The sequence below is a fragment of the Mucilaginibacter sp. genome, assembly GCF_025359345.1.
Classification (GTDB): domain Bacteria; phylum Bacteroidota; class Bacteroidia; order Sphingobacteriales; family Sphingobacteriaceae; genus Mucilaginibacter.
In genome coordinates this window covers 230686-275999 of sequence record NZ_JANYGQ010000005.1, presented here as the reverse complement: position 1 = coordinate 275999, position 45314 = coordinate 230686, and the positions used below count along the sequence as shown (strand labels likewise).

General features: G+C 42.6%; 49 protein-coding genes and 1 tRNA gene (1 of these 50 running past the window's edge). 18 read left to right on the top strand and 32 right to left on the bottom strand.

Features of this window, described 5'->3' with window-relative positions; translation table 11 throughout:
• Positions 1 to 264 (top strand): hypothetical protein (locus Q0R52_RS03065; RefSeq protein ID WP_295792003.1); only part of this gene is annotated, 264 nt, incomplete at its 5' end.
• A gap of 94 nt (positions 265 to 358) precedes the next feature.
• On the opposite strand, the gene gap is transcribed toward Q0R52_RS03065, so the two are convergent.
• From gap to pfkA, 3 genes are read right to left on the bottom strand one after another with little or no spacing between them, the layout of a single operon-like run.
• Positions 359 to 1354: a type I glyceraldehyde-3-phosphate dehydrogenase gene (gene gap / locus Q0R52_RS03060; RefSeq protein WP_295792001.1), complete on the bottom strand. Its 996-nt coding sequence runs from the start codon at positions 1352 to 1354 to the stop codon at positions 359 to 361.
• 33 nt (positions 1355 to 1387) lie between these two features.
• Positions 1388 to 2236, bottom strand: coding sequence for a hypothetical protein (locus tag Q0R52_RS03055; RefSeq protein ID WP_295791999.1), 849 nt, complete (start codon positions 2234 to 2236; stop codon positions 1388 to 1390).
• A gap of 9 nt (positions 2237 to 2245) precedes the next feature.
• The gene (gene pfkA, locus Q0R52_RS03050) at positions 2246 to 3232 is read right to left on the bottom strand and encodes a 6-phosphofructokinase (protein WP_295791997.1); all 987 of its coding nucleotides are present in this window, start codon (positions 3230 to 3232) and stop codon (positions 2246 to 2248) included.
• A gap of 124 nt (positions 3233 to 3356) precedes the next feature.
• Here pfkA and Q0R52_RS03045 point away from each other — a divergent pair, with 124 nt between their 5' ends.
• Positions 3357 to 4052, top strand: a complete 696-nt coding sequence (locus Q0R52_RS03045) for an NUDIX domain-containing protein (RefSeq protein ID WP_252787686.1) — start codon at positions 3357 to 3359, stop codon at positions 4050 to 4052.
• Positions 4053 to 4189: 137 nt separating this feature from the next.
• On the opposite strand, the gene Q0R52_RS03040 is transcribed toward Q0R52_RS03045, so the two are convergent.
• Positions 4190 to 5047, bottom strand: coding sequence for an N-acetylglucosamine kinase (locus Q0R52_RS03040; RefSeq protein ID WP_295791992.1), 858 nt, complete (start codon positions 5045 to 5047; stop codon positions 4190 to 4192).
• 445 nt (positions 5048 to 5492) lie between these two features.
• On the opposite strand from Q0R52_RS03040, the gene Q0R52_RS03035 reads away from it, so the two are divergent.
• Positions 5493 to 5566: transfer RNA gene (locus Q0R52_RS03035), tRNA-Arg, on the top strand.
• Between the two features lie 476 nt (positions 5567 to 6042).
• Here the strand turns inward: Q0R52_RS03035 and Q0R52_RS03030 are convergent.
• From Q0R52_RS03030 to Q0R52_RS03010, 5 genes are all read right to left on the bottom strand, one after another.
• On the bottom strand, positions 6043 to 6384 hold the full coding sequence (locus tag Q0R52_RS03030) for a hypothetical protein (RefSeq protein ID WP_295791990.1): 342 nt from the start codon (positions 6382 to 6384) through the stop codon (positions 6043 to 6045).
• A 104-nt stretch (positions 6385 to 6488) separates the two neighbouring features.
• A complete protein-coding gene (locus Q0R52_RS03025; protein ID WP_295791988.1) occupies positions 6489 to 6947 on the bottom strand; it encodes a hypothetical protein in 459 nt (152 codons plus the stop codon).
• 280 nt (positions 6948 to 7227) lie between these two features.
• Positions 7228 to 7593 (bottom strand): hypothetical protein, encoded by a 366-nt coding sequence (locus Q0R52_RS03020; RefSeq protein ID WP_295791987.1) that lies wholly within the window; start codon positions 7591 to 7593, stop codon positions 7228 to 7230.
• Positions 7594 to 7633: 40 nt separating this feature from the next.
• On the bottom strand, positions 7634 to 8044 hold the full coding sequence (locus Q0R52_RS03015) for a hypothetical protein (RefSeq protein ID WP_295791984.1): 411 nt from the start codon (positions 8042 to 8044) through the stop codon (positions 7634 to 7636).
• A 275-nt stretch (positions 8045 to 8319) separates the two neighbouring features.
• Positions 8320 to 8574 (bottom strand): hypothetical protein, encoded by a 255-nt coding sequence (locus Q0R52_RS03010; RefSeq protein ID WP_295791982.1) that lies wholly within the window; start codon positions 8572 to 8574, stop codon positions 8320 to 8322.
• Positions 8575 to 8714: 140 nt separating this feature from the next.
• Here Q0R52_RS03010 and Q0R52_RS03005 point away from each other — a divergent pair, with 140 nt between their 5' ends.
• Positions 8715 to 8957 (top strand): helix-turn-helix transcriptional regulator, encoded by a 243-nt coding sequence (locus Q0R52_RS03005; RefSeq protein WP_295791981.1) that lies wholly within the window; start codon positions 8715 to 8717, stop codon positions 8955 to 8957.
• 22 nt (positions 8958 to 8979) lie between these two features.
• On the opposite strand, the gene Q0R52_RS03000 is transcribed toward Q0R52_RS03005, so the two are convergent.
• Both Q0R52_RS03000 and Q0R52_RS02995 read right to left on the bottom strand, forming a co-directional pair.
• Complete coding sequence (locus Q0R52_RS03000; RefSeq protein ID WP_295791980.1) at positions 8980 to 9471, bottom strand: hypothetical protein; 492 nt, start codon at positions 9469 to 9471, stop codon at positions 8980 to 8982.
• 98 nt (positions 9472 to 9569) lie between these two features.
• Positions 9570 to 10058 (bottom strand): hypothetical protein, encoded by a 489-nt coding sequence (locus Q0R52_RS02995; RefSeq protein ID WP_295791978.1) that lies wholly within the window; start codon positions 10056 to 10058, stop codon positions 9570 to 9572.
• A 214-nt stretch (positions 10059 to 10272) separates the two neighbouring features.
• On the opposite strand from Q0R52_RS02995, the gene Q0R52_RS02990 reads away from it, so the two are divergent.
• Complete coding sequence (locus Q0R52_RS02990) at positions 10273 to 10587, top strand: hypothetical protein (protein ID WP_295791976.1); 315 nt, start codon at positions 10273 to 10275, stop codon at positions 10585 to 10587.
• Positions 10588 to 10802: 215 nt separating this feature from the next.
• Here the strand turns inward: Q0R52_RS02990 and Q0R52_RS02985 are convergent, their stop codons facing one another.
• Positions 10803 to 11861 carry a PAS domain S-box protein gene (locus tag Q0R52_RS02985; protein ID WP_295791973.1) on the bottom strand — a complete coding sequence of 353 codons (1059 nt, stop codon included), beginning with the start codon at positions 11859 to 11861 and terminating at the stop codon, positions 10803 to 10805.
• Positions 11862 to 12240: 379 nt separating this feature from the next.
• Here Q0R52_RS02985 and Q0R52_RS02980 point away from each other — a divergent pair, with 379 nt between their 5' ends.
• The 3 genes from Q0R52_RS02980 to Q0R52_RS02970 are packed head-to-tail and all read left to right on the top strand — an operon-like array spanning position 12241 to position 14463.
• On the top strand, positions 12241 to 12858 hold the full coding sequence (locus tag Q0R52_RS02980; RefSeq protein ID WP_295791972.1) for a DUF2975 domain-containing protein: 618 nt from the start codon (positions 12241 to 12243) through the stop codon (positions 12856 to 12858).
• Position 12859: 1 nt separating this feature from the next.
• Positions 12860 to 13102, top strand: coding sequence for a helix-turn-helix transcriptional regulator (locus Q0R52_RS02975; RefSeq protein ID WP_295791970.1), 243 nt, complete (start codon positions 12860 to 12862; stop codon positions 13100 to 13102).
• On the top strand, positions 13102 to 14463 hold the full coding sequence (locus Q0R52_RS02970) for a serine hydrolase (protein ID WP_295791968.1): 1362 nt from the start codon (positions 13102 to 13104) through the stop codon (positions 14461 to 14463). The genes Q0R52_RS02975 and Q0R52_RS02970 overlap by 1 nt, the downstream gene beginning before the upstream one ends.
• 251 nt (positions 14464 to 14714) lie before the next feature.
• Here Q0R52_RS02970 and Q0R52_RS02965 read toward each other — a convergent pair whose 3' ends face one another.
• From Q0R52_RS02965 to Q0R52_RS02950, 4 genes are all read right to left on the bottom strand, one after another.
• Positions 14715 to 15095 (bottom strand): hypothetical protein, encoded by a 381-nt coding sequence (locus Q0R52_RS02965; RefSeq protein WP_295791966.1) that lies wholly within the window; start codon positions 15093 to 15095, stop codon positions 14715 to 14717.
• Between the two features lie 39 nt (positions 15096 to 15134).
• On the bottom strand, positions 15135 to 16778 hold the full coding sequence (locus Q0R52_RS02960) for an AGE family epimerase/isomerase (protein ID WP_295791962.1): 1644 nt from the start codon (positions 16776 to 16778) through the stop codon (positions 15135 to 15137).
• A 3-nt stretch (positions 16779 to 16781) separates the two neighbouring features.
• Entirely contained in the window at positions 16782 to 19283 is a 2502-nt protein-coding gene (locus Q0R52_RS02955; RefSeq protein ID WP_295791960.1) for a glycoside hydrolase family 9 protein, read from the bottom strand.
• Positions 19284 to 19559: 276 nt separating this feature from the next.
• Entirely contained in the window at positions 19560 to 23780 is a 4221-nt protein-coding gene (locus Q0R52_RS02950) for a hybrid sensor histidine kinase/response regulator (RefSeq protein WP_295791958.1), read from the bottom strand.
• A 557-nt stretch (positions 23781 to 24337) separates the two neighbouring features.
• On the opposite strand from Q0R52_RS02950, the gene Q0R52_RS02945 reads away from it, so the two are divergent.
• On the top strand, positions 24338 to 24646 hold the full coding sequence (locus Q0R52_RS02945; protein WP_295791956.1) for a hypothetical protein: 309 nt from the start codon (positions 24338 to 24340) through the stop codon (positions 24644 to 24646).
• A gap of 75 nt (positions 24647 to 24721) precedes the next feature.
• On the top strand, positions 24722 to 25762 hold the full coding sequence (locus Q0R52_RS02940) for an AI-2E family transporter (protein WP_252793058.1): 1041 nt from the start codon (positions 24722 to 24724) through the stop codon (positions 25760 to 25762).
• A gap of 83 nt (positions 25763 to 25845) precedes the next feature.
• Here the strand turns inward: Q0R52_RS02940 and Q0R52_RS02935 are convergent, their stop codons facing one another.
• Positions 25846 to 26079, bottom strand: coding sequence for a hypothetical protein (locus Q0R52_RS02935; protein WP_252793059.1), 234 nt, complete (start codon positions 26077 to 26079; stop codon positions 25846 to 25848).
• A gap of 211 nt (positions 26080 to 26290) precedes the next feature.
• Between Q0R52_RS02935 and Q0R52_RS02930 the strand changes: the two genes are divergently transcribed.
• The gene (locus Q0R52_RS02930; RefSeq protein ID WP_295791953.1) at positions 26291 to 27082 is read left to right on the top strand and encodes a hypothetical protein; all 792 of its coding nucleotides are present in this window, start codon (positions 26291 to 26293) and stop codon (positions 27080 to 27082) included.
• Positions 27083 to 27221: 139 nt separating this feature from the next.
• Here Q0R52_RS02930 and Q0R52_RS02925 read toward each other — a convergent pair whose 3' ends face one another.
• Positions 27222 to 27440 (bottom strand): hypothetical protein, encoded by a 219-nt coding sequence (locus Q0R52_RS02925; protein ID WP_252793061.1) that lies wholly within the window; start codon positions 27438 to 27440, stop codon positions 27222 to 27224.
• Positions 27441 to 27682: 242 nt separating this feature from the next.
• On the opposite strand from Q0R52_RS02925, the gene Q0R52_RS02920 reads away from it, so the two are divergent.
• From Q0R52_RS02920 to Q0R52_RS02910, 3 genes are all read left to right on the top strand, one after another.
• The gene (locus tag Q0R52_RS02920) at positions 27683 to 28015 is read left to right on the top strand and encodes a hypothetical protein (protein ID WP_295791950.1); all 333 of its coding nucleotides are present in this window, start codon (positions 27683 to 27685) and stop codon (positions 28013 to 28015) included.
• Between the two features lie 134 nt (positions 28016 to 28149).
• The gene (locus Q0R52_RS02915) at positions 28150 to 30159 is read left to right on the top strand and encodes a hypothetical protein (protein ID WP_295791948.1); all 2010 of its coding nucleotides are present in this window, start codon (positions 28150 to 28152) and stop codon (positions 30157 to 30159) included.
• 14 nt (positions 30160 to 30173) lie between these two features.
• Positions 30174 to 30659, top strand: coding sequence for a hypothetical protein (locus tag Q0R52_RS02910; RefSeq protein ID WP_295791946.1), 486 nt, complete (start codon positions 30174 to 30176; stop codon positions 30657 to 30659).
• 7 nt (positions 30660 to 30666) lie between these two features.
• On the opposite strand, the gene Q0R52_RS02905 is transcribed toward Q0R52_RS02910, so the two are convergent.
• The 4 genes from Q0R52_RS02905 to Q0R52_RS02890 all read right to left on the bottom strand — a co-directional run bounded on the left by Q0R52_RS02905 (position 30667) and on the right by Q0R52_RS02890 (position 33275).
• Complete coding sequence (locus Q0R52_RS02905; RefSeq protein ID WP_295791944.1) at positions 30667 to 31413, bottom strand: ABC transporter permease; 747 nt, start codon at positions 31411 to 31413, stop codon at positions 30667 to 30669.
• 45 nt (positions 31414 to 31458) lie between these two features.
• Positions 31459 to 32232, bottom strand: a complete 774-nt coding sequence (locus tag Q0R52_RS02900) for an ABC transporter ATP-binding protein (protein WP_295791942.1) — start codon at positions 32230 to 32232, stop codon at positions 31459 to 31461.
• A 33-nt stretch (positions 32233 to 32265) separates the two neighbouring features.
• A complete protein-coding gene (locus Q0R52_RS02895) occupies positions 32266 to 32547 on the bottom strand; it encodes a DUF4342 domain-containing protein (RefSeq protein WP_295791940.1) in 282 nt (93 codons plus the stop codon).
• Positions 32548 to 32687: 140 nt separating this feature from the next.
• Positions 32688 to 33275 carry a hypothetical protein gene (locus Q0R52_RS02890; protein WP_295791938.1) on the bottom strand — a complete coding sequence of 196 codons (588 nt, stop codon included), beginning with the start codon at positions 33273 to 33275 and terminating at the stop codon, positions 32688 to 32690.
• Between the two features lie 73 nt (positions 33276 to 33348).
• Between Q0R52_RS02890 and Q0R52_RS02885 the strand changes: the two genes are divergently transcribed.
• On the top strand, positions 33349 to 33642 hold the full coding sequence (locus Q0R52_RS02885) for a hypothetical protein (RefSeq protein ID WP_295791936.1): 294 nt from the start codon (positions 33349 to 33351) through the stop codon (positions 33640 to 33642).
• A 51-nt stretch (positions 33643 to 33693) separates the two neighbouring features.
• Here Q0R52_RS02885 and Q0R52_RS02880 read toward each other — a convergent pair whose 3' ends face one another.
• The 4 genes from Q0R52_RS02880 to Q0R52_RS02865 form a co-directional block, all read right to left on the bottom strand.
• Positions 33694 to 35010, bottom strand: a complete 1317-nt coding sequence (locus tag Q0R52_RS02880) for a BNR repeat-containing protein (RefSeq protein ID WP_295791934.1) — start codon at positions 35008 to 35010, stop codon at positions 33694 to 33696.
• Between the two features lie 94 nt (positions 35011 to 35104).
• Complete coding sequence (fmt, locus tag Q0R52_RS02875) at positions 35105 to 36028, bottom strand: methionyl-tRNA formyltransferase (RefSeq protein WP_295791931.1); 924 nt, start codon at positions 36026 to 36028, stop codon at positions 35105 to 35107.
• 238 nt (positions 36029 to 36266) lie between these two features.
• The gene (locus Q0R52_RS02870; protein WP_295791929.1) at positions 36267 to 36629 is read right to left on the bottom strand and encodes a hypothetical protein; all 363 of its coding nucleotides are present in this window, start codon (positions 36627 to 36629) and stop codon (positions 36267 to 36269) included.
• Positions 36630 to 36716: 87 nt separating this feature from the next.
• Positions 36717 to 37934, bottom strand: a complete 1218-nt coding sequence (locus tag Q0R52_RS02865; RefSeq protein WP_295791927.1) for a DUF1343 domain-containing protein — start codon at positions 37932 to 37934, stop codon at positions 36717 to 36719.
• Between the two features lie 226 nt (positions 37935 to 38160).
• Here Q0R52_RS02865 and Q0R52_RS02860 point away from each other — a divergent pair, with 226 nt between their 5' ends.
• Complete coding sequence (locus tag Q0R52_RS02860) at positions 38161 to 39381, top strand: FtsX-like permease family protein (protein WP_295791924.1); 1221 nt, start codon at positions 38161 to 38163, stop codon at positions 39379 to 39381.
• Positions 39382 to 39438: 57 nt separating this feature from the next.
• Here Q0R52_RS02860 and Q0R52_RS02855 read toward each other — a convergent pair whose 3' ends face one another.
• The 5 genes from Q0R52_RS02855 to mazG form a co-directional block, all read right to left on the bottom strand.
• Positions 39439 to 40188 (bottom strand): outer membrane beta-barrel protein, encoded by a 750-nt coding sequence (locus Q0R52_RS02855; protein WP_295791922.1) that lies wholly within the window; start codon positions 40186 to 40188, stop codon positions 39439 to 39441.
• A complete protein-coding gene (locus Q0R52_RS02850) occupies positions 40185 to 41564 on the bottom strand; it encodes a hypothetical protein (RefSeq protein ID WP_295791920.1) in 1380 nt (459 codons plus the stop codon). The genes Q0R52_RS02855 and Q0R52_RS02850 overlap by 4 nt, the downstream gene beginning before the upstream one ends.
• Entirely contained in the window at positions 41545 to 42111 is a 567-nt protein-coding gene (locus Q0R52_RS02845) for an RNA polymerase sigma factor (protein ID WP_295791918.1), read from the bottom strand. The genes Q0R52_RS02850 and Q0R52_RS02845 overlap by 20 nt, the downstream gene beginning before the upstream one ends.
• A gap of 203 nt (positions 42112 to 42314) precedes the next feature.
• On the bottom strand, positions 42315 to 42767 hold the full coding sequence (locus tag Q0R52_RS02840) for a hypothetical protein (RefSeq protein ID WP_295791916.1): 453 nt from the start codon (positions 42765 to 42767) through the stop codon (positions 42315 to 42317).
• Positions 42768 to 42829: 62 nt separating this feature from the next.
• The gene (gene mazG, locus Q0R52_RS02835) at positions 42830 to 43633 is read right to left on the bottom strand and encodes a nucleoside triphosphate pyrophosphohydrolase (protein WP_295791913.1); all 804 of its coding nucleotides are present in this window, start codon (positions 43631 to 43633) and stop codon (positions 42830 to 42832) included.
• 195 nt (positions 43634 to 43828) lie between these two features.
• Between mazG and Q0R52_RS02830 the strand changes: the two genes are divergently transcribed.
• Together Q0R52_RS02830 and Q0R52_RS02825 are read left to right on the top strand one after the other, a co-directional pair.
• Positions 43829 to 44332, top strand: a complete 504-nt coding sequence (locus Q0R52_RS02830; RefSeq protein WP_295791910.1) for an endonuclease V — start codon at positions 43829 to 43831, stop codon at positions 44330 to 44332.
• 82 nt (positions 44333 to 44414) lie between these two features.
• Positions 44415 to 45176, top strand: a complete 762-nt coding sequence (locus tag Q0R52_RS02825) for an ankyrin repeat domain-containing protein (RefSeq protein ID WP_295791908.1) — start codon at positions 44415 to 44417, stop codon at positions 45174 to 45176.
• 63 nt (positions 45177 to 45239) lie between these two features.
• Here the strand turns inward: Q0R52_RS02825 and mnmD are convergent, their stop codons facing one another.
• Positions 45240 to 45314: the 3' portion of a tRNA (5-methylaminomethyl-2-thiouridine)(34)-methyltransferase MnmD gene (gene mnmD, locus Q0R52_RS02820; RefSeq protein WP_295791906.1), read on the bottom strand. 609 nt of this gene lie beyond the right edge of the window; 75 of the gene's 684 nt are visible here — the last part of the coding sequence; its start codon lies beyond the right edge, outside the window; the stop codon is at positions 45240 to 45242.

Below are 45314 nucleotides of genomic sequence, written 5' to 3'. Positions count from 1 at the left end.
TTGCCGACCGCGGGTGAGGAGGTACGCCTGGCAAACGGGCAGCCGCTTTACGGCCATCAACTCGACAAAGACGGAAATCAAATACCGCCATCGTACCAGCCTTTGATGCGGGTTACTTCAACCTCAATCGACCGCGCGGGTAATCTCTGGTGCGCAAATAACTGGAAACCATCTTTGTATGTAGACGTTTTTACCGACGGTGTGGCAAACCCTGGTGGCGACGGCGTGGTGATATTTGTTGGCGTGGCGGAGCCGATTGTTTAACTACAGGCTATGCCCAACTAACATATCCGCCATATAAACAGAAAAGCCCCGGATTTTGATGTCCGGGGCTTCCTTTTTATGGAGTTATTTCTAATTATAATTTACCTAATTCCTGTACAAGGTCGATCAGTTTGTTTGAGTAACCCCATTCGTTATCGTACCATGATACTACTTTAACAAAGTTGTCATTCAAGGCAATACCTGCTTTTGCATCAAATATCGATGTGCGTGCGTCGCCTTTAAAATCTTCTGATACAACTTCATCATCAGTATAACCTAATATGCCTTTCATAGCGCCTTCAGATGCTTCTTTCATGGCTGCTTTAACTTGCTCATAGGTTGCAGGGTTCTTTAAGCGGACAGTTAAGTCAACTACTGAAACATCGGCAACTGGAACACGGAATGACATACCGGTAAGTTTACCTTTCAGTTCAGGAAGAACCAGACCAACAGCTTTAGCTGCGCCGGTTGATGAAGGGATAATGTTTTGGTAAGCACCGCGGCCGCCTCTCCAGTCTTTAGCAGATGGGCCGTCAACTGTTTTCTGGGTAGCAGTTACCGCGTGAATGGTGCTCATTAATCCTTCTTCGATACCGAATTTATCATTCAGTACTTTAGCGATAGGAGCTAAACAGTTAGTAGTACATGAAGCGTTCGAAACGATGGTTTGCTCAGCTTTCAGTGTCCAGTGGTTAACACCCATTACAAATGTAGGGGTGTCATCCTTTGCAGGTGCGCTCATTACCACTTTTTTAGCGCCGGCATCAATATGTTTTTGGGCAGTTTCCTGTGTAAGGAAAAGTCCGGTTGATTCAATTACAACTTCTGCACCAACCTCGTTCCATTTAAGGTTTGCAGGGTCTTTCTCAGCAGTTACACGGATAGTTTTACCGTTTACTACCAAATGACCGCCTTCAACAGCAATAGTGCCTTTGAACTGACCGTGGGTTGAGTCGTATTTTAACATGTAAGCCATGTAATCTGGCTCAACAAGGTCATTAATACCAACAATTTCAATGTCGGGTCTTTCAATTGCAGCTCTGAATGCCAGGCGGCCAATACGGCCGAAGCCGTTAATTCCTATTTTCATGATTTTCTTAATTTTTAATTTTGAGTAGTACGTTTAATTTCTGTTTGAATAATAAGTTAGTAAGTTGTTTATGGGTTCTTTAATTATGGTTGCAATTTCAAGATTTGCATCGGCAGCTGCCTCCTTTAACTGGGTTTGAAAGCTTGCTGCTACAGTGCCCGCAAAATACAAAAAAGCTTCGGGATGTTCATCATGCAATGGTAATAAATAGGTGTGCATCAACTTATCAAACCCCGTCTTTATCACATTTTTAATGTAGCTATCTTCCTGGTTTTCAACAAAGAAGTCGGTAAATGAGCTAAGGTAAACAGCGGGTTGCTTTTGCCGGTAGATCTTCTCCAGCAGCGTCTTGCGTTCAGGGTCGTACCGTTGCACAAATTTCTTCCTTATGTTTTCGGGCAGCGTCTCATTCATGTAGCCTTTTACCAGCTGCCGGCCCAGCCAATTGCCCGAGCCTTCGTCGGCCAGGATATAACCAAGGCCGTAATTGTTGGGTTTTACCCTTTTACCGTCGTACCACGCCGCATTCGAACCACTGCCTATGATGCTGATAATGCCCGGTGAGTTTTTACAACAGGCAATAGCGGCGGCAGTAATATCATGCTCAACGGTTACACGCCCGTTTTTAAAAAATTTCAGGAAAGCATCGTGCACGGTGTTTTTAAGCTCGGTCGAGAACGAGCCGGCGCCAAAAAAATAAATACGCTTTATTTCTTCGGCGTGGTGTATCAGGTTGATATTTTTCTTTAAAAGCGCAATTATCTGTTCCTCATTGTTAAAATAGGGGTTTATGCCGCCTGTTTTAAACGAGGCAATGGTTCTTTCCTTATCGAAAAGGCGCCATTCGGCATAATTTGATCCGCTATAAACAACTGCGTTCATTTGATTTTTTTAGATAGATAATATTTCAGCCATCTGCATCAAATCTTCTTCCAGTTTAAACTCATGTTGGGTAAGCGCTTCTTCGAGGCTTGTTATTTTGATGTGATTAGCTTCCAGCCCAACCATCGATTGCGTTTTGCCGGCAATAAGTGCATTCACGGCCGCATATCCCAAACGGCTGCCCAGCACCCTGTCGAAGGCCGAAGGGCTGCCGCCACGTTGCAAATGGCCGAGTATGGTTACTTTTACGTCGTAGTTTTTAACTTCTTTCTGCACTTTTTTGGCAATATCATAAGCACCTCCGTTTTTGTCGCCTTCGGCAACAATAACAATGCTCGACGATTTTTTATTGCTTTGCCCATTTTTAAGGTTTTCAATCAAATCATCAATTGCGGTGGCCTTTTCGGGCAGTAATATAGCCTCAGCACCACACGATATACCGGCACGCAGGGCAATTGCACCCGAATCGCGGCCCATTACTTCCACAAAAAACAGGCGATCGTGAGCATCGGCAGTATCGCGTATTTTATCAATAGCTTCAATAACTGTATTGGTAGCGGTATCAAACCCAAGGGTGTAGGTTGAGCCGTAAAGGTCGTTATCAATCGTTCCGGGAACACCCATAACAGCAATATCCGGGAATTTTTTCGAGAAACGCAGCGCTCCGGTGAAGGTTCCGTCGCCACCAATTACCACCAAAGCGTCAATTTCGTGCTTTTTTAAGTTCTGGTAGGCAAGTTCCATACCTTCGTCTGAACGAAAGGGTAAACAACGTGCGGTTTTTAAAATGGTACCTCCTAAATTCAGTATGTTACTAACCGACCGGGGTTGCATATCGTACATGTCGTCCTCTATAAGTCCCTGGTAACCACGCCTTATTCCTGTAACCTGCAGTTTATTGTAAATTGCCGTCCTTACTACCGAGCGGATGCAGGGGTTCATCCCCGGCGCATCGCCACCCGAGGTTAAAACAGCGAGTTTTGAAATTTTGTGCATTTTTTAGCGATAATTTGAAGCTACGAAGATACTGTGTAAAATTTACACCATTAAATTTAATTTTTTTTTTTACATTAGCGCTTAACCAATTAACTTTAATTTTTTTACCTAATTTTTATCAGGTTTGGAAGTTGCACTGCCTACATTTAACTCAGTCTTTTCAATTGATTGCGTAATATTCGGTTTCGAAGCCGGCGAGCTCAAGATACTACTTATTGAACGAAACCAGGAACCGTTTAAGGACTGGCTGGCCCTGCCCGGCTATATAGTTGAGCAGGATGAAAGTATCGACGATGCCGCGGAGCGTATTTTATACGAGCTAACCGGCCTGCGCGATTTGCACATGCAGCAGTTTCACACGTTTGGCGAGGTAAACCGACACCCTCAAGGCCGTGTAATAACTGTTGCTTATTATGCACTGATACGTATAAACGGACAGAAGGAGTTACGGCCGGTTACCCAGTATGCCCGAAAAGCATTTTGGCACCCGGTAAACGAACTGCCGAAGCTTGCGTTTGATCACTCGGAAATATTTGAAACCGGCTTTAACAAAATACGCCGCCGCTTAAATTATCAGCCGATAGCCTTCGAGCTGCTGCCCGAAAAGTTTACGCTTACCCAGCTGCAATCGCTTTACGAAGCAGTGCTGAACAAAAAGCTGGACAAACGCAATTTTCGTAAAAAAATGCTGAGCTACGGCTTTTTGAAGGAACTGGACGAAAAACAAAAAGGCGTTTCCTATCGCGCCGCCAAACTCTACAAATTCGACAGGCGGAAGTATGCGAAGATTTTTAATAATGAGTTGAACCTTGATAAGTGATAGTTAGAGTCAAGAGTCAAGAATCAAGAATCAAGAGCCAGGAAAGAAAAAACCATAAGAAACGAAAAAGCCGGAAGTTAATTTTCCGTCTTTTTTTATTTTGATTCTTGGCTCTTGACTCTTGGTTCTTCTTTCAACTACAGTTGGTGCGCCATCTCCAAATGGTATTTTACCAGGTTATCTATAGGCGAGCGGATGATGTTGCCTACAACCATGCCGTTTTCAACTACTAACTCTTCCAGCACGTTGCGGAAGTTGTAGCCTACCGAACCGATACAGTTAAATGAATATTTTTGATAGTCAGGGTAGTGGGTTACCAGGTTGCGGAAGAAATCTTCGAACGAGGTGCGTACCAAATTCCTTGAGTATTCTATATGAACGTTATTGTCGTAAACAAATTTGCTGAAGCTTGCGCAAAAACGGTTGGCGCGGGGCTGGGTGTAAACCTGTTCGTTTACGTCATCAGGTGTAAGTTTGTAGGTTTCCCAAAACAGGTTGCGAACAACCTCGGGCATATAGCCGCGAAGGTAATCAACAAGTAGTTTTTTGCCGATGTAGCAGCCGCTACCTTCGTCGCCCAGGATGTAGGCGCCCGAATCGATGTTCATGGTAACTTCCTTACCGTTATAAAGGCAGGTATTGGTACCCGTGCCCAATATAGCGGCAAAGCCCTCGTTGTTGCCTAATAACGCGCGTGCGGCAGCCAGTAAATCGTGCCCTATATAAACTTTTGATTTGGTAAATACGGCCTGCATCGCCTCTTTTACAATGTTGCGCATCTCTTCGGTTGAGCAGCCTGCGCCGTAATAATTAACTTCGGTAATCTCATCTTTCTCCAAATCGGTTGGCAGGCTTTCCTGCAGCGATTGGATGATATACTCAGTACTTGAAAAATAGGGATTGTAGCCTTCTGTGTTAAAGTATACTTTTTTTCCTTCTTCGGTAACCAGGCACCAATTGGTTTTAGTAGAGCCACCGTCAGCAATTATGATCATAAAATAAGTTTATTTGAAAAAATCGGTTAAAAGTATGATTTACTTATTGTAAAAAAAACACTTTACCTTTTTAAAAAGTAAAATTCTTCATTTTAAATTAATGTTGTGTTCTTTTTAAGCTTTAAGGGCAGGGGCACTGCACCGTAAATCAATACAAAGTTTATAAAATAGCTGTTAATTTAAAATATAAATGTATTGCTTTATGAGGGCAATCGGTTTATAATTGTTTACAATTATATATATAATTTAACAAATATTAGCAAGCAATAGATTGAATAATGTTTTGGCGACGAATTTAGTACGGTACGTTAAGAACACGGCAATTTAAAACGCTTTAAAAAGTTTTGAAAAAAAGCAGCCACATCACGGTATGTAATTAACAAAACTAAGTGTTTGAATTTTTATGCAGATTTTTGCATCTTTGCATAGCGAAAATATCGCGACGGGTCTCATAGCTCAGCTGGATAGAGCAACAGATTTCTAATCTGTCGGTCTCAGGTTCGAATCCTGATGAGATCACACCCTTGCAGCCTTTTAGAGTTTTCTAAAAGGCTTTTTTATGCTTTAAAACATTGATTTACACGAAAGTGCATTATTGATAAATCTGTTACTTAATTGTTTACGCTAAATTGTACTTATTCGACTTTGCGAATTATCCGAATATAGCATCATGTTTGGTGCAGTTTTGGTGCAGTTTTCAGTCGATAAGTTGTGTCTGTCATATCAATATTGATTTAAGTGAATAAATGAATTACGTTGCCTATGCAGGCTTATGGCTTAATTAAATGCAAGGAGGAATGGAATAAAAGGACAGGTGAGTAGGGTAGTGGGTTTATGCCGGAAATTCCTTGCCATGTATTAAGACTCACGCCTAACTTTGCTCAGTAATTCATTTCTCACTCTTCCCTTCCAATTCAGAATATCGAAGATTTCTTAGTTTATAGAGGGTGCTTAAATCTTGAATTGAAAAGTTGTCGTTTAGTAACCACAAGAAATTATTCTATTATGAGTGATGGGCCGGGCTTGTCAGATAGGCACTCCCAAGTCATTGCGTAATTACTGTTTGAATGAAACTTCTCGGTTACTATATGAGTAATATCATAGCCTTGTTCCTTCGCTAAATCAGAACTGAACAACAATTCTTTATTCAACTCATATAAACTAGCTACATCAGTAATGGTATTTGAGTCTAAGCCGATGAAATCGAGTTTGATATAAAAGTCATTTTGTTTTGTAAGCCCGATTGTAGTATAAGTAGAGTAGTTATACTGTCCTTCAAGAATGATATTGTCTAGCACCCGTTCGTGAGTAATTATAGGGTCGTGTTCTATAGCCATGGTTTAGCATTTCAATATGAGGTGCAAAGCTAATGAAGTTAATTCAGGAATATTGAAATATTATACTTTATAGAGGCTACTCAAATCCTGAATTAGGACCTAGGTCATTTAGATTGGCAATCTGCTAACGCCTTCTTTAACCGCACTATCTCTTTATTTGCAATATCAAGTTCCTCAAGCTTTTCGTACATTGTCCAACTACCTATTTCATTTAATTTGTGAAGTAAAGGTAGAAGCTCATCGTGAAAAAATCCAATCCCTCGCATCTCTAGTCTTGTTCTATGTGTCTTGCCAGTATGAAGTTCTTTAATGAGGATATCCTTGCTCCCTACGATCGAGTCGGGTGATTCTTCTTCTATACTGACAACCTCGAAGTTCCCTATACGAAACCGCAAATAGGAACCCATCACATCAATGATTGTAAAAGTTGGTGGTTTTGCCCAGGCATCGCTCGTTACACATTTTAACCTATATTCTACTTCCGATACATCATTGACCTCTGAAAGGGTATGCTTCTCAATTGTGTTGCCATCGGCGAGAATACCGAAGTAGGTTGTTGTCATTATTGTATGTTTAGGATTATGGTATGTTTCAATTCAAAGATATTGAATTTTTAGTCTTTATAGAGGACCTGTAATTCCTGAATTGAGATTTCAACTTTCCAGTTTTGCTGTGAACTTCGTTCTAGTATAGGAGCGGATCGAGATTAGTCTAGAATTGTTTGTGGTTGCGATTGGTTTTATTCTCACCCTTTGCTTTATAAGGGAACCTTTCGAAATTCAATTTTAAATATCAGGTTATTATTTAGCGTAGTACCCTTTTAAAACAGAAAGTTGGGCAGTATTAACTCAGCACCTTCATAAAAGGTTTAAACCTAGCCTGTGCAACGTAAAGCGATGAGCATATAGGAACACTTCTAACAAAGTAATCTGTACCCAGGATAGTATTAAAAAAGAACGTTATGGCCTCGTTAAATGCGTCTATATCAACATCATCGACAATGAAGTCAAATTGAGCGTCCATTATCGTAAAGATATAGCTGCATACAGGAATGAAAGTCCCTTCCTCCTTGTATAGAGTAGCTTCCAATATTGCACCACTGTCATGCTCGGTGAGTATTTTGTCCTTCTCAACTTTAACAATAAAGCTGTTAGCTTCATCAGTAATTAAGGTAGAGTTGCCTGCTGTTGTTATTTTAAAAGTTTCCATAGTCATCTTGATAATTTATTCCTGGTAGCATATCCAACTATCACCGTTCATCCGGTTTCCTAACCAATGGTTTCATCGATTCAGGTGTGAATTTGGGCGTGATATATAAGGTCTGCCAATGAGTTATCCTTGATACTTTATGCTTAACAGATATAGTAATTTCCATTTCAGGTTTACCTACCCGTTTAAGCGTTTCACGCATCACAACACATGCCTTCTTGACAAACTCTTCACTCATTTTAAGGCCCTCAGCGCCTGCAAACACCTTAGTATAATATCCAACATCAAACCTGCACAGGTCTATAGTTAACTCGCGACTGTCGGTAAGCTCGAATAGATACTTTAAGTTATGTCTGGAGATGTATTTATTAGTCCTACGGTTGCTTCCAATCCACGATTGCAAGTCAGTAGCCAGGGCATCATAAACATACTTCGCATTAACCGTTTGCATCGCTTTATCAACAACACAAAGCTGATGATTATCTTCATATTTGCTAATATTGTTAGCAAATTATATTGCATCTTCTCACGCGTTTCAAGGTGACTGCTATCGACTTATCATTGCTGTTTGAACGGCAATGTCACCTTCCTTTTTATAAGGGTACTGTCCGAGGTGCCCATTGTATTTACTTAGTCAGGTTCCCTTTTAAAATAGATATTAGGCTATCTTTGAATATGAAAGAGCCAACGGAGTACGAGATGTTGCTATCCGATGAAGTGGCGCTCTTAACGGGAATATTCGATTCCCGCGTCAGCTAGCATAGTTGTTTGTTTGGATTCCATTTCTGTCAGTTGAATATACTTATCGGCAAATTTAATGTTGTACTTATTATCAGCATACTTATGTTTCAAAGCTTCGATGTGTTGATCGCTACCGCTGTTTCGTTCTGACTTATAAACAGCGTATGTGCCATTTGGTGATTTATGACATGATATGAGAGTAATTAAGAGTGCTACAGCAAGGATAAATTTCGATTTCATTGTGATAATTTAAGAACCAACTAGTCCTTGTTGGTAGGTTTCCGACTGTTTGCAGTGGACATTTACCGCAACGCTAAATTAATAAATACTTAGTTATTGCTAAGTAAACACATGCATTTCTTTTTATTCTTTCGTAGACTATGGCTGCTAGTCTAAAAACGGATATTGAAGCTTATGTTATAAACAAAGTGAGGGAGAAGCGTACTGAGCGCAATCTTTCTCAATCCGAACTTGCAGCATTAATGAATATGACTAATGGCTTTATTGGGCAAGCAGAAAGTTCAAAGTCGCCTACAAAATATAATCTGAACCATATAAACGAGTTTGCGGTAATTTTCAATTGTTCAGTACAAGAATTTCTGCCGAAAGAGCCTTTTAAATAGGAGACCTGAGCCTCCTATTATGTTAAGCAACTGCCTGCATCTTTCTTCTGCCCGCTGCTGGTTTATATTTTATAAGGGAAAACTTATGATTGATGCCCCGGTCTTCCATATATTCGTAGAGAGCACTGCAATCAATTATGCACCAATCATTTTGAACACAGCCTTCTATATCGATCTTCGTATGTTCTTTGGACGTAGCACTGTAAACAGCCCTTGTAAAGTAAGCAGTTTGATGGCACAGTTCATGATTCGCATTACCACGTTCAAATCCATAATGGATTGTAAAAAGCTCTTCATTACTGCAATGGATGCTTAGATAGATTAAAGGGCTAATGAACTCATAGATTAGCATGTTTCTTGTTGCTGGCTTAATCTCTCTCGATAGGGTATTTCGTAACTCCTCCTTTTCAATCCCAGCAAGCATTGCTTTGGCTTCAGTCAGGATTTGGTTAAAGGCTTTGCGCACTTCTTTATTATAAGGGCGCGTTTCGATGTTGGTGTTCAATGGTTTCATAATAAATTCGTTTAATGGTTAATTGAAATGTTGACTAAATGAAAATGCCAAGCTGATTAAGCCTGGCATTGAATAGTTTGGTGAGGCAACTCGAAAGGTCACCTTTTAAAAGAAAAGATGAACTCGGATGGTTGAACCTTCAGAACGTTGTTGTAAAATGTTTTGAAATCAGGTTTAAGTTGAATTTCCTTTGCCTGCCGGTCAAGTGGAAACGCTCGAAGGCATCTTCGAATCTCTGCCTCAAATGGACAGTTATTGAATGCAAATTCAATTTCATAATCGTAATAGGCAGCGCAATCAAGGCGCCAGAAGAATGTGCTTGTCATAAAGCCATGCATTGCGAGAAATTCGCTTGTATCATGCTTTGAATCCTTTTCATAGAAGACGTCACCTGGCTTTAAATGATGAGTTTTGACGAGGTTTAGGACTTCATGATATGAATGTTCGCAGCAATCATTTTGCCTTACCTGTGCAGGGTTAGAGCCCCTTGTTTGGGCCCATTTCCAACGTTTACCATGCTTCCGCCGAATAGGAAAATGAGTGTTAATGATAGTGCCAACTGTTTGGAAACTTTTTAATTCTTTCATGACTGTGATTTGAATTGTGATAAAATGACAAAGCCCGATGCAACATGCACCAGGCTTCAATGGAATGTGTTAAGGGACCCTGCGCCGCGTGCTAAGAATGCGGCATTCTCCTAATGCAATGAATTTCTGTGAACCACCGCAGGGTACTCTCTGAAAGACCCTGCGGAGACACAAAATAACATTTAATGTTGGGCTTTTTTTCTACTTTTATTACATGTACGCCGATTTAACCGAAGAACAAGTAAAGCTTGCTGATATGATGAGCGATATATCGAAAGAAGCATCCTGCGCAGGCTGGATGGCCAACCTTGAATATGTTTTATGGGATGCTACTTTAAATGGTGAGCGCAAATATGGCAGGTATTTTATCACAAAAAAGGACATTAACCAGCTTACTGCGCTTTGTGAAATAACTAACAGTTGGATCTATTTCGACGAAAGTGGAGAAGAAACCGCAATGCCGGTAAAGCAATGGAAGGAAAAGTTTAAAAAAGATGTAAGGGATAATCAAAGCCTAACCTGCGGGTGAAAAGAGTTGTAAATTGGTGATATATCCTTTTAACATACGGCCCTTCCTACTGCCTTATCTTCTAGAGCAAGATTGAATTTCCAGAATAAAAGACGATTTCTTTCCATTTCCGCAGGGACTCCTGAAAGGCCCCTGCGCCGCGTGCTAAGAATGCAGCATTCTCCTATGCAATGAATTTGTGTGACCTTGGGGGAACACAAAAAGGAGCCTTTTTATTACTGTAGGAAATTAGCCCGGTCGGATAGGGTGGTTATTTTTTTGATCACACCATCCAGGTCTTTAGCAGACTGCAACATATAATCAAAAATTAGTTCCTTTTCTTCTGCCTTTCCTTCTTTCATTAAAGGGAGGAGGCCCATAATGCGAGCAAGCGGCGCCCTGATTACATGCGATTGTAGCCACGATATCTCCATAAGCTGATCATATTTTTGCCGTAATTCATTATTTAATTTCGAGAGTTCCAGTTCGCCGTTCTTTCTGTTTGTTATATCAAAACGGATAGCAACGTAGCTGTAAGGCAGTCCATCATCCTTTAAAAAAGGCACTACCGTAGCATCAACCCAATGAAAGGTTCCATCCTTGGCTTTGTTCCTAACTTCGCCCCGCCATACGTTGCCCTGGCTTATGGTATCCCACAATGTCTTGAAAAATTCCTTGCCATGATAACCAGAATTAATGATACGATGATTCTGCCCCAGCAATTCTTCCCGGCTGTATTGCGACACCTTACAAAATTTATCATTGACATAGCTGATTTTCCCTTCACTGTCAGTGATGGTTATTATTGCGCATTCGTCCAAAGCATGCCTGTAATCCTGTAGTTCGCTATTGGCGTGTTCGAGCGACCGTTCAAAGCTTTTCCGTTTGGTTATGTCGTGCCAGTTACAAACAACAGCATTGATTCCCGGTTTGTCAAGCATATTGCTAAAAGTGCACTCAATTGTCATATAATGCCCATCCGCATGTATCGTCCTGAATTCGCAGTTCTGCGATTCACCGGGAAATAATAATGCCCGTTTTATTGCCGCTTCCACTTTTTCTGCATCTTCGCGATGAACCAGATCATATGCCCGCGTATTTTGCGTTTGGCTGTTTTTTCGCCCCGCCATCGTTTCGGCCGACGGACTGCGATAAAATATCCTCATATTCTCGTCAATCAACGTTATTCCGGCATAGCTCGTCCCCGCAAGCTTCCTGAAATTTTCATCGTTAATAATTTCAGAACCTAACGCGACCGCTTCACCTGCTATCGATTGCTTAACTAGCTGTCTCATAATGACCTATGGTCTATAGGTAATAGTTTTAATAAGGCATTTTTTAGTTTGGCTATTTTACAGCCACTAATTATAAAGTAATCTACGGATTATTAAACGTCGTTATAGTGACGCTGGGCACGTTTTTGAGAGATCGTTATCACGTTTGATGACCGCCCGGTTAAGATTATGGCTTAACCGAACGCACTTAGCAAGTGTCCTTCGCTTGCGAAAATGATCAGATGACACCACAATCAGGCAAAGGCCTAATTCTTCCCGAATTTGGCTCGAACAAAGCCAACATGCGTTAAAAAATATTACATTGGCATAGTGAATAAAAATAAATATTTATTGTTTATCAATAAATATATTATATTTGTGAATAAATTAAACAAAGGTTATGAAAGCACTTGGAAATAAATCACTATCCTCAGTCTTTGCAAAAGCTATCAATGTTTTTTGGTGGCTGGAATGGATTGCGTTGATAGTAGTGGTTGCTATGGTAATTATAGCGGCTATCGTTAAAAAAGCATACGCCGTAACTGTCCCGGTTACATTTTCGGAAGTTACTTTAAGGCGGGTGCAACCTTTAAATAACGACTTCCCATTAGGTATTTTGAATACTACCAGCGGAAATTTATACTTACAATTAAATGCTTCCTGGCAAAGCGTTGCAATGTTATTAATGGGTTTTGCGCTGCTTTTTGCAGTTGTTATAATGGTTACCTACCAGCTAAAAACTATTTTCTCAAACTTTAAGCAGGATATTCCCTTCAACGAAGCAAATATTTCGAGGATCAGAAATATAGCCTTTGTTTTAATGGCATACTCTGGTGTTCAATGGCTATTCATAGTAGTGGAGAACCAGGTATTAACATCGAATTTGAAGTGGGAGCATATACACCTCACCTATAGTTTTAACTTCAGCTGGCTTATAACGGGTGTTATCCTGTTGGTTGTGGCCGAAATATTTAAACAAGGGACATTATTAGATAACGAACAAAAACTGACAATATAGTATGGCTATAATAGTAAACCTGGACGTAATGATGGCAAAACGAAAAATGTCATTAAATACACTGTCTGAGCAGGTAGGCATCACACTATCAAATTTATCAATACTAAAGCAGGGCAAAGCAAAAGCAATACGCTTTAGTACACTTGAAATAATTTGCAGTGTGCTTAACTGTCAGCCAGGCGATATTTTGGAATATCAGCCCGAAAATTCTAATTCAACCGAACAAATTTATACTGAAATATAATGAAAAAGATATTTTTAATACTGAGCCTTTTTGGCCTTGTGCAAATCGAATTGGTTTCGGCGCAAAAAAATTATCCTGCAATGTTAAACAAATATATGCAGGCCCAGGTAAACGCAAACGATTTTAGCGGCGCTGTGCTGGTTGCTTATAAGGGCAACATTATTTATAAAAAAGGATTTGGTTATGCCGACCGGGAGTGGAAATTGATAAACACAACAGATACCAAATTTCAAATTTGCTCGCTAACCAAGCAGTTTACTGCTGCCGCCATCCTGCAATTGGCGGAACAACGCCGGTTAAACTTATATGACAAACTGAGCGCTTATTTTCCGGGGTATCCGAAGGGAGATAGTATTACTCTACATATGTTGCTCAATCATACGTCTGGCATTGCCGATTATACCGGGCTGCCGGGATTTAACGCCATTCGCACCCAGTCATTATCCAAAGATTCGGTTATTGGGCTGTTTAAAAATCAGCCTTACAGGTTTTCCCCCGGTACTAAGTGGGATTACAGTAATTCGAACTATTTTTTACTGGGCTATATTATCGAGAAGGTCACCAAACAACCTTACGATGTTTATCTGTATAAAAATGTAATACAAAAGGCAGGTTTAAGAAATACAGCCGTGAACGAAACCGATTCGGTACTTGCAAACAGGGCCATGGGCTACACTAAAGCTGAAACCGGCGGCTGGAAAAATGCGGAGCAATTCCCAACCGGGCTGGTTTATAGCGCAGGTTCGGTAATTTCCACCATCACCGATCTTTATAACTGGCAAAAGGCACTGGCAGGCGGTAAAATAGTTTCGCCGGACATGTTGGCAAAAATGACTACTCCATACCTGAAAAATTATGGCTATGGACTAACTATTGACACGCTGGAACATCACAGGCGAATTTGGCATGGTGGGGCCGCGCCGGGTTTTACCTCTTATTTATGCAGTTTTCCTGCCGAGGAGATCTCGATAGTCATATTATCAAACAACTTTAGCAATTCAAACCTTATTGGTGATGCTCTTGCAAGTATTCTTTTCGACCGTCCGGTTCAGCTTCCGTATAAGATTGTGGAACGGCCGATAAATACCGCCGTGCTTAAACGTTATCCTGGCAAATACCAATTATCCCAGTCGTCTGGTACAATGTATTTTGAGCTGATTAATGAGAATGAAAAACTATACCTCAAGCCCGAGGGGGCGGGTGATTTTAAAATGGAGCTAAAACCCGAATCGGAAACCAGGTTCTTTTTCGCCCGCGACCACGATCAGGAAATCGAATTTGTGGTAGATGCAAAGGGCGGCATTTTAAAATGCGCGTTAATAAGCAAAGGGGCGAGGTTTGAAATAAAAAAGAGGATTTGAAAACAAACCATTACTTGAAGGCTTCGCCGTTTATTGAGGCGAAGCGCAAGTTTTTGGAATACACGCCGGCAAAGCGTTCCCTTTTTTACATTGAACTCCCCGGATATTATCTAAAGCACTGATTATCAGGGAAATTAATAACTTTACTTATGTAAGTAGATGATAGTCAGATATGTGGATTTTTATGTTTTTACACACTACTTCATAACTTATTGATAATCAATTTTTACAAGTTTTTATTCCAGATGAGGTTACGGTAACTTTAATAATTTTTGCCACCACGTTCGCGTCATCTTCGGAGTGCTAACCGTTTTTTCAGGTACGTTCATATCCGGTGTTTCCGATTTAAATATCAATGCGACCTGATTAATTGGTTTAGTATTTCTTAGTTGGTCAATTTCAGTTTCACTTTCGCACCTGATCAATATACTAAGATTTTCTTTACCGGCTTCTGGATGCCTGTGATGGTCGGCTCCGGTAATTTTCCTGTAAATTGCGATGCCGAAAGCTGTAAATTCAATTATATCGCCCGGCGAAACCACTCCTTCCGTTAGGTGCCCAACAAAGACCAGGCCCCTGCCGGTAATTTTAAAAGTATCGGCAATAAAATATTTGGCAGTAGGCTGTTGCATAATGGCTATTGATACGTAAGGTACAAAAAACAAACTTAATCACTCAATGACGCCGTGATTCCGCTTGGTTTTGTGTTCCATAATTCTACCCGCAGCGGACTGATTCCCCGCAAGGTCAACGGCTCTAACCATTAGTTTGCCTCTTTTTATCGTAGTACTTTTATCAATGTTAAAATAATTCAGCGGCGTAAATCCAATCCTTTTACTACCGCTATAAATTTCATACCCCAACACCCTTTTATTATCACTTGAAGCAGCCCACCTTAAAGTTGTAAAACCACGCTTAAGGGTTTGCTTAACACGCCGCGGTGTAGATGGCGGTGTTTTATCAAGCGTCAACTGCGCAATACAATTGATGAATGCCCGCAGCACATGGTAAGTACCTTTCCAAATCTGGCCTTTTAGCGCCATTTTATATTGAGGCTGTTTATCAATGCCACCCTGGTACCAATCACCGTGTTTCTGGTCAATCAGGTAGGTTTGCACGTACTGCCATTGGGTTTTAAATTTTTCAAAGTATTGATGTTTGTCGCTAGGGAATTTGCCAGCCATTAGCAACAACGTGTTTAACCCTTCTGCCTGTGCCCACCAGTTTTTGGTGTCTTCGGTTACGGTTACGCCGGGCTTATCTTTAAAATAATAGCCTTCGTCATAAAAACCGCCTACGGAATTGTCCCAACCTTTGTCAAGCGCATCATCGACCATTTTCTTACCGCTGCGCAGGGTAGTGGTATCGTTTTTTAAACCCAAAACGTGCGATGCCTCCAGCATAAGATATGCGGTTTCTACATTGTGGCCGTAAGAAATATGATCGAGCCCATGATTTTTTTTGATGACAGCTTCGGACGAGTCCCGGAAGGATACAGGTGTCCAGTCGGGTTTAAAAAACAGGATGAGGTTGCCATTTTTATTGGTGATAGTATCGCGTACCAGTAAAAGCAATTCATTTAGCCGGGCTCTAACCAATACATCGGGCCAAACTTCATAAAGCTGGGTAAATGCCTCAAGCAAATGGATCGAAGAATTTTGATCTTTATAACCCAGTTCGGATGTTGAGTTGATATCAGCTGGCCTTATAATGGGCGTGCCATCGCGTTCCATATGCTGGTAATAGCCTTTATAAACCGGGTCGTGGCTGTGTTTTTCGAGCCACCAAAAACCTTGTTTAGCCAGGTTGAGGGCACTCGTATCGCCCGATGATTCATAGTAAGCTGCGAGTGCATAAATGGCGAAAGAATTTCCATAGGCTTCTTTTGGGGCAAAGCTGCCTTTTTTTAGGTTGCCTTGCCTGTCGGTATAGGTGTAGAAGCCGCTGTATTCCTTATCCCAAAAAACGTCGCGCAAAAACTCAAAACCATGATGTGCGCTTTCTAAATAATAACCGACCTTCGGGAACAGTTCTGCAGCCTTACTGTTGCTCCATACGTGCCTTGCCTGGGTAACAATCATTTTGTCCTGGCTGCCAACGGGTTTAAAATCGTAGCTGAACGAACTTAGGAAGCCGCCATAGAGCGTATCCACAGATCGCGGGTACCAGGGTTTAAGCAATCTATCAACCATGGAAGACTGCATTTCGGCAGCAATTTTTTGTTTGATGTCGTGTTTGTTTTGCGCCAGACAATGAAGGTTAAGCCCCGCAAATAATACCAGGAAGAGAATTTTGCTAATACCAATGTTTTTCATTGTTTACTTCTTTTTATTCAAAACATGGTCGGCGGCCAAAATCAAAAACAGGTAGTCGGATGTTCCGCCACCTAGCACGTATTCGCCTTGTTGCCACAGGTATGGCCAATTTAGCAGTTCCGGAAAGTCGGGCCTGATAAGTGCGGTGCCCGAAGTAATACCACCGGGAATATAGGAACGGTCGGCCCGGTTAAATCCATAAGCCGTAGTCATCGACCTGGATCCAACGCCCGATACAAAAGAAGCAGTATTAGATCCCGGATGACATCCCAAAATAAAATCGATAGCATGCAGCATATAAGTATCACTAAATACCGCAGGGAAACTGGCATACAAAAAATACTGGCGGTAACCAAAGTTTTGAATACCCCAACCGGCACCCCAAATGTTTGGCTCGTAGGGTACACCGTAAGGTGTTTTTGCGCCCTGGTCCTGTATGTGTTTGTACAGTTTTTTAACGGCTTCGGTAATGGCATCGGTATATGTTTTATTGTTAACCAGGCTAACGGTGCGGCCAACCAGCCAGCCTGTGTTATCAATGTTCCGGGTTATGGCGTCGGTATTTTTAACCAGGTAATCGGCGTAGGCTTTGTCTTTTGTGGTAATCAGCAATTCAACTGCCAATACTATCCGGTGCGACGGGATTTGGTCCGCCGATGTTTTCCAAACTTCTTCAGCAATTTGCAGGCATTGCGTAGCCAACGTGTCGTTATACCCTTTCATTACCCTGCTGGCTGCAGCCAGCGCCGAGGCTGTTTCCAGTGAACGCCTTGGGTTATCCTCAGTAAAAACCCAGCGATCGTCGGCAGGGGCGGGCTGGTTTAAAATAGGGTTGGTGTTAACAGCATTGGTTATAAATGGCTTGTTATCGGTTATGTTTGCTGCGTCGCCCAATATGGTGTATTGACGTATGGTAGGTTCAATTATTCCCCGGTAAAACCGGCCCATGGCCTGGTAGCCGCCTGTAATTGAAAGCAGGCCGTGCTCAATCTGTTGTAAAATATCGGGTTTGCCGTCCGGTTGGTGTATTTCCACCGTATGCGTGTTTTGATCGATAGTAGTATTATCATACTTCACATCAAATTCCTCGTAAGCCAGTGTTAACCCATGCACAGTTTCCGCCTGCGATTCTACACGTAAATCAAAATCACCGGCATCGTGCCACGCGCCGCGGTTTAAAAACGGTACGTTATCGCCTGGTTTATATTTATTTAGGGTGCTATGACCTTGTATATAACCGTCGAAATGGTTTGAGTCGATTGGCGCCATGCGGGCATCGTCCATGTGGCAAAGGCCATGCCATACCCGGTATTTTTCGTTCACACGCATGTGGCACATCTGCGCCGGCAAAAAGTAGGAGAGGGTAGGCTGCCACACATCGTTTTTGAAAACATCCGCACTCACCTGGAAGGGCTCTGTTTGGTAAGTGCCATAACGTACCACGTACATACCCGGCCGGGTTATTTTTGTAAAATCGAACTGTAAATAATGATACCTTAAAAAGTCGCCCCAAACGGTGGGAATTGTTTTCAAAGCCGTAACCAATCCGCCTTTTTCGTTAATACGCATCAGCGAGGCAGGCAGTAATTTTTTATCGTTTTTATCCAGTTCGATAACTGCAATTTTTTGCTGTGCAGGATGGTAACCTACCTGCGATACCTGCACCACCGGCGCCGACTGCCAGCCATCAACAGCGTTTGGCGTTACCAACCACTCGATAGCATTTTTTGAGGCTCCTTCTGCTACTAACGAGCGCACCACAAACCAGCCATTATTATGTTTTGCCCGGCCATCAAGCAGTTGCAGGCTACTTCCGGATAGATTTTCAATGGTCATGCGTTGCAAATCAGCTTCCGGAACAATAGTGAGCCTTTTGCCTTCGGCCATTGGCACTACCTGGGTTTCGCCATTGGCATCTTTATAAGTTTGTCCGTTTGGCTGCTGCGGAAAAATACCGAAGCTGTTATCCATATAATACGATTTGCCGAACAATGCGCCCGGGTAAAGCTCGAAATTGAAGCCCACTTTGCCAATCCATTCATCGGGCAACGGTTTATCCAAATCGACAATTATTTTGAATGACTTGCCCACCGGCAATATCCTGATGTTGTAGGCGAAGTTAAGGTCGGGGTAAATGATAGGGTTAAAGCCCTTGCGGTTAATATCAGGGTTCGGGAATTCCATCCGTACGCTTACCTCGCCGGTAGCCCGGTTAACCACCCGTTTTCCCACCTTTGGTATGGGCGACCATTGCCCGGGTGTGGGCTCCAGCCTGATGTCGCCATTGGTGGCAACACGCTGGCCGTTTTGAATAATGCCCACACCGCCCTGGTGCCCTTCAGGATAAAAATCATGCGCCAGCATTACGTTTATACCCTTGTATTCAAGGTATTCCTGCGCATTAAGCGTCATGGATTTTTGATCGGTCTTTACCTGGCTGAATGCAGAATTGATTGATAAAAAGCAGCAAATAATAAGGACGGTAAACGGAGATCTGAATATCATTACGAAGTTTTATATTGGTTTGAAATGAGGATAGTAAGCCAATATAAAATTAGTGATATAATAAAGGGTGAAGTAATAACAATTCATCAATGTATGATGGATTTTTGCATGGGGAAATAGATAAACTGAGCTAGGCCGATGTGTCAAATTTGACTTTTTTTTCGCCCTCTTTGCGCAAGCGCGGCAGCCGGTGAGCTGCATTTTTTTCTTAAATTTAATGAGATTGCCTTGAGCCGGTTAAGACTCAATACTTCTGACTCAAGACTATTGACTTAGTCAATGCACCACCGGTACCCTGAAATCCGTTTCCCGTAGCATGGTGATCAGTGTATCAATTTTTACCGGTTTGGCTATGTAATCGTTCATTCCTGCTTTTATACAAATTTCGCGGTCTTCCAGCATGGCATTGGCTGTCATGGCAATAATTACCGGTTGCTTTTTATGATACTTTCTTATCTGGCGGGTAGCTTCAAGGCCGTCCATTTCGGGCATTTGCACGTCCATTAAAATAAGGTCGTAATCATGCTCGTCAAGCATTTTAATAACCTCAATGCCGTTTACAGCCAAAGCTGCCTGGTAGCCCAGTTTCTCCAGCACCTTCAATATCATTTTTTGATTGATCGCATTATCTTCGGCAACCAAAATGTTTAATGGCTTTAATACCGCAAATTCTTTATTTAATGTATGCTGTGTACTAAACATCTGTTCGTGGCTAGCTGCCGACGGTTGAAATTGCCCAATAATAATTTTCTCGAGGTGCAGCGGTTTAACTGGTTTGGTTAACACTGCGGTAAACAAGCCCGGGTGATTTTTTTGTGCCTCGTCGCCCATCGAACTCAATAAGATAATGGGCATTTCTTTATGATTGCTACGGATGGCAGTGCCTAACATAATGCCGTCCATATCGGGCATTTGCATGTCTGTTATTACAAAGTCGACTTTCAGCCCATTTTCCAGTAAACGCATGGCTTCTATGCCATCCGGCGCCATTATTGGCACCAGTTGCCATTGTTCCAGTTGAAGTCGTAAAATACGCCTGTTGGTGCCATTATCATCCACAACTAACACTTTTTTACCTTTTATCGCTTCACGGTTTGTTGTTTGAACGCTTGTGTTTTTATCGTGGTTTACCAAACACTTTATGGTAAATTTAAACGTTGTGCCAACATCAGGGCTGCTCGTAACTATTATATCGCCGCCCATAAGGTTTACCAATCTTTGGCAAATAGCAAGGCCCAGGCCCGAGCCACCATATTTACGCGTGGTTGATGAATCTACCTGCGAAAATGCTTCAAAAAGCTTTGGTAACTTATCGGCAGGTATGCCAATGCCGGTATCGCGAAGTTCAAATTCAAGTTCTACTTCGTCAGCCTTTAGCCGCCTTACAAGTTTTACACCAAGGTATATCTCGCCATGATGGGTAAACTTCATGGCATTTCCTAAAAGGTTTAGCAACACCTGGCGCAGCCGCATGCCATCGCCGATTAGATCAAGCGGTAAACCCGGTTCGACATAATAAATTAAATCGAGCCCAAGTTCGGCGGCTTTTCCAGAAAACAAGTCGAGCACCTCTTCCATGCAATTCCGTAAATCGAAATTATGGAGGTCAAGCTCCATCTTGCCCGATTCAATTTTAGAAAAATCGAGTATGTCATTAATAACGTTCAGCAAGGCTTCACCGCTGTGTAATATGGTCTGTGAAAATTCACGTTGTTCAGCATCAAGGTTGGTTTCATTTAAAAGTGCCGCCATACCCAATACGCCGTTCATGGGGGTGCGTATCTCGTGGCTCATGGTTGCCAAAAACACGCTTTTGGCCTGGTTGGCTTGTGTCGCTTCAATGCTTGCCTTTTCTGCTGCTTCCCTGGCTTTTTCGGCTTCTTCGCGCGATTTACGTTCATCCTCTGTCATCCGGGCCAGTAATACAGTACGCTCTTCAACCTGCTTTTCCAGCTCCAGCTGGCGTTGCTGAATAGCTTTTACTCTCAGTTTAAATATCCCGTATATAATGGCAACCACCGCCACGCAAACCAATGAAATAAACCACCATGTGTACCAAAACGGAGGAATGATAGTTATCCGCAGCGTATCTTTTACCGGCGACCACAGGCCCGCGCTGTTTTGATATCTTAATTTAAACACATAGTCGCCTGGGGGGAGGTTGGTGTATGATGCGGTTGTTTTGGTGCCAACAAAATTCCAGTCGGCGTCAAAATTCTCCAGTTTATAGGCGTATTGCTTTTTGTCTGTCGCCCCATAATCAAGTGCGGCGTACTCCAGCGAGAAAACTGACTGTTTGTAGGATAAAATTATAGATTTTGTATCAGCAATATCACGTTTTAAAGGTGATGGGTCGCTGCCGTTTTTTGCAATGGTTAGCGGCTTGTTAAATAATTGGAACGAGGTTATTACTACCGGTGAAAATGCAATCGGTTTTAATATTTGCTGTGGATAAAACGCGTTAAAGCCGTTAATGCCGCCAAAATACAACCTGCCATCCTGCGCTTTTAACGCCGAGTGTGGCTTAAATTCATCGCTCTGTATACCATCTTCAGTGGTGTAATTTCTGAATGAATTTGTTTTAGGATCGTAAGCCGATAAACCGCCGTTGGTGCTTATCCAAAATTTGCCATAATCATCCAGTTGTATAGCATAGGTAATATCGCTCGGCAGACCTTCTTTTTTTGTAAAAACGGTAAAATGTCGTGTTCTGGGGTTAAAGACATCTAACCCCGATAGTGTAGACAACCATAAGTTACCATCTCTATCCTCAAAAATATCAGTTACGCCATTATTGCTGAGGCTGTTTTTCGTCTCATCATGCTGAAAATGGGTAAATGTGCCTGTTTTACGGTCGAGTAAGTCAAGGCCGGCATCTGATGTGCCTATCCATAAATTGCCCTGCCTATCCTCATGCAAACTGTAGATATAATTGCTGCTTATCCCTTTGGGGTTGTTGATATCAAGTTTATAATGAGTGAAACTTTTTGTTTGCTTATCATAACAATCCAGCCCACCACCAAAAACGCTTATCCACGTTTTATTATCGCGGGTGTGTATCATGTTGTACACGTTATTTCCGAGCAAGCTATTAGGATTAGCCGGATTTTTGGTTAGGTAAGTAAACTTTTGCGTTTTTTTATTTAAAATGCTGATTCCATTGCCCCAGGTGCCTACCCAAATATCGCCGTCACGGTCCTGGTTAATAACCAGCACATAATTACCTGCTATGCCACCTGAAACACCTGGTACTTGCTTATAGTGGCTGAATGTGCCATTGTTGGGGTCGAATTTATTTAAGCCGCCACCATCGGTACCTACCCAGATCTGTTTTTCCGTGTCCTGGAAAATTGCCAGCACATAATCGTTCGACAAACTTGCAGGGGAGGAGTTATGTCGATAAAGTGTAAAGCTGGCTGTGGTTTTTTTGTACAAATTTACGCCTCCGCTAAACGCCCCCAGCCACATGTTGCCCTGTCTGTCGCTGCAAATACCGTAAATTGAATTGCCATTAATGCTGTTGTTGTCAACCTCGTCGTGCGTATAAGTGGCAAAGCGGCCTGTTTTTGTATCGAGGATGCAAAGTCCGCCATTTTCAGTGCCTATCCACAATTTGCCATCAGCGTCTTTATTTAAACAGTAAATGGTGTTGCTTGATATGGAATTTGCGTCCTTGTCATCGTGCTTGTATTGTTTAAAAGCTTTAGTGGTTTTATTAAACAAAAAAAGGCCGTCGTCTTGCGTACCTACCCAAAGTTCATTATTATTATTTTCGATGATGGAGATAACGTTGGCCGCCAGAGTAGTTTTGCCTGATGGCTCCCTAAATGGAAAATTGGCAAATGAATTGTCGGATCGGTTGTATAGACTCAGGCCCCCCGACAGCGTACCAACCCAAATCCGGTGGCCCGAATCTTCAAACACTGTACGAACATTATCATCCGCCAGGCTGCCGGCATCTGCCTTATTGTGTATATGATGCTGAAAAGTCTTTGTATGGATATCAAAGCAATCCAGGCCCCCGTTTTGCGTTGCTATCCAAAGTTTGCCGTTATGGTCGAACGCCAGCCGGTTGAGTATATTATTTGTCAGGCTATTGAGGTTATGTGCACTATGCATGTAACGCACAAAGGTGCCCATGTTACGGTTGTACATATTCAGGCCGCTTTGGGTAGCTACCCATATGTTGCCGTCGCTGTCTTCCGCAACGTCAGTAATCATGTTATTGCTTAGGGTCTGCTCGTTTTTGGCGTCGTAACGAAACCGGGTGAATTTATAACCATCGTATTTGTTTAACCCATTGCGGCTGCCAATCCACATAAAACCACGGCTATCCTGTATAATACAGTTGATATTGGCTTGCGACAAGCCATCCCGGGTACTGAAATGTTCGAATTTAAGACTCGATTTTTGCGTAAAACCTGTCTGAGGGAAAAATAAAAACAGCAAAAACAACACACACACAAACGTTTTCACTATGCCGAAGCCTTTCACCATTTAACTGAATTAAAAGAAGGTTAATGCTTACCGGGGAATAAGCATTTATTGGTATAATATTGATTAATGCCTTTTACGTAACGGGAACGGAAAGGTTATGTTTTTGTTACATCAGATGAAAGTATAAATAAGAGACACTGAAGTAATTACGCAATTTGAATGGCGGCGTTGCTAATGTTAATCACTTCGTCCAATATTCCCCAACTTTCAGCCTAAATCCACCATTTGAATGGTGATTTTAATTTGCTAATTTCGCAGCTTCATAGCACACGTCCGTGTGCATTGTGATAAGGTTTAGGTTAAAACCCCCGAGCAGCGAGTGTAAGGGGGTTTTTATTTTATTATTATCCAGGCGCATACTTGCTTATTATTTTCTCAAATAATAAATTGCAGTTTGCAGATTTTGAGCAGGTGACCGCACATCTTTCAACGCGTACCGACTTTATGTTTCTGTTTTATTTTATATCTTACAGTGGTCTTTATTATTGCGCATATTTAATTGCAGAAAAAAAGCAAAATGACTATTTTTAATATTTTATAGATTGAAATTGAACGCTATGCATAAACTTCAAAAATTGCTGGTGAGCCCTTCGCGCGTATACGGTTGGAGTATTATTGGTTTCCTGGTGATACTATGTGCAGGTATCCCCATTTTAAATTTCGATAATAAAGGGCAGGTGCCATTTACCCATTTTTTTATTGTGTTTGCTGTTTATATGGTTGTATTATTTGCACTCAGCATACTTACTACTATAGTTTACTGGGCTTGGTTCAAAAAATATTGGTACATTAATTTAGCTTTAGCTGCAAGTTCGGTTTACGTGATTGATTTGTACCTGCTGGGCGGTCTGCTAGCCGGCGAATAAACATTTTGTTAACATTTGGCATTAAGTGTTCGGCAAAAGCCGTATTTTTAAATAAAAATACAGGCCCCGCTTATCATGCCTAACGAAAAACAACTATCCCCTAAAGAAAAAAAAGAGCTAAGCTACACCGAAAAAGTTTGGTATACGGTTGGCATCGTTGCGGTGGTAGCTATAGTGATACTGATAGCAAGGGTGGCTTTCGGGGTGTTACTGTTGGCGCTGGCCGGTTGTCTTATCTCAGTTTACTTTCATGGCCTCGGCGATGTTATTCAGCGGAAAACAAAGTGGCGCCGCGGCATTTGTATGCTTATTTCCATAGCCGGGTCATTTATAATTTTAGGTTTTTTGTTGTGGTTTATGGGCAGCAAAATCCAGGCCCAGGTGTCTGAACTGAGTGATACCTTACCGCATACCATCAGTAATGCCAAACTAAAGCTTGCCGAAACACCGTTGGGCCGTAAGGTATTAGAAGCCACATCAGGTGGAAACCCTGATAAGCTAGTCGCTACGGCCAGCCAGTTTTTCAGCACCAGTTTTGGTATACTGGGCAACATGTATATCATCTTGTTTTTGGGGATTTTTTTTACCGCAAGCCCATCGCTTTACAAAGATGGTTTAATATTGCTCATCCCGCCCAATCAAAAGGATTTAGCCCGCAACATCATCAACCGCACCAGTTTGTCGCTTAAAGGATGGTTAAAGGGTACTATGATATCAATGGTGTTATTGAGTATTTTGATGCCCATAGGATTAAGCATTATGAATATACCACTGGCGCTGGTACTTGGCCTTTTGGCAGGGTTACTGGTAATTGTACCAAACTTCGGTTCGCTGGCGGCAATGATACCCGGCGTGCTGCTGGCCCTTACCATAGGTACTGATACTGCCATTATTGTAGCGCTAATTTACATCGGCGTGCAAACGCTTGTGCAAAATATTATCGCGCCTATTATCCAGAAAAAGATGATAAATATGCCGCCGGCATTAACAATTATCGGGCAGCTGGTTATGGGGGTGCTGGGTGGAGCAATGGGGATAATTATGGCAATGCCGGCCCTTGCTGTAATGATGATTTTTGTTGATGAGATTTACGTGAAGCGAATTAACCCGGAGTGAGGAGTCGTAAGTCCGGAGTCGAAAGTCTTCAAATTGCTTTTGACTTGAGACTAACGACTTTCGACTCAAGCCTTCCACACCAATTACATCCTTAACCGTAGTGAAACTGACCTGCCAAGGGCCTGTACAAGGTCAGGATCCAACGATTTTTGCTCGTCTTTTTGAACCCAAACGCGTTGGTCATTTTTTATCAAAGCAATCTTTTCTCCATTTACAATCAATTGCAATTCAGTGGTATACTGGTTAATTATCTTGCTGTCTATTATTTGATAAACGTAGTCCTGGTCGTTATAAGTTATTCGCAGTGGCAATCCCATATTCTAATCCTCGGCAGTAAAGATAAATTTTAATTGCTATTATCTTGAAATTATCACAATGAATATTTGGGTTGCAGGGGGAAGAATGAGAAAACAGGGTTAATTTCCGGTGCCCGGGCGGCTTGTTCCAACTTGTTCAAACATGTACAAGCCCTGAATTGCTTTCCGCCATACAATCGCCTTAATTTGATAAATAAAACTAACCTGATTAATGGAAACACTTATCAAAACCGGTCGCATTTTTTATGGCATAATGATAGCCTGCCTGGGCGCGCAACAAATCCCTTATGCCGACTTCAGACCGGTAATATTCCCTCCGTGGCTGGCAACGATGCCCGACCTGGCAGCTCTGGCTTATCTTTCAAGCGCTTTACTAATACTTTGCGGACTTGCCATTATCTTTCAAAAAAAGGTGCGTGAGGTGTCGCTGGTTTTAGGCGGAGTATTTTTATTATTAATATTATTTGCCCAGGTGCCGTTCGAGTTGATAAAAGACCCATATTACAAACATTTGGGTGTATGGAGCAATCCGTTAAAAGAGCTGGTGTTTGCAGGTGGGGCGTTTGCAGTTGCTGGTATCTACCCGCCAGGCAATAAGGAGGGGAAGTTGCTGCAGGTTTTGGACAAGTTTATTCCATTGGCCGGAACTTTTATGTCGATAACCATGATATTATTTGGTGTCGATCACTTTCTTTATGTAGATTTTGTGGTGAAATTGATGCCGGCATGGATACCCGGCCCGGTGTTCTGGACTTATTTCGCCGGTGTAGCGCTTATCGGGTCGGGCATTACCATTATATTGAAAATTAAATTGAAATTATCTGCCATCCTGCTGGGCGTAATGATATTCCTGTGGTTTATTTTGTTGCACATCCCACGCGCAATTGCCGACCCTTATGGCATGCAGGGGAACGAACTGACAAGCGTATTTGAGGCCCTTGGCTTTAGCGGGATTGCTTTTATGGTTGCAGGTGGATACGATAGCTGGAAAGTCACAAAGTAGCGTGATGCCTGTTGAATTACTATTTATCAGATTACGAGAATACCCCGCGTAAAAAATAAAATATAAAAAGACAATCCTATAACAAGGAAAAGTACGATCCAGGCAAAGAGCTGTTACCTAACGATAAAATAAGTTTAATTTATTCTGCCTTTTTTTCAGTGTGGCTAACGTAGTAAAATACGATGCCAACGAATGTGAAGATGATGCCAACAAATAATGGCCACTTAGCTGTCATGCCGCTGCCGCCTATGGTCATAGAGTCAGAATCAACCGGGTTAACTACATCTTTGTAGTAAACTATTAAACCGATAGTGATAATAATGCCAATTACAATAAGAAATACGCTAACTATTTTCATAATACTTTTTGCTAACAAGGCTGCCCGGCAGCGGCGGTAAAGTTAGGATTATTTTGAATAAATTTTACGTCGATTTGTTAATTTGAAAATTTGAAGATGCGGACTGCGTTTTTTTAAATCTTCATTTTTCAAATCGTTAAATTAAGCCCACCTTAAAATCACCACATCATCGAATTTTCAAATCATTCCACGAAACTAATAAAGCCAGGATACGTATACATAGCCAATTAATTTAGATGGCTATGTATACGCACCCCGAAATTGTAGAGATCTTAAATGGCAGCGGCCCGGAGTTTTTTACCCCGAATGCCGTAATGTTGCAGAATGCGGCAACCATTTTAAATTATATCGACGATATTAACCTGGAGCGCACCGGCAAATTTGAACAAACCCCCGCCGAAAGCCTGTACCTTTTATGGGCAGCCGAAGACTTGGAATTTCACCTGGAGTGCCTGTATGATGGCCGTATACTGTATACCTTTCGCAAAGGCGGTTACGGCAGGGGTAACGGCTGTGTCAGCATCGATAAGTTTATCCCTATACTACAGGATTACCTGCTAATGAGCATTTGGTAACTAATATTTTACACCCGCGGCAATTTTATATTTCCATTGTTTACACAATCGGCCTAAATTAGGTAACTGAAAGTCGCACTTGTTACTTAACCATATTAGCCTTGCTGTTACGGCGTTTTACACTCTTTTTTATTTTGCTACTGCCTGTATTTTGCTGTTTTGCACAGCAGGGAACAGAGCCTGTAAACGGGCACACACTAGCTGATACATCTGCCGCCCGCCTCAAAAATTGTTTAACAGCATATTTCAAAAAGTACCCTTCCGAAAAAGTATTTGTGCACACTAACCAGGATGTGTACGCCAGCGGTGAAACTATTTGGTATAAAGTTTATGCTATGGCTTATGGTAAGCCAACGGCCCTTAGCCATATTGTTTACCTGCAGCTTACTGATACTGCCGGCAATGTTATTATGCAAAATAAGCTGCATCTAACTAATGGTATTACACATGGTAATCTCGATATCAATCAGCAACTAAAGTCTGGCTGGTACCGGCTAAGCGCATTTACAGCATGGATGATGAATTTTGACAGGGACGGGTATTATCAGCAAAAAATATTCATAAAAAATCTTACCGATTCAACCAGTATCCAGCTAAAACAAACTGTTGTCAAAAAAAAATTGCACGTTGATTTTTACCCGGAAGGCGGGGAAATAATAAACGATAACATGTCGAATATAGCGTTTCGAGCCTATGACAGCGATGGCGCGGCTGTGAACGCCGCCGGGGTTGTTACCGATAATACAGGTACAACTGTAGCGCAGTTTAATACGGTTCACGACGGTATGGGGCAGTTTACTATCAATGCGTTTGCCAACAGTACCTACACGGCATCGGTTCAGTTTGCCGATGGTAGCACCCAACAGTTTGAATTGCCGCCCGTAAAAGAAAATGGTATTTGTCTTCGTGCGAGCCAAAACCAAAATACTGTAGCGCTTAAAATTGCCTATGTGGGACCGCCTTTAAAGTTTGCAAATTGTGTGCTTGTCGCCTTTCAAAACAACGGAGCTGTAAGTTCGTATCCTTTAAAGTTAAAGAGGGGCGCCAACCTGTTTAATTTACCTAAAGCCGGGTTTGTAACAGGGATATTAAGGTTAACTATTTTTGATGGTGACAAAATTCCCTGCGCCGAGCGTATAGTTTTTATAAATAAGCACGATATACAGCCCACGGCGATAAAGCCGGATACACTTTCATTTGCTCCGGGAGCTTATAATTCATTCTCGACGGCACTGAAAGACGAAAAGGGCCAACCTGTAAACGGCAGCTTTTCGGTATCGGTTACTGATGCAGGAGCTTTTGATAAAACTGCCGCAGGGCAAAATATATTTTCGGCTTTGCTGCTTAGCCCCGAACTTAACGGCGAGGTGAATACCCCCGGTTATTATTTTAAGAACTCAAGCGACTCTTTGGCCCGGCAGCTTGATTTAGTAATGCTTACCCGCGGCTGGCGGCATTTTGTTTGGCAGAAAATATTAAGTGGCTCCAGCGAGGCTATAAAATATCCTGTAGAAAATTCGCAGTACGTCGCCGGTAAGATAACGGGTTACAAATCGCCGGGGGCCTTAAAAGATAAAAGCCAGGTAAAAATACTGGTGATGAACCAGGATTCGTCCAAATTTATTGGTTATGTAACCCCTGATAGCAGCGGCAGCTTTATAATGAAAGATTTTAATCATGCGGGTTTATCGGATGTTTATATCCAGTCGACGGATAAAAAAAATCAACCTGAAAAGTTAACAGGTAAGTTATTTGGAAACATTGGCGATAGTTTGAAACGGGCAAAGACCGATAGATTTGCGCCGGAAGCACCGCCTGGAATAAGCATCTATTACATTGCAGGTTCAAAAGCCGAAGAAAATACACGTTTTAAAAACAACGTTATTATACTAAGAACGGTAAAGATAAAATCTACTAAAACCACACCCACGGAGAAACTCGTTGACGATCATGTATCTCCGCTCTTTCATTCAAACCGGGAGTTTACTTTGGATCTGGTAAACAATCCAACGCTTAATATCGGCCTGGTTAATTATATACGGGGACGATTTCCGGGGTTACAAATCATTGGGGATAACACCCAAACAGTTTTTTTATACCGGGGAGGCAACAGCCTGCCGATGCCAAAAAGCCTGCCGATGTAACCGAAAGCACCGGCATGCAGGCCGAAATGGGTATTGGCGCTGATAAAAGCCTGCTGCCTTATTTTTATCTTAACGAGGTGCCGGTAGATTTTACAGATGTTAAAGATATAAACCTGGAGGAAGTGGCCATGATCAGGTTTTTACCCCCGCCGGTAAGTTTTGCACCTTTTAATGGCGGCAATGCGGGTGCAATGATGATTTATACAAAAAAACAAGCGGACGAAATAAAAGCGATGAAGGGAATGGCTGGTTACGACCATTTTATTTTTAACGGGTACAGCATTTCCCGTGAATTTAGCGCCCCGGATTATAGCAAGTCAGGTTTCGGTAAAACCACAGATAGCCGCGCCGCATTATATTGGAACCACGACATCGGAACCAATAGCAGTGGCGTTTTAAAATTCCGTTTTTACAATTCAGGCCGGGCTAAAAAGTTTCGGATTATTCTGCAGGGAATGGACGCGGAAGGCCGGTTGATTTATGTGGAGCAAGTGTTATGAAGGTTGCTTATTTCGTATTCCATTTAAACCATTTTATTCCCAATACAGCACAAACCACGGCATAACCTAACGTCACCAATAATGCAATTGACGCGTTATTGTTCCATTTGGATGGCTCCATTCCAAACGCGAGTATAGTCCTTACAGTTCCATATGGCGACCATTGAACAATTTGTTTTACCTCCGGGCTGTCAACAAACTGTCCCATCATACCGCCCATAATAAATAAAAAATAAACCAGCCTCACTGTGGCATTTACAGTTTCCGGGTTTTTTATGCGGCCCACTATCATCTGGCCAAGACTAAGGTACAAAACACCTCCAACAACAGCTGTAAAATAGGTAACCAAGTAGCCAGCAGGGCTAAGGGAAACCTTGTCATACGAGTTACCTACTATAAAAACGGCTGTGGTAACTGCAAGTATCATAGCAATTTGTACTGTCAGTCGGCTCGCCATAATTGACCATGCCGAAATAGGCGCAACCCGTAATCGCTGGAAGATGCCTTTATCGCGGTCGCGGGCTATTGAATTTGAATAACCCATTAACCCGATTGCTATCAACCCTATGACAATGCTGTTTGAAAGTACAAACGGTCCGCCAGTGTGCGGTATCATAACCTTCCAGGTTGCCAGTATTATCACCGGCACAACAAGGGTTAATATTGTTGCCCGCCTATTTCGCCATTGCGTGGTAAAATCTGCCCGTAACAAGGTTTTTAATACGGTTGAGGTTTTGGGTATCGAAGTTTCCATGAGGAATTAATTGGTGAATCAAAGATTTTTTGTTTATTGATTGAATTACCCGCGTACGGCTTTACCGGTCAATGCGATAAAAACATCTTCCAGGGTTACACGGCCCCGGCGCGATACAGCAATAACTTCCGGGTCGTTGCAATGCTTGTCGACCATGGCTTGCGGAGTGTCAATTGCTATAACACGCCCGTGGTCAATGATGGCTATACGGTCGCAAACCGATTCGGCTTCTTCCATCGAGTGCGTGGTGATCAATACGGCATGGCCTTTATCGCGGATGGCTTCTATGCGCTCCCACAGTTGCCGGCGCGATTGCGGATCTAACCCTGTAGTTGGCTCGTCGAGCAATACCAGTTTTGGATTATGAATGGTGGCGATCACCAACGATACTCTTTGCTGCTGCCCGCCAGAAAGCTCCCCGAATTTCTTCATCGCCTGGTCTTCCAGGTTAATCTCGCGAAGGATACCCAGCAAGTCGGCTTTCCTCATAGGCACACCGTAAATACCGGCATAAAGCCGCAAAACCTCTATCACGTACAATTCGGTTTGAAAGCTGGTGGATTGCAATTGCACACCTAACGATGCACGAGCATGTAATGGTTTGGCTACCGCATCGTTCCCGTCGACTAAAATAGTGCCGCCTTGTGGTTTTAGCAATCCTTCAACCGCGCTTAAGGTGCTGGTTTTCCCGGCGCCGTTTGGCCCTAGTAAACCAAATATTTCGCCCCTGCGCACGCTGAATGATACGTTTTGTACTGCATTAAATTTACCATAGCTAACGCTAAGGTCGTCAACCGTTAATATGTTGTCCTCTCTCATTTAAAATAAATTCAGGCATGCAAGCTAATAAAATTACAGCGGTTTGGCATCTGCTTTAATTTCCTCCGGCTCGGCCTCCACTTCGCGCTCAACGGTAATGGTGCATTCGGTAACTATGGCGGCCAAAGCGCCAACGGCGGCAAACATGGGCGCAATTAGTACACCAAAAACGCCTACAGTTAAGGGGAAGTTCAGCAGGTCTTTCCCCATTTTATCGCTGATGATAATCCTTGTTACGTTACCTTCTTTTATCAGTTCCTTTATTTTCGCCATCAGCGATTCGCTGTTGATGGAGAATGTTTCTTTTGTGGTCATCTTAATTTATAATTTAAAGGTGAGGTTTTAAATTTTATATACTTTGGAGACAGTTAGCTATCAGAATGTTACATGGAAAGTTAAAATAATTGTAGCAAACTTTTGTAGAGACGCAATACTTTACGTGTCAGAACAAGGCGTTAGTCTCCAACCTTAAACCCGCCCACAATACCATCCATTCCCACCCAAACCGGATGTTTATAATCCTGCGGCGAAATCTCGATTAATAAAGCAGTGCGGTTAATAGCCGCATACCTGCGCACATGTATCCGTCCGTTTAAAACCAAAGTTTGCTTATTTAAAAAGTTAATGGTGCTTATTTTAACTTCATAGGTATCAATATCTGCGTTCGACGCCTCTGTCTTTGTTACCTGTATTTGCGTAAAGTCGCGGTTGCCGGTAGGGCTTTCCTTTTGATTGGTGAAGTATAACCCGGTATAATATTGGGTAAGATATTTCTTCAAGGAATCCTGGTTAATAACAGGCGCCCCTTCAACAAACCAAACAAAGCTGTACGACCAATAGTCCTCGCTTTTATTGTCGCCCCAGCCGGGTGTAAAGCGGATTTCTTCCATACCCTTAAAAGGAATCGAGGGTGCAAATTCAATAGGGAACGGTATTTTTTCCTTGCCCCATTTTTCGGGCTGTGGCAGGGTGTATCCCGGTGGCTGGCAATATATTTTGCCGGTAAAAAGTAAAAAACAGAATAGCAACAGCGCTTGTTTCATAATGGTATGAAATTACAATATAATTGTAATAGCAGCCGGCTTGCCGGCATTAATTTATGTTAAAACCATTTTTATGATAGCAAGAATGTGGCACGGCATGGTGCCCAGAACTAGGGCCAAAGCCTACCACCAGTTTTTATTACAAACAGGCCTGCACGATTATGGCCAAACGAAAGGCAACCGCGGTGTATTTTTGCTAAAACGCGATGAGAACGAAGTAACCCACATTTACACGCTAACCTTTTGGGACGACTATGAGTCGATAAAGCTGTTTGCCGGGGACGATTATGAAAAGGCCCGTATTACCCCGAGGACAAGGATTACTTGCTCGAGTTTGAACCTATGGTTTCGCATTTTGATGTTTTAGAGAAACCTGCATACCTGGAACAGCATGGTGCGGCGCATTAGCAGATATTTTTTATTGCTTCTCTGGTTTCCATTCCCAAACCTGCACTGCTTGCGGTGCGGTATTTGCTTTGCCCTCTCCGTCCACCTGTGTTACCTTCTGCACAAATAAGTCCAACACCTTTTTGTCCTTCCAAAGTTCGGTATCATAAGTCGGTTCCCATTCGCCAACCGGTGCCGGGTTCAAGTCCACTGTTCGCCAATTGTCAGTTGTAAGATTATAATTAGCAGCCACCGAAACTCTATTGCCACGTTCAGCATCGCGAAAAATTAAAGCAGCAGCGGTAGCCTTGCCATGTTGCCAGGCCACAATTTGCGGGCGCGATATGGGGATACTTTTAGTGCCGCCGCCGCTCAGGCTAAATGCCGTTTTACGAAAACCAAGGCTTTTGCTTCGCCACTTACCGTTGGCGTTATAAACTATATGATACTGCGGCACAGCCCGTCCCGAATCGCGCCAGTAAGTCGCAATAAATGGATGGCCCGCATCATCAGTACACATAGATGTTTGGTTAATCAGCTCGCTTTTTTGCGGGATGATAGCTGCATATTCTGCATTGGCAGCAGTAATCGGCAGCGTGTACTTTTCACCGGTTGATTTTCCCCAGGTAATGCCGCCATCTTTTGAGCGGGCGTAACACATATCATGGTTGCTGGCCACATCAGGGCTTTCGCGCCACACCCACGAGAGGTGGATGATGCCCTGTTTGTCAACTGCCATTTGCCAGTAGGCATTGCGTTTCCCTTCACCATCAATAAGGTTACTTTGAATTTGCGTCCATTTTTTGGTAGCGGTGTTATACTTGTTAATTACAAGGTTGCCATTACCCGACGCGCCATCGCGGTAAAGGAATAATAAACCACCTTTTGTTAGCTTATAAAACTCGGGGTAAGTAATATGGCTTTCATTGGCGCCAGTCATTGGCATTTTGGCTGACAATGTTAAACTACCCGGCGCAATACCCATAGCATAGTTTAGTGGCTGGTTATGGTGTCCCCAAACCACGTGCAAATAACCAGCGTCATCAACCATAATGCAAATATCTTTATGGGCATCGGCGGCATCGCCTTTGTATTGGGTACGGGTGGTTTGCCAGCTGGTCGCACCGCTTTGCCTCTTAGCCAGTATAACAAATTGGCCGCTATCATAATAGGCGGCGTACTGTATCCCTTTAAAAGTTACCAGCGAATTTTTACGAAAGATTACAGCATTTACAGAATTGTTTGCCCAGCCTTTGCCTATAGGGGTAATTTTGATGTGTTGGGCGTGGGCATAAAACGCCGATGCTAACAGGAGGAGTAGATAAAAGTAGCGGAGGCATTTTGGCATAATGTCAAACTTACGAAGTTTAACTCGTGTTATTTGTTTTCAATAGGCCTTGTTGAGGGCTTTGCCGTTTAGAAACTTCGTAAGTTATGAGGTGTTACAATTTCACTCCCCGTAAAAATGCACCAATATCCATTTGCTTTTTACCTTCCAACTGCACTTCGGTTAAGTACACATAACCATCCTGTGCGGCAAATTTAAGGTAGGTCTTGTTGTCGGTTAAAAAGCCACCGGGCTGTATGCCGGGTTCGACAATTTCAAATTCAGACCGGTATATTTTTAATATCTTGTCGTTCAGCAAGGTGTATGCAGCGGGATAGGGGCTAAGTCCGCGTATTTTGTTGTAGATGCTTTCAGCGGGTTGCATCCAGTCTATCAGGCAATCTTCTTTAAATATTTTAGGTGCATGTTTTAACTCAACACCGTCACCGTCAAGCAACGCCGACTGAAGGTGCACATTGTACCTGCCGCTTTCAATACCTTTTACAGTTTTTACCAGCAGGCCTGCCCCTTTATTCATCAGGCGGTCGTGCAATTCACCTGCTGTTTCATGGCCTGTTAGTGTTACCTTTTCGGTAAACAATACATTCCCGGTATCAATTTCGTGCGACAAGAAAAACGTGGTAACCCCACTTTCTTTTTCGCCATTAATCAGCACCCAGTTAATAGGCGCGGCGCCGCGGTATTGTGGTAATAATGATGCATGCAGGTTAATGGTTCCGCGGTACGGCATGTTCCAAACCACCTCGGGCAGCATCCGGAAGGCCACTACAACCTGCAATTCTGCCTTAAGCGATCTTAATTTCTCTAAAAATTCAGGGTCTCTCAGCTTTTCAGGCTGCAATACTTTTATTCCGTTTTCAACCGCATATTGCTTCACCGCCGACTCACTCAGCTTTTTACCCCGGCCGGCAGGTTTGTCCGGTGCGGTAACCACCGCAACAATATCACACCCTGCCTTTATCAGGGCATCTAACGATGCTACCGCAAACTCGGGCGTACCCATAAAAATTATTCTCATAAGCAATTAAAACGCTGACCTCTAAAGTTAGCAATAAAAATGCACCCCTGCTAATAATCCCGCAAAAATTAAATACAATTGTTAGCAATTTTACACTATGTAATATTGGAAGGTTGGGGTAACCTGCAGTTATCTTAACCACCTGTCAGTATGGAAAATACATCCTGCCGTAACACAAACCCAGGTAGTCTTTCTAAAGAAATTATTCTCATGGTTCAATTGCTATAAGCGGGTAGGCTTACTGACTATAGGATTTTTTGTAGCTTAACAAATTAAAGAAGATTGGGGGGAGTGCTGCTACCAACACCATCAATACCCGAGCGTTTATTTCGTCGATAGCTCTATGAAGTGTACTATCTGAATTAGAAACTAAAATGTAGCCTAACAGAGGAACAGTATAAATGGCGGCTATCAGCAGGAGTAAAAATATAATAGGTATTTTCGCGGCTTTTAGTCTAAACAGAAATCCGTCTTTTTGATTTTGATCTGCTGTTAACTTGTTTTTGATCAGAGCGGCTATTGAAAATTGCAATAAACAAAACACCAAAATCAACCCAAAGCAGTCCATTACTATGTTATCATTTTTTAATGCGTTTAGCATGATTTAAACTAATTTTTATTTCAATCGCCAATATTTTTATCGGGTTCGTAACACTGAATTTGAAATGGAATGTCCGACATTTCCAACTTACGGATAAATCAAATACTTAGCCCTCATCGTTTTATACCTGGTTAAGCCCGGTTCCCAACTGGCGCGTATTTCAGCCTCAGTTTTTCCTGCTTCTATTTGTTTACGCAAATCGGTGGTGCCGGTGAGTTTGGTAAAGTAGGCATTAAAAAAATGGTCTTTATCCGGCAGGGCCTTGTACAATTCAAGCAACCAGGCAAGGTTTAGTTTGCCGCTGGTGTAAATGATGTTGGTGTCGTAATTTTTTAGGTTGATGCCGTAGCAGGTTTTGTTTTTTTGCGGCGGGTCTTCGCTCATACCTTTAATGCTGATCGGTGTAAACGAATAGTTGTATTTGCCTGCCAGTGCCGGATGCCCCAGTTGCAAAAACGGCGACATGGTACCCCGACCCAAACTAAAGGTTGTCCCCTCAAATAAACAGACCGAAGGATAAAGCAAAATTGATTTGGCTGTATTTAAGTTTGGCGAAGGGTTAATAGGCAAGGTATAAGGGGTTTTGTGGGCATAGTTGGCCACTTTAATAATTTTCAGCTTACATTGTTCATGGTTTTTAAGCCAGCCTTCGCCATTCAGCATTTGGGCGTACTCGGCGGTAGTAAGACCGTGCACAATGGGGATGGGGTTCATGCCGACAAACGAATGATAAGCGGTATCCAATATCGGTCCGTCAACATAAAAACCGTTGGGGTTGGGCCTGTCCAATATCATCAGCTCGATGTTATTTTCGGCGCAGGCTTCCATTACATATTGCAGGGTACTCAGGTAGGTGTAAAACCGCGCGCCAACATCCTGTATGTCATAAATCATCAAATCAATCCCCGCCAAATCTTCTGTAGTAGGCTTGTAGTGTTTGTTGCCATAAATGGATATCACTGGCAAACCGCTTTTTGCATCAATGCTGTTATTTACATCGGCACCATTGCTGGCGTCGCCCCTGAAACCATGTTCGGGTCCGTATATTTTTTTTACGGTGATGCCGAGTTTAAGCAGCGTATCAAGGCTAAGCGTTTTGTTTTTGCCGATAACCGAGGTTTGATTAATAACCATCCCAACGTTTTTGCCGCGCAGGTAATTGATGTACAAGGCTGTTTGGTCAGCGCCGGTTATAATTGCCGGTTTGTTCGCCCGTGTTCCATCAATATTTCGTGGCGTCGTTGCCGCGCACGATAACGAGCAGGCAATGATGAAGATTTGTATTAAGACAGATATTTTTTTCATAGGTAGATTTTTTAACCACAGAGAGCACAGAGAAATCACAGAGAGAACAGAGAAAAATTTGTATGGTTTCAAGTATTAGCTATTCCTCTTTTTTAATCTCTGTTACTCCATGCCTCCTTTGCGACCTCCGTGGTGAAACTAACCCGCAAGTTGTTTCAATAAATATAATTACTGCTTTTTAACCACAAAACCGCATATTTGCGAAGGTACAAAAAATCCATTTGCATTGAGTTTCGCCTATTTTATAGCCAATCGTATAACGTTTAAATCAAAGCGCACATTTTCAAAATTAATTGTGCGCATTGCCATAATTGGCATTATGCTGGGTTTAGGGGTTATGATACTTACGCTGGCTATTGTGCGCGGCTTTAAAGATGAGATACGGGAGAAAATCCGTGGCTTCTCGGGCGATATCCAGGTAGTAAAATTCGACTTAAACAACTCATACGAAAACTCACCCTTCGCAGCCGATGATAAATTTGCAAAAAAAGCTAAAACACTTAATGATATCAGCACCATTGCGCCCTTTGCCATTAAGCCGGGCATTATAAAAACGCAAAGCGAAATTGAGGGTGTGGTGCTTAAAGGTGTTGATAAAAACTACAACTGGGCGTTTTTCGGCAAAAACCTGGTCAGCGGCAAGGTGATAGATTTTGCCGATACCACAAAGTCCAAACAACAGCTCCTTATTTCGCAGGTTACCGCCAACAGGCTGCAACTTAAAGTTGGCGATAAAATAAAGATGTTTTTTGTGCAGGAATCCATGCGCTGGCGTCCTTTTACCATCAGGGGTATTTTTAGCACAGGTATTGAGGAGGTAGACAAAACCTATGTGATTGGCGACCTTGCCCTGATTAACCGCCTTAACAGCTGGAAACCCGGTGAAATTGGTGGCTACGAAATACAGGTTAATAATTTTGATGACATCAATGAGTCGGCAAACGCCATTGATAATGTACTACCCCAGCATTTAAAAACGGTCACAGTAGTAGAAAATTACGCGGTTATTTTCGGCTGGCTTGATTTGCTCGACGGGAATACGACGGTAGTATTAACACTGATGATTTTGGTTGCGGTGATAAATATGATATCGGCCCTGCTGATTATGATTGTAGAACGCACCCCGATGATTGGCATATTGAAGGCCATGGGAGCCAATAACTGGGCTATCCAAAAAGTATTTCTTTACAACGCGCTTTACCTTATCGGACTGGGTATGTTATACGGCAATTTGTTTGGTTTCGGAATAGGCCTGTTCCAATCCTATACCCACTTTTTTAAACTCGACCAGGCATCATACTACATGAGTTTTGTACCCGTTCAGTTTAACTGGGTCGAAATCCTGCTGCTAAATGCAGGTACGCTAATCGTTTGCCTGCTGGTAATGCTAATACCATCAATGCTGGTAACCCGTATTGAGCCAGTGAAAGCGATACAGTTTAAGTGATGTTAGAGATTGGTTAATTTAAAAATTTCGCAATCGGCATTCCGAACTCCGCGTTCCTTAATTCAACCTGTAACTTACCCCAAACCTCATCAACTCACTGTGGGCTTCAAAATTCGCATCGCCAATTATATTCCCCCGGTAATTGGTGAGCCCGCGCGCGTATGATGCGGTAAGGCCAAACCTGTTATAAATAAGCGCTGCACCAAATTTAAGCCGCGCATCGGTAGGTGCTTTATCATGCTTTAACCCGGTTTGTACCGTGGTGTTATTGCCGTCGCTTGTGGTTGCCTTGCCGTTTTCGTAGGTGCTTAGCGCAAATCCCAAATCAATGCCAGGCATTAAATCAAGCTTCATTTTTTTCAGGCCGATGCGATAGCCAACGTATGGGCTCACATTTATGAATTTGTTTTTTAAATAAGTTTCGCCCTTTGCTGCAACTGGCGGTGCCTGTACAAAATTAGCCCCGGGCAGGTAATCATATGAGATGTTGTAAAGCAAAATTCCGTTGATATCAACCTTGCTTTTCATTTCCTCATAACCCGCCTGTACCCCGGCAATAAAGCCGCATTCGCTTACAAACTGCCCCTGTAAACTACCACCATAACCAAACCCGCTTTTGCTGCCATAGGGGCTGTTTGTATGGTTGGGTGTGTTGGGCGGCCCCTGTTGTATATACGACTCCGCCGTTGCCGTTTTACCGGCATAACGAAAGAACCCTGAGTTTGCCTGTACCGAAAACTCTATTTTTTGCGCATAAACACCAGTCAGAATGAAAAAAAATGATAAGGTTAAGGTAAATGCTTTCATTTATGCGATGATAGGAAATTAAACTTAAGGTTTACGCCTCCGGCGCCAAAGCGCAGGTCCTGCGAGCCCATGCCGGCAAGCGGATATTTTAAAAACGGCTCAATAATCAGCCTGTTTTTGCCAAACGGATAACCTACCCCAAAGGCGACATTTAGCGTTTTGGCGAAATAAAAACTATTAAAACTGTTTCCGGTAGTTTGATCCCTGGTGGCCTGTAAGGATGACGACAGGAACGATGGGTAGTTATACTTGTACGAATACGATTCATTAATAAAAGTGCCGGAGCTTAATCCCAGTGAAATGTAAGCATCGGATTTGTCGGGACTGATCTCGTATTTTAAATTTACAGGCACATCAAGCCCTACCAGGCTGGCATTATAGTTTTTAACCGTTGGTGTTGAGGCTGCAGTAATATTTGCAGCCTGCACGCCATATGACGAAGGTGTAGTTAAATTGCTTTTTGCGGATGCCAAAGCCGTTGGGAAGCCACCATAACTCATGGAGTTTTGGGCAATAGAGATACCGGTTACCACTTTTAAATTTTTGCTTATTTTTATATCCGATGTTACCCCTGCGCCCAAATTAACCTGGTTGTCGCTCCCTTTTGAGTAATTGAAATAAGTACCCGCGTACACCCCGAATTTTACTTTTTTATCGGGCACATCGGCATCTTTTTTATCCGGCTGCTTTCCTTTGTCGTTGGCAAACATGTCCATAATAGTTTTGCCAGGTTGTTTTTGCTGCGCGGTAACCGTGGCAGGTGTTTTTGCTGCATTTGGACTGTTTACCGGCACATCAGGAGTTGCCAAAGTGTTTGCTGCCGGATTTTTCGGTAATGCCGCAACCGCAGGGGTATTGCTAGGCACAGCTACATTACCGGGTATTTGCTGTAAATTGGCTGGTTTTTTGGCCAGCTGGTTAACAATATTTTGATTAGTCGCATTATTAGGCGAAACAGCAGGTTTAACCAAGGCCGCCTGGTTGTTGCTGTCGGGCTTAGTATGGTTACGCCTGTTAACGGCCATGTTATTGAACTTGCCGGCTGCCTTGTTGTGAACGGCGGGGGCGGCGTTATCCGCCGTGTCTTTCGCTACTTTTCTAATCGCTAAATTCTCGTGCTTTGGCTGCTGAGTTACCTTTTTTACAATTTCATCTTTTGGCTGGATGTGTTTTCTGTTCATCCAAAGCCCAATACCTAAAAATGCGAGTAAAATTGCGGCAGCACTCCACCATAGCCAGATGATGCCGCGCCGCTTCCTCTGCGCCGGAAACTTTTCCCGCAGCAGCAGCCAACCCTCATCGGCAGTTGTGTCCTCGTAGTTGTCGAACACTTCCCGTATGCGGTTCTTTAAGTCGTTATCCAACTGATCGTCCATGGTTATGTGTTTCTGCTCGTAATAAATTCCTTAATTTTTCTTTAGCCCTGCTCAGGTAAACCCTCGATGAGCTTTCGGGTATAGTCAGTATTTTTGAAATCTCGTCATGACTATAACCATCTACTTCGTATAAATTGAAAATGGTGAGTTGAATGGGCGGCAGTTGCTGCATCAGCTTTAAAATGTCCTGCACATTTAAATTTTCAATTGCGCTTATACCGTTGCCAATAGGCATTGCATTTTCAATTTCAACATGCAACTGAAATTTCAATTCCTTTCTGCGGCGGTCAATAGCGGTATTAACTATTATAGTACGCAGCCATGCTTTAAAAGGCCTGTCGCTGCTATAGTTTTTTATGCTGTTAAATACTTTTATAAAAGCGTCATTTACAACCTCTAAGGCATCATCGCGATTAATGCTGTAGCGCAAGCTAATACCCATGGCATAGCCGTAAAACTGCTTGTATAGCAATTCCTGGTACTTTAAGCTGCCTGTTTTGCACTTGCCAATTATTTGGTCTTCAGCAATGCCGCGCGGTTGATGCATTAAATATGTTTAATTCAGCTCAAATTTATTGTTAATTTATACCCAATACGTGGGTAAATACAAAATCGATACAGCTGATAAAAATTAGTTTGTTGGCGACGTTAGGCCCGGGCAAATAAAAAAGCCGGCATTTTAGCAGGCCGGCTTTCTTATATTTTTTAACTTTTAGCTCTTGAATCTTGGCTCTTAACTCCTGGTTCTTGTCAATTGCCTGATTTTGCCAGATCATATTGCAGCACAAGGTTATTTGCAGTGCCGCCATAAGCCACCATTCTGAAAATGTTGCCGTCGAAGGCATAAGCATACAAACCATTTAAGTGAGTTTTGGTGACAGTTGCCGTGGCCGAGTAGGTTTTATCGGCAAACTGCACAGTGCCATTTGAATAAAATACAAAATTACCTTTACTTCCGGCATGTATAGTGGTAGTGTCGCCGGTAACCGCGTAGGTACCGGTTGAAACCGGAGAGATATAAACCGTTATGTTTGCTTTTGTGGTGTCGGAAGTGTTATCGTCATGTACATGTATAAGCCTGAACTGCCCAGAGTAATTACCATCGGGTATGGTGGGAGTGGGGTTCGAGCTTTTCTTTGCGCCGCAACTCATTGCAATAATGGCCACTAATGGCAGCAACAGGTAAGTAAACTTAAATTTCATATCACGGTTTATTTAATACGGTTACGTTAGTTTTTTATCAACGCTACAATTATCGGCTTATTTTATATTTTTTTTGCCTCATCCCAAAAAATATCCATTTCGGCAAGGCTCATATCCTTCAGCTGCCTGCCGTTTTCGGCCGCTTTTGCCTCAAGATATTGAAAGCGTTTGATGAATTTACGATTAGTTTTCTCCAATGCATTTTCGGGGTTAATATTTATAAACCGGGCATAATTTATTAGTGAAAACAACAGATCGCCAAACTCACCTTCAGCCCGCTCGTGGTCAATAGTGCTTTCGTCTTCGGCGTTAAATTCGTTTTTAAATTCCTGCATTTCTTCTTCTACCTTGGCCCATACCTGTTTTTTCTCCTCCCAGTCGAACCCTACGCCGCGGGCTTTTTCCTGTATACGTGATGCCTTCACCAGTGCAGGTAATGATGCGGGTACCCCACCCAATACCGACTTGTTGCCTTCTTTAAGTTTTATCTGTTCCCAGTTGCGTTTTACATCGTTTTCGTCCTGTACTTCTACATCGCTGTAAATATGCGGGTGGCGGTTTACCAGTTTGTCGCAAATGCCGTTAAGCACGTCTGTAATATCAAACTCGTTGGTTTCGGAGGCAATGCGGGCGTAAAAAACCAGGTGCAGCATAATATCGCCCAGTTCCCTTTTTATCTCAGGCATATCTGCGCTCAATATGGCGTCTGATAGTTCGTAGGTTTCTTCAATAGTTAAATGGCGCAGACTTTCAAGCGTTTGTTTTTTATCCCACGGGCAGTTAAGGCGCAAATCATCCATTATGGTCAGCAGCCGGGTGAAGGCAGTTTCGGGTGTAGATGCAGTAGATGGGGGCGTTAGTGGCATGTTGTATTTGATTAACACGAATTACACGAATTATTTCGAATTACACGAATTATTTTGAACAACACGAATTGCTCAAATTATTTCAAATTACACGAATTTGGCTAAAGAGGGAGGGAGCAGAAATAACACAAAAGACTATTTTTATAAAATCTTAAAAAATGGAAACTGTGGTAAACTACATAATTGTTTAGTAAAATGATCCTGGCCTTCGATAGTTACTATTTTGATGGAAAAGCCAAAACAGTTTGTCTTGAATTTGAGGGTTGGGCCGATATCGATAATTTTAATGTTTATACCGAGGTACTGGAACATGTTGCTGAATATGTACCGGGAGAATTTTACAAACGTGAATTGCCATGTATTTTAAGCCTGCTCGGTAAAATTAATACCGAAAACGTGTCGGCAATAATTGTTGATGGCTACGTATTCCTGGATGACGACGGAAAATTGGGACTTGGCGGACATTTATACGAAGCGATAACGCACAGGTGGCCAGTCATCGGCGTGGCTAAATCAAATTTTGCCACAGTCGACAAGCTGAAAATGCCTGTATACAGGGGTGTTAGCAGCAATCCATTGTTTATTTCCTCAATCGGGATGGACGCTGAAATTGCCGCCGCTCATATCAAAAGCATGAGTGGTAAATTCAGAATGCCAACGCTATTAAAAAAGCTCGACCAGTTGACAAAGCAGGTATGATGCTGGCGAAGACTGTTGTGCTATTTACTTAAATTGATGCGTGTAAAGCTTACAAAATGTAAATATCTTTATTTGTTTTTTAATGATAAAAGTCATGCCCGACTATACCCAAATGCTTTACGATATCGAGGTGCATTCTGTAGCCGGTATCCGCAATTATTTTGCCCAGGGCGGCGGCCCGAACGAGGTACACGATGGTGTTCCGCTTTTTACCACCATGGTCGAAATGTATTTCCGTTCGCCCCGGTTTAAAGATTGCGTACGGGTATTTATCGATGCCGGGCTGCAATTTGATGATCTGGCCTTGCTCGCCGTTTTTACTGATGATGCCGCCAAATTAGCAACATTAATTGCCAACGACCCGGTCATCTTATCCAAAACATATTCGTTATTCAATAATACCTTTACACCATTAACCGGTGGTACCCTGCTGCATTTTTGTGCTGAGTATAACAGCGTTGCCTGTGCAAAAGTATTGGTGCAAAATGGCGCCGATATAAATGCCAAAGCAGCACTTGACGAATATGGCTTTGGCGGCCATACTCCAATTTTTCATACTGTAAATCAGAACTTGAACAACTCCGCGGATATGCTCCTCTTCCTGCTTGAGCATGCTGCTGATTTAAGCATCACCGTAAAAGGCCTGGTATGGGGCAAAGGTTATGAATGGGAAACATTTATCCCGGCCGTAAATCCTATCAGCTACGCCATGATGGGCTCGCTGCCCCAAATGCACCGTAAGGAGGAGACTGTTGCCAGGGTAGTATCGCTGCTCATTAAATATGCCTATGGGATTGATTATACTCCAGCAAATGTGCCGAATGCGTATGTGAAAAGAGGGTGAGTAACTTTCGGTCGAAATAGGTGAAATAAAAAACAATCTACGAAATCAACGCAATCAAAAAAATTATCGGTTCATAGCACGTAACATCTCCCGTTTCCCCGGTGCGCCCTGCGCTTTCTCCACTTTGCATCCCAGCGC

What these genes read in the sequence shown, in the direction of transcription:
- Q0R52_RS02880 (WP_295791934.1), bottom strand. Translation starts at nt 35,010, where the DNA reads ATGCCAAAATGCCTCCGCTACTTTTATCTACTCCTCCTGTTAGCATCG.
- Q0R52_RS02930 (WP_295791953.1), top strand. Translation starts at nt 26,291, where the DNA reads ATGGAAACACTTATCAAAACCGGTCGCATTTTTTATGGCATAATGATA.
- Q0R52_RS02855 (WP_295791922.1), bottom strand. Translation starts at nt 40,188, where the DNA reads ATGAAAGCATTTACCTTAACCTTATCATTTTTTTTCATTCTGACTGGT.
- Q0R52_RS02905 (WP_295791944.1), bottom strand. Translation starts at nt 31,413, where the DNA reads ATGGAAACTTCGATACCCAAAACCTCAACCGTATTAAAAACCTTGTTA.
- Q0R52_RS02900 (WP_295791942.1), bottom strand. Translation starts at nt 32,232, where the DNA reads ATGAGAGAGGACAACATATTAACGGTTGACGACCTTAGCGTTAGCTAT.
- Q0R52_RS03040 (WP_295791992.1), bottom strand. Translation starts at nt 5,047, where the DNA reads ATGATCATAATTGCTGACGGTGGCTCTACTAAAACCAATTGGTGCCTG.
- Q0R52_RS03005 (WP_295791981.1), top strand. Translation starts at nt 8,715, where the DNA reads ATGGCTGCTAGTCTAAAAACGGATATTGAAGCTTATGTTATAAACAAA.
- Q0R52_RS02935 (WP_252793059.1), bottom strand. Translation starts at nt 26,079, where the DNA reads ATGGGATTGCCACTGCGAATAACTTATAACGACCAGGACTACGTTTAT.
- Q0R52_RS03025 (WP_295791988.1), bottom strand. Translation starts at nt 6,947, where the DNA reads ATGACAACAACCTACTTCGGTATTCTCGCCGATGGCAACACAATTGAG.
- Q0R52_RS02850 (WP_295791920.1), bottom strand. Translation starts at nt 41,564, where the DNA reads ATGGACGATCAGTTGGATAACGACTTAAAGAACCGCATACGGGAAGTG.
- Q0R52_RS02845 (WP_295791918.1), bottom strand. Translation starts at nt 42,111, where the DNA reads ATGCATCAACCGCGCGGCATTGCTGAAGACCAAATAATTGGCAAGTGC.
- Q0R52_RS02950 (WP_295791958.1), bottom strand. Translation starts at nt 23,780, where the DNA reads ATGGTGAAAGGCTTCGGCATAGTGAAAACGTTTGTGTGTGTGTTGTTT.
- Q0R52_RS02825 (WP_295791908.1), top strand. Translation starts at nt 44,415, where the DNA reads ATGATAAAAGTCATGCCCGACTATACCCAAATGCTTTACGATATCGAG.
- fmt (WP_295791931.1), bottom strand. Translation starts at nt 36,028, where the DNA reads ATGAGAATAATTTTTATGGGTACGCCCGAGTTTGCGGTAGCATCGTTA.
- Q0R52_RS03030 (WP_295791990.1), bottom strand. Translation starts at nt 6,384, where the DNA reads ATGGCTATAGAACACGACCCTATAATTACTCACGAACGGGTGCTAGAC.
- Q0R52_RS02970 (WP_295791968.1), top strand. Translation starts at nt 13,102, where the DNA reads ATGAAAAAGATATTTTTAATACTGAGCCTTTTTGGCCTTGTGCAAATC.
- Q0R52_RS02965 (WP_295791966.1), bottom strand. Translation starts at nt 15,095, where the DNA reads ATGCAACAGCCTACTGCCAAATATTTTATTGCCGATACTTTTAAAATT.
- Q0R52_RS02975 (WP_295791970.1), top strand. Translation starts at nt 12,860, where the DNA reads ATGGCTATAATAGTAAACCTGGACGTAATGATGGCAAAACGAAAAATG.
- Q0R52_RS02940 (WP_252793058.1), top strand. Translation starts at nt 24,722, where the DNA reads ATGCCTAACGAAAAACAACTATCCCCTAAAGAAAAAAAAGAGCTAAGC.
- Q0R52_RS03015 (WP_295791984.1), bottom strand. Translation starts at nt 8,044, where the DNA reads ATGCAAACGGTTAATGCGAAGTATGTTTATGATGCCCTGGCTACTGAC.
- Q0R52_RS02945 (WP_295791956.1), top strand. Translation starts at nt 24,338, where the DNA reads ATGCATAAACTTCAAAAATTGCTGGTGAGCCCTTCGCGCGTATACGGT.
- Q0R52_RS02980 (WP_295791972.1), top strand. Translation starts at nt 12,241, where the DNA reads ATGAAAGCACTTGGAAATAAATCACTATCCTCAGTCTTTGCAAAAGCT.
- Q0R52_RS02990 (WP_295791976.1), top strand. Translation starts at nt 10,273, where the DNA reads ATGTACGCCGATTTAACCGAAGAACAAGTAAAGCTTGCTGATATGATG.
- Q0R52_RS02960 (WP_295791962.1), bottom strand. Translation starts at nt 16,778, where the DNA reads ATGAAAAACATTGGTATTAGCAAAATTCTCTTCCTGGTATTATTTGCG.
- Q0R52_RS02985 (WP_295791973.1), bottom strand. Translation starts at nt 11,861, where the DNA reads ATGAGACAGCTAGTTAAGCAATCGATAGCAGGTGAAGCGGTCGCGTTA.
- Q0R52_RS03020 (WP_295791987.1), bottom strand. Translation starts at nt 7,593, where the DNA reads ATGGAAACTTTTAAAATAACAACAGCAGGCAACTCTACCTTAATTACT.
- Q0R52_RS02995 (WP_295791978.1), bottom strand. Translation starts at nt 10,058, where the DNA reads ATGAAAGAATTAAAAAGTTTCCAAACAGTTGGCACTATCATTAACACT.
- Q0R52_RS02885 (WP_295791936.1), top strand. Translation starts at nt 33,349, where the DNA reads ATGATAGCAAGAATGTGGCACGGCATGGTGCCCAGAACTAGGGCCAAA.
- Q0R52_RS02890 (WP_295791938.1), bottom strand. Translation starts at nt 33,275, where the DNA reads ATGAAACAAGCGCTGTTGCTATTCTGTTTTTTACTTTTTACCGGCAAA.
- mazG (WP_295791913.1), bottom strand. Translation starts at nt 43,633, where the DNA reads ATGCCACTAACGCCCCCATCTACTGCATCTACACCCGAAACTGCCTTC.
- Q0R52_RS02870 (WP_295791929.1), bottom strand. Translation starts at nt 36,629, where the DNA reads ATGCTAAACGCATTAAAAAATGATAACATAGTAATGGACTGCTTTGGG.
- Q0R52_RS02920 (WP_295791950.1), top strand. Translation starts at nt 27,683, where the DNA reads ATGTATACGCACCCCGAAATTGTAGAGATCTTAAATGGCAGCGGCCCG.
- Q0R52_RS02895 (WP_295791940.1), bottom strand. Translation starts at nt 32,547, where the DNA reads ATGACCACAAAAGAAACATTCTCCATCAACAGCGAATCGCTGATGGCG.
- gap (WP_295792001.1), bottom strand. Translation starts at nt 1,354, where the DNA reads ATGAAAATAGGAATTAACGGCTTCGGCCGTATTGGCCGCCTGGCATTC.
- Q0R52_RS02910 (WP_295791946.1), top strand. Translation starts at nt 30,174, where the DNA reads ATGCAGGCCGAAATGGGTATTGGCGCTGATAAAAGCCTGCTGCCTTAT.
- Q0R52_RS02840 (WP_295791916.1), bottom strand. Translation starts at nt 42,767, where the DNA reads ATGAAATTTAAGTTTACTTACCTGTTGCTGCCATTAGTGGCCATTATT.
- Q0R52_RS02865 (WP_295791927.1), bottom strand. Translation starts at nt 37,934, where the DNA reads ATGAAAAAAATATCTGTCTTAATACAAATCTTCATCATTGCCTGCTCG.
- Q0R52_RS03010 (WP_295791982.1), bottom strand. Translation starts at nt 8,574, where the DNA reads ATGAAATCGAAATTTATCCTTGCTGTAGCACTCTTAATTACTCTCATA.
- Q0R52_RS02830 (WP_295791910.1), top strand. Translation starts at nt 43,829, where the DNA reads ATGATCCTGGCCTTCGATAGTTACTATTTTGATGGAAAAGCCAAAACA.
- Q0R52_RS02955 (WP_295791960.1), bottom strand. Translation starts at nt 19,283, where the DNA reads ATGATATTCAGATCTCCGTTTACCGTCCTTATTATTTGCTGCTTTTTA.
- Q0R52_RS03055 (WP_295791999.1), bottom strand. Translation starts at nt 2,236, where the DNA reads ATGAACGCAGTTGTTTATAGCGGATCAAATTATGCCGAATGGCGCCTT.
- pfkA (WP_295791997.1), bottom strand. Translation starts at nt 3,232, where the DNA reads ATGCACAAAATTTCAAAACTCGCTGTTTTAACCTCGGGTGGCGATGCG.
- Q0R52_RS03000 (WP_295791980.1), bottom strand. Translation starts at nt 9,471, where the DNA reads ATGAAACCATTGAACACCAACATCGAAACGCGCCCTTATAATAAAGAA.
- Q0R52_RS02925 (WP_252793061.1), bottom strand. Translation starts at nt 27,440, where the DNA reads ATGAAAATAGTTAGCGTATTTCTTATTGTAATTGGCATTATTATCACT.